Origin of the sequence: Magnetospirillum sp. UT-4 (assembly GCF_902729435.1) — a bacterium.
Classification (GTDB): domain Bacteria; phylum Pseudomonadota; class Alphaproteobacteria; order Rhodospirillales; family Magnetospirillaceae; genus Magnetospirillum.
The window spans coordinates 1-53230 of record NZ_CACVCG010000036.1 but is presented as its reverse complement, the minus strand read 5'-3'; the positions used below and the strand labels follow the sequence as shown (position 1 = coordinate 53230).

General features: G+C 66.5%; 62 protein-coding genes (1 of these 62 cut by a window edge). 45 read left to right on the top strand and 17 right to left on the bottom strand.

Annotated features, from left to right (window positions below):
• The 13 genes from MTBUT4_RS03410 to MTBUT4_RS03350 form a co-directional block, all read left to right on the top strand.
• Positions 1-321, top strand: partial view of a DUF669 domain-containing protein gene (locus tag MTBUT4_RS03410; RefSeq protein ID WP_173978260.1) — the 3' portion only. 174 nt of this gene lie to the left of the window's left edge; 321 of the gene's 495 nt are visible here — the last part of the coding sequence; the start codon falls outside the window, past its left edge; it ends in the stop codon at positions 319-321.
• Between the two features lie 9 nt (positions 322-330).
• A complete protein-coding gene (locus tag MTBUT4_RS03405; protein ID WP_254434721.1) occupies positions 331-723 on the top strand; it encodes a hypothetical protein in 393 nt (130 codons plus the stop codon).
• The gene (locus tag MTBUT4_RS03400; RefSeq protein WP_173978259.1) at positions 723-1652 is read left to right on the top strand and encodes a PD-(D/E)XK nuclease family protein; all 930 of its coding nucleotides are present in this window, start codon (positions 723-725) and stop codon (positions 1650-1652) included. Before MTBUT4_RS03405 ends, MTBUT4_RS03400 begins: the two co-directional genes overlap by 1 nt.
• Complete coding sequence (locus tag MTBUT4_RS03395) at positions 1646-3217, top strand: DEAD/DEAH box helicase (protein ID WP_173978258.1); 1572 nt, start codon at positions 1646-1648, stop codon at positions 3215-3217. Before MTBUT4_RS03400 ends, MTBUT4_RS03395 begins: the two co-directional genes overlap by 7 nt.
• Complete coding sequence (locus MTBUT4_RS03390) at positions 3214-3438, top strand: DUF6511 domain-containing protein (RefSeq protein ID WP_173978257.1); 225 nt, start codon at positions 3214-3216, stop codon at positions 3436-3438. The genes MTBUT4_RS03395 and MTBUT4_RS03390 overlap by 4 nt, the downstream gene beginning before the upstream one ends.
• A 35-nt stretch (positions 3439-3473) precedes the next feature.
• Entirely contained in the window at positions 3474-5726 is a 2253-nt protein-coding gene (locus MTBUT4_RS03385; RefSeq protein WP_173978256.1) for a PriCT-2 domain-containing protein, read from the top strand.
• 389 nt (positions 5727-6115) lie between these two features.
• Complete coding sequence (locus MTBUT4_RS03380; RefSeq protein WP_173978255.1) at positions 6116-6628, top strand: crossover junction endodeoxyribonuclease RuvC; 513 nt, start codon at positions 6116-6118, stop codon at positions 6626-6628.
• Positions 6625-6816, top strand: a complete 192-nt coding sequence (locus MTBUT4_RS03375; protein ID WP_173978254.1) for a hypothetical protein — start codon at positions 6625-6627, stop codon at positions 6814-6816. Before MTBUT4_RS03380 ends, MTBUT4_RS03375 begins: the two co-directional genes overlap by 4 nt.
• On the top strand, positions 6809-7252 hold the full coding sequence (locus MTBUT4_RS03370) for a DUF6362 family protein (protein ID WP_173978253.1): 444 nt from the start codon (positions 6809-6811) through the stop codon (positions 7250-7252). Before MTBUT4_RS03375 ends, MTBUT4_RS03370 begins: the two co-directional genes overlap by 8 nt.
• Positions 7253-7629: 377 nt before the next feature.
• On the top strand, positions 7630-8886 hold the full coding sequence (locus MTBUT4_RS03365; RefSeq protein ID WP_173978252.1) for a DNA cytosine methyltransferase: 1257 nt from the start codon (positions 7630-7632) through the stop codon (positions 8884-8886).
• Positions 8886-9752, top strand: a complete 867-nt coding sequence (locus MTBUT4_RS03360) for a phosphoadenosine phosphosulfate reductase family protein (protein WP_254434720.1) — start codon at positions 8886-8888, stop codon at positions 9750-9752. The genes MTBUT4_RS03365 and MTBUT4_RS03360 overlap by 1 nt, the downstream gene beginning before the upstream one ends.
• Positions 9753-9754: 2 nt before the next feature.
• Complete coding sequence (locus MTBUT4_RS03355) at positions 9755-11137, top strand: site-specific DNA-methyltransferase (RefSeq protein WP_173978250.1); 1383 nt, start codon at positions 9755-9757, stop codon at positions 11135-11137.
• Complete coding sequence (locus tag MTBUT4_RS03350) at positions 11127-12389, top strand: site-specific DNA-methyltransferase (protein ID WP_173978249.1); 1263 nt, start codon at positions 11127-11129, stop codon at positions 12387-12389. The genes MTBUT4_RS03355 and MTBUT4_RS03350 overlap by 11 nt, the downstream gene beginning before the upstream one ends.
• On the opposite strand, the gene MTBUT4_RS03345 is transcribed toward MTBUT4_RS03350, so the two are convergent.
• The gene (locus MTBUT4_RS03345; protein ID WP_254432374.1) at positions 12376-12585 is read right to left on the bottom strand and encodes a hypothetical protein; all 210 of its coding nucleotides are present in this window, start codon (positions 12583-12585) and stop codon (positions 12376-12378) included. The genes MTBUT4_RS03350 and MTBUT4_RS03345 overlap by 14 nt on opposite strands.
• A gap of 2 nt (positions 12586-12587) precedes the next feature.
• Entirely contained in the window at positions 12588-12752 is a 165-nt protein-coding gene (locus MTBUT4_RS03340; RefSeq protein ID WP_173978247.1) for a hypothetical protein, read from the bottom strand.
• A gap of 91 nt (positions 12753-12843) precedes the next feature.
• On the opposite strand from MTBUT4_RS03340, the gene MTBUT4_RS03335 reads away from it, so the two are divergent.
• Positions 12844-13080, top strand: a complete 237-nt coding sequence (locus tag MTBUT4_RS03335; RefSeq protein WP_173978246.1) for a hypothetical protein — start codon at positions 12844-12846, stop codon at positions 13078-13080.
• A 4-nt stretch (positions 13081-13084) separates the two neighbouring features.
• Positions 13085-13552 (top strand): hypothetical protein, encoded by a 468-nt coding sequence (locus MTBUT4_RS03330; RefSeq protein ID WP_173978245.1) that lies wholly within the window; start codon positions 13085-13087, stop codon positions 13550-13552.
• A gap of 25 nt (positions 13553-13577) precedes the next feature.
• On the opposite strand, the gene MTBUT4_RS03325 is transcribed toward MTBUT4_RS03330, so the two are convergent.
• Together MTBUT4_RS03325 and MTBUT4_RS03320 are read right to left on the bottom strand one after the other, a co-directional pair.
• Positions 13578-14159, bottom strand: a complete 582-nt coding sequence (locus MTBUT4_RS03325; protein ID WP_173978244.1) for a DUF3489 domain-containing protein — start codon at positions 14157-14159, stop codon at positions 13578-13580.
• A 99-nt stretch (positions 14160-14258) separates the two neighbouring features.
• On the bottom strand, positions 14259-14642 hold the full coding sequence (locus MTBUT4_RS03320) for a hypothetical protein (protein WP_173978243.1): 384 nt from the start codon (positions 14640-14642) through the stop codon (positions 14259-14261).
• A gap of 74 nt (positions 14643-14716) precedes the next feature.
• On the opposite strand from MTBUT4_RS03320, the gene MTBUT4_RS03315 reads away from it, so the two are divergent.
• The 14 genes from MTBUT4_RS03315 (at position 14717) to MTBUT4_RS03250 (ending at position 27662) form a co-directional block, all read left to right on the top strand.
• Entirely contained in the window at positions 14717-15301 is a 585-nt protein-coding gene (locus MTBUT4_RS03315; RefSeq protein WP_173978242.1) for an elements of external origin, read from the top strand.
• Positions 15282-17228: a phage terminase large subunit family protein gene (locus tag MTBUT4_RS03310; protein WP_371737496.1), complete on the top strand. Its 1947-nt coding sequence runs from the start codon at positions 15282-15284 to the stop codon at positions 17226-17228. Before MTBUT4_RS03315 ends, MTBUT4_RS03310 begins: the two co-directional genes overlap by 20 nt.
• A 2-nt stretch (positions 17229-17230) precedes the next feature.
• Entirely contained in the window at positions 17231-17440 is a 210-nt protein-coding gene (locus MTBUT4_RS03305) for a phage head-tail joining protein (RefSeq protein WP_024080787.1), read from the top strand.
• A 2-nt stretch (positions 17441-17442) separates the two neighbouring features.
• A complete protein-coding gene (locus tag MTBUT4_RS03300) occupies positions 17443-19236 on the top strand; it encodes a phage portal protein (protein WP_254434719.1) in 1794 nt (597 codons plus the stop codon).
• Positions 19233-20414, top strand: a complete 1182-nt coding sequence (locus tag MTBUT4_RS03295) for a S49 family peptidase (protein ID WP_173978241.1) — start codon at positions 19233-19235, stop codon at positions 20412-20414. Before MTBUT4_RS03300 ends, MTBUT4_RS03295 begins: the two co-directional genes overlap by 4 nt.
• Before the next feature lie 12 nt (positions 20415-20426).
• On the top strand, positions 20427-20816 hold the full coding sequence (locus tag MTBUT4_RS03290) for a head decoration protein (protein ID WP_173978240.1): 390 nt from the start codon (positions 20427-20429) through the stop codon (positions 20814-20816).
• Positions 20817-20832: 16 nt separating this feature from the next.
• Positions 20833-21855, top strand: a complete 1023-nt coding sequence (locus MTBUT4_RS03285; protein ID WP_173978239.1) for a major capsid protein — start codon at positions 20833-20835, stop codon at positions 21853-21855.
• Positions 21856-21857: 2 nt separating this feature from the next.
• Entirely contained in the window at positions 21858-22154 is a 297-nt protein-coding gene (locus tag MTBUT4_RS03280; RefSeq protein ID WP_173978238.1) for a hypothetical protein, read from the top strand.
• On the top strand, positions 22151-22783 hold the full coding sequence (locus tag MTBUT4_RS03275; protein ID WP_173978237.1) for a DUF6441 family protein: 633 nt from the start codon (positions 22151-22153) through the stop codon (positions 22781-22783). The genes MTBUT4_RS03280 and MTBUT4_RS03275 overlap by 4 nt, the downstream gene beginning before the upstream one ends.
• Positions 22776-23210, top strand: a complete 435-nt coding sequence (locus MTBUT4_RS03270; protein WP_173978236.1) for an acyl-CoA transferase — start codon at positions 22776-22778, stop codon at positions 23208-23210. The genes MTBUT4_RS03275 and MTBUT4_RS03270 overlap by 8 nt, the downstream gene beginning before the upstream one ends.
• A gap of 21 nt (positions 23211-23231) precedes the next feature.
• Complete coding sequence (locus MTBUT4_RS03265) at positions 23232-24191, top strand: phage tail tube protein (protein ID WP_173978235.1); 960 nt, start codon at positions 23232-23234, stop codon at positions 24189-24191.
• Positions 24192-24202: 11 nt separating this feature from the next.
• Positions 24203-24727, top strand: coding sequence for a hypothetical protein (locus tag MTBUT4_RS03260; protein ID WP_173978234.1), 525 nt, complete (start codon positions 24203-24205; stop codon positions 24725-24727).
• The gene (locus MTBUT4_RS03255) at positions 24724-24915 is read left to right on the top strand and encodes a hypothetical protein (RefSeq protein ID WP_173978233.1); all 192 of its coding nucleotides are present in this window, start codon (positions 24724-24726) and stop codon (positions 24913-24915) included. The genes MTBUT4_RS03260 and MTBUT4_RS03255 overlap by 4 nt, the downstream gene beginning before the upstream one ends.
• Positions 24916-25100: 185 nt before the next feature.
• On the top strand, positions 25101-27662 hold the full coding sequence (locus MTBUT4_RS03250) for a phage tail tape measure C-terminal domain-containing protein (protein ID WP_173978232.1): 2562 nt from the start codon (positions 25101-25103) through the stop codon (positions 27660-27662).
• Between the two features lie 3 nt (positions 27663-27665).
• Here the strand turns inward: MTBUT4_RS03250 and MTBUT4_RS03245 are convergent, their stop codons facing one another.
• Entirely contained in the window at positions 27666-28034 is a 369-nt protein-coding gene (locus tag MTBUT4_RS03245; RefSeq protein WP_173978231.1) for a type II toxin-antitoxin system RelE/ParE family toxin, read from the bottom strand.
• The gene (locus MTBUT4_RS03240; RefSeq protein WP_173978230.1) at positions 28034-28330 is read right to left on the bottom strand and encodes a type II toxin-antitoxin system ParD family antitoxin; all 297 of its coding nucleotides are present in this window, start codon (positions 28328-28330) and stop codon (positions 28034-28036) included. Before MTBUT4_RS03240 ends, MTBUT4_RS03245 begins: the two co-directional genes overlap by 1 nt.
• A gap of 101 nt (positions 28331-28431) precedes the next feature.
• On the opposite strand from MTBUT4_RS03240, the gene MTBUT4_RS03235 reads away from it, so the two are divergent.
• From MTBUT4_RS03235 to MTBUT4_RS03180, 12 genes are all read left to right on the top strand, one after another.
• Complete coding sequence (locus tag MTBUT4_RS03235) at positions 28432-28923, top strand: hypothetical protein (protein ID WP_173978229.1); 492 nt, start codon at positions 28432-28434, stop codon at positions 28921-28923.
• 6 nt (positions 28924-28929) lie between these two features.
• The gene (locus tag MTBUT4_RS03230) at positions 28930-29799 is read left to right on the top strand and encodes a hypothetical protein (protein ID WP_173978228.1); all 870 of its coding nucleotides are present in this window, start codon (positions 28930-28932) and stop codon (positions 29797-29799) included.
• Positions 29800-29810: 11 nt separating this feature from the next.
• Positions 29811-30221: a hypothetical protein gene (locus MTBUT4_RS03225; protein WP_173978227.1), complete on the top strand. Its 411-nt coding sequence runs from the start codon at positions 29811-29813 to the stop codon at positions 30219-30221.
• A 4-nt stretch (positions 30222-30225) separates the two neighbouring features.
• Positions 30226-30792: a hypothetical protein gene (locus MTBUT4_RS03220; protein WP_173978226.1), complete on the top strand. Its 567-nt coding sequence runs from the start codon at positions 30226-30228 to the stop codon at positions 30790-30792.
• Between the two features lie 2 nt (positions 30793-30794).
• Complete coding sequence (locus MTBUT4_RS03215; protein ID WP_173978225.1) at positions 30795-32138, top strand: hypothetical protein; 1344 nt, start codon at positions 30795-30797, stop codon at positions 32136-32138.
• 2 nt (positions 32139-32140) lie between these two features.
• Entirely contained in the window at positions 32141-32578 is a 438-nt protein-coding gene (locus MTBUT4_RS03210; RefSeq protein WP_173978224.1) for a hypothetical protein, read from the top strand.
• A 39-nt stretch (positions 32579-32617) separates the two neighbouring features.
• On the top strand, positions 32618-32950 hold the full coding sequence (locus tag MTBUT4_RS03205) for a hypothetical protein (protein WP_173978223.1): 333 nt from the start codon (positions 32618-32620) through the stop codon (positions 32948-32950).
• Positions 32943-33467 carry a DUF1833 family protein gene (locus MTBUT4_RS03200; protein ID WP_173978222.1) on the top strand — a complete coding sequence of 175 codons (525 nt, stop codon included), beginning with the start codon at positions 32943-32945 and terminating at the stop codon, positions 33465-33467. The genes MTBUT4_RS03205 and MTBUT4_RS03200 overlap by 8 nt, the downstream gene beginning before the upstream one ends.
• A gap of 67 nt (positions 33468-33534) precedes the next feature.
• A complete protein-coding gene (locus MTBUT4_RS03195) occupies positions 33535-33930 on the top strand; it encodes an NlpC/P60 family protein (RefSeq protein ID WP_173978221.1) in 396 nt (131 codons plus the stop codon).
• Positions 33927-36230: a host specificity factor TipJ family phage tail protein gene (locus MTBUT4_RS03190; RefSeq protein WP_173978220.1), complete on the top strand. Its 2304-nt coding sequence runs from the start codon at positions 33927-33929 to the stop codon at positions 36228-36230. Before MTBUT4_RS03195 ends, MTBUT4_RS03190 begins: the two co-directional genes overlap by 4 nt.
• Before the next feature lie 12 nt (positions 36231-36242).
• Positions 36243-36872, top strand: coding sequence for a glycoside hydrolase family 19 protein (locus MTBUT4_RS03185; protein WP_173978219.1), 630 nt, complete (start codon positions 36243-36245; stop codon positions 36870-36872).
• The gene (locus MTBUT4_RS03180) at positions 36859-37461 is read left to right on the top strand and encodes a hypothetical protein (protein WP_173978218.1); all 603 of its coding nucleotides are present in this window, start codon (positions 36859-36861) and stop codon (positions 37459-37461) included. The genes MTBUT4_RS03185 and MTBUT4_RS03180 overlap by 14 nt, the downstream gene beginning before the upstream one ends.
• A gap of 327 nt (positions 37462-37788) precedes the next feature.
• On the opposite strand, the gene MTBUT4_RS03175 is transcribed toward MTBUT4_RS03180, so the two are convergent.
• Positions 37789-39393 (bottom strand): TROVE domain-containing protein, encoded by a 1605-nt coding sequence (locus tag MTBUT4_RS03175; protein WP_173978217.1) that lies wholly within the window; start codon positions 39391-39393, stop codon positions 37789-37791.
• A 550-nt stretch (positions 39394-39943) separates the two neighbouring features.
• Positions 39944-41161, bottom strand: a complete 1218-nt coding sequence (locus MTBUT4_RS03170) for an RtcB family protein (protein ID WP_173978216.1) — start codon at positions 41159-41161, stop codon at positions 39944-39946.
• A 341-nt stretch (positions 41162-41502) separates the two neighbouring features.
• On the opposite strand from MTBUT4_RS03170, the gene MTBUT4_RS03165 reads away from it, so the two are divergent.
• The 3 genes from MTBUT4_RS03165 to MTBUT4_RS03155 all read left to right on the top strand — a co-directional run bounded on the left by MTBUT4_RS03165 (position 41503) and on the right by MTBUT4_RS03155 (position 44059).
• Positions 41503-42756, top strand: a complete 1254-nt coding sequence (locus MTBUT4_RS03165; RefSeq protein WP_256367211.1) for a multifunctional CCA addition/repair protein — start codon at positions 41503-41505, stop codon at positions 42754-42756.
• Positions 42757-42831: 75 nt separating this feature from the next.
• The gene (locus tag MTBUT4_RS03160) at positions 42832-43644 is read left to right on the top strand and encodes a nucleotidyltransferase domain-containing protein (RefSeq protein WP_173978214.1); all 813 of its coding nucleotides are present in this window, start codon (positions 42832-42834) and stop codon (positions 43642-43644) included.
• 7 nt (positions 43645-43651) lie between these two features.
• Positions 43652-44059 carry a hypothetical protein gene (locus MTBUT4_RS03155; protein ID WP_173978213.1) on the top strand — a complete coding sequence of 136 codons (408 nt, stop codon included), beginning with the start codon at positions 43652-43654 and terminating at the stop codon, positions 44057-44059.
• Here the strand turns inward: MTBUT4_RS03155 and MTBUT4_RS03150 are convergent.
• Together MTBUT4_RS03150 and MTBUT4_RS03145 are read right to left on the bottom strand one after the other, a co-directional pair.
• The gene (locus MTBUT4_RS03150; protein ID WP_173978212.1) at positions 44050-44466 is read right to left on the bottom strand and encodes a hypothetical protein; all 417 of its coding nucleotides are present in this window, start codon (positions 44464-44466) and stop codon (positions 44050-44052) included. The two genes, MTBUT4_RS03155 and MTBUT4_RS03150, sit on opposite strands and share 10 nt — an antisense overlap.
• Before the next feature lie 74 nt (positions 44467-44540).
• Positions 44541-45017, bottom strand: coding sequence for a thermonuclease family protein (locus MTBUT4_RS03145; RefSeq protein ID WP_173978211.1), 477 nt, complete (start codon positions 45015-45017; stop codon positions 44541-44543).
• Positions 45018-45104: 87 nt separating this feature from the next.
• Here MTBUT4_RS03145 and MTBUT4_RS03140 point away from each other — a divergent pair, with 87 nt between their 5' ends.
• Positions 45105-46091: a YafY family protein gene (locus tag MTBUT4_RS03140; RefSeq protein ID WP_254434717.1), complete on the top strand. Its 987-nt coding sequence runs from the start codon at positions 45105-45107 to the stop codon at positions 46089-46091.
• Positions 46092-46109: 18 nt separating this feature from the next.
• Here the strand turns inward: MTBUT4_RS03140 and MTBUT4_RS03135 are convergent, their stop codons facing one another.
• The 7 genes from MTBUT4_RS03135 to MTBUT4_RS03105 all read right to left on the bottom strand — a co-directional run.
• Positions 46110-46325: a hypothetical protein gene (locus MTBUT4_RS03135; RefSeq protein WP_173978210.1), complete on the bottom strand. Its 216-nt coding sequence runs from the start codon at positions 46323-46325 to the stop codon at positions 46110-46112.
• 649 nt (positions 46326-46974) lie between these two features.
• The gene (locus MTBUT4_RS03130) at positions 46975-47880 is read right to left on the bottom strand and encodes a plasmid partitioning protein RepB C-terminal domain-containing protein (RefSeq protein WP_173978209.1); all 906 of its coding nucleotides are present in this window, start codon (positions 47878-47880) and stop codon (positions 46975-46977) included.
• Positions 47877-48797 carry a plasmid partitioning protein RepB C-terminal domain-containing protein gene (locus MTBUT4_RS03125; protein WP_173978208.1) on the bottom strand — a complete coding sequence of 307 codons (921 nt, stop codon included), beginning with the start codon at positions 48795-48797 and terminating at the stop codon, positions 47877-47879. Before MTBUT4_RS03125 ends, MTBUT4_RS03130 begins: the two co-directional genes overlap by 4 nt.
• Positions 48797-50362 carry a recombinase family protein gene (locus tag MTBUT4_RS03120; protein WP_256367210.1) on the bottom strand — a complete coding sequence of 522 codons (1566 nt, stop codon included), beginning with the start codon at positions 50360-50362 and terminating at the stop codon, positions 48797-48799. Before MTBUT4_RS03120 ends, MTBUT4_RS03125 begins: the two co-directional genes overlap by 1 nt.
• A gap of 112 nt (positions 50363-50474) precedes the next feature.
• Positions 50475-50753 (bottom strand): helix-turn-helix transcriptional regulator, encoded by a 279-nt coding sequence (locus MTBUT4_RS03115; protein ID WP_173978206.1) that lies wholly within the window; start codon positions 50751-50753, stop codon positions 50475-50477.
• 55 nt (positions 50754-50808) lie between these two features.
• Positions 50809-51975 (bottom strand): site-specific integrase, encoded by a 1167-nt coding sequence (locus MTBUT4_RS03110; protein ID WP_173978205.1) that lies wholly within the window; start codon positions 51973-51975, stop codon positions 50809-50811.
• Positions 51976-52592: 617 nt separating this feature from the next.
• Positions 52593-53230: phage portal protein (locus MTBUT4_RS03105; RefSeq protein WP_173978204.1), on the bottom strand; the 638-nt coding region annotated here is incomplete at its 5' end.

Genomic DNA, 53230 nt, shown 5'->3' with positions numbered 1-53230 from the left:
GGCCGCAAGCTGTTCGATCGCCTCAACCTCGTCAACAACAACCCGAGTACGGTGGAATTCGCCCAGCGCACGCTGTCGGCCATCTGCCACGCCACCGGGCGCATGCAGGTGCAGGACAGCGAGGAACTGCACCTGATCCCCATGCTGGCCGACGTGAAGGTGCAGCCCCCCAAGAACGGCTACGGCGAGAGCAATTCCGTCCGCTACGTGGCGCTGGAGCAGGGTGCGCCCGCACCGGCTTCCGCGCCGCCGCCGCGTCCGGCCGCCCAGCCCCGCCCCGCCGCCGCTCCGGCCACCGCGCCGTGGCGTCGCAATGCCTGACCGCCATCGGTGCCGCCGCCGGAACTGGGCGGCGGCATCGCCCGGACCATCGGAACCACGCCCATGACTGAGACGATGATGACCACCCGAGAGGCCTGCCAGAAACGGCTGATCGGTCTGCGCGACGAGATCGCCGAATTGAAGGCGGAAATCGCCACTGCCGATATGAACCGCCAAGCGCGGCGCGGGCGTGTCGATCCTGCCCGCTTCGTCCGGGCAAGGGCCGAGCTTCGCCACAAGCAAGCCGAGGCGGCGGAGGTTGCCGTCCTGATGTCCCGCCTGCCGGGCCGCAAGGATGCGCTGAAAGACACGCTGATCGCCATGTTCCGCGAGGGCCATGACGATGCCGCCTGGGCCACGGTGATGGACGAGGCGCACCGCCGCCTCGGGGGTGCCGCGTGATGGCTGCCCTGCCGCCCCGCCCGGCGCCCACCGTCGAGGCCATCTACGCCGCCTTCGAGGCCAATGCCGAGGACGGCTTCCGTGTCCACCTGGGCGCGTCGCTGATCGGCAAGGAATGCCAGCGCGCCCTGTGGTTCGATTTCCGCTGGACGACGCGGGCCGATTTTTCCGGCCGCATCCTGCGGCTGTTCGAGACCGGGCAGTTGGAGGAGGCCCGCATCGTCCGCGATCTGCGCCGCACCGGCGCCACCGTGCTGGAGGTCGACCCCGAATCCGGACGCCAGTGGCGGGTCGAGGCCCATGGCGGGCATTTCGGCGGCTCCCTCGACGGCGTGGCGTTGGGCCTGCTGGAGGCGCCCAAGACATGGCATGTGCTGGAGTTCAAGACCCACTCGGCCAAGTCCTTCGCCGAATTGAAGCGCCAGGGCGTGCGTGAGTCCAAGCCGCGCCACTTCGCCCAGATGCAGGTCTACCTGCACCTCACCGGCATGACGCGCGCCATGTACGTGGCGGTGTGCAAGGACACCGACGAGATCCACGTCGAGCGCGTGGCGGTCGATCCGGCGGCGGGCGAGGGACTGCTGGTCAAGGCCGGCAGGGTCATCAACTCGGCTCGCCCGCCGGAGCGCCTGTCCACCGATCCGGCGTGGTGGCAATGTCGGCTGTGCGAGCACCATTCCGTCTGCCACGACGGTGCCGCGGCCGAGCGCAATTGCCGCACCTGCCTCCATTCCACCGCTATCGACGGCGGCTGGCACTGCGCCAAATGGGACCGGATGCTGACGCCCGCCGAGCAGCGGCGCGGCTGCGACCACCACCTCTATGTCCCGGATCTGGTTCCGGGTGAGGCGGTCGATGCCGGCGACGATCACGTCGTCTACCGCTTGAATACCGGCGCCACCTGGATCGACGGGAGGGCGCCATGCTGACACCGCGCCCATACCAGCAGGCGGCGATTGCCTCCATCTACGACTATTTCGGCCGCAAGGCCGGCCACCCCATCGTGGTGATCCCCACGGCCGGCGGCAAGAGTCTGGTCATGGCCAGCTTCATCCATGGCGTGCTGGAGCAGTGGCCCGACCAGCGCATCCTGGTGGTCACCCATGTCCAGGAGCTGATCGCCCAGAATTACGCCGAGCTGATCGGCCTGTGGCCGGACGCCCCCGCCGGCATCTATTCCGCCGGCCTGGGCAAGCGCGACCTCGGCGCCCGCGTCCTGTTCGCCGGCATCCAGTCGATCCACAAGCGGGCCTACGACGTCCAGCAATGCGATCTGGTGCTGATCGACGAGGCCCATTTGATCCCCGGTGCGTCGGACACCATGTACCGGCGCTTTCTCGACACGCTGGCAAGAATCAACCCGCATCTGAAGGTGATCGGCTTCACCGCCACGCCGTATCGCCTCGACAGCGGCATGCTGCACGAAGGTGACGGCGCCTTGTTCACCGACATCGCCTACGAGGTGTCGGTGCGCGACCTGATCGATGCCGGCTTTCTCTGCCCGCTGATCAGCAAGGCGGCCGCCACCCGTCTCGACGTCGCCGGTGTCGGCAGTCGCGGCGGCGAGTTCATTCCCAGCCAGTTGCAGGCCGCGGTCGACAAGGAGGCGATCACCCGCGCCGCCATCGACGAGGTGGTGGCCTATGGCAGGGACCGCCGCTCATGGCTGGCCTTCTGCTCGGGCGTCGAGCACGCTCAGCACGTCGCCCAGGAAATCCGCGGCCGGGGGTTCTCCTGCGCCACCATTTTCGGCGACACCCCCAAGGCCGAGCGCGAGCGCATCCTCGCCGCCTTCAAGCGGGGCGAAATCCGGGCGCTGGCCTCGATGGGGGTGCTGACCACCGGCTTCAACGCCCCCGCCGTCGATCTGATCGCCATGCTGCGCCCGACCAAGTCGGCGGGACTCTACGTGCAGATGGCGGGGCGCGGCACAAGGCTGTTCGCCGGCAAGGACAATTGCCTGGTGCTGGATTTCGCCGGCAATGTCGCCCGCCACGGCCCCATCGATGCGGTCAACCCCTCCGCCCCCGGCAAGGGCGACGGCGAGCCGCCGACCAAGATCTGCCCCAACTGCGACAGCATCATCGCCATCGCGGCCATGGAATGCCCCGATTGCGGCCATGCCTTTCCGCCGCCCAAGGTGAAGATCGACGCCACCGCCAGCACGCTCGAGGTGCTGTCCACCGGCCAGCCGCAATGGGTGACGGTGTCCGACGTCTCTTATGACCTGCACGAGAAGCCGGGAAAGCCGCCCAGCCTGCTGGTCAGCTATCGCTGCGGCATGGTCCGCCATCGCGAATGGGTGTGCATCGAGCACGACGGCTACGCCCGCCAGAAGGCGGTGCAGTGGTGGCAGCGGCGCGCGCCCGGCCGCCCAGTACCGGGCACCGTCGAGCAGGCGCTGCTCCAGGCCGACAGCCTGAGGGTGCCGGTCGAGATCGCTGTCCGCCCCAGCGGACGGTTCACTGAAATCGTCGGAGCACGCCTGCCATGATCGACCCCACCCCCAACGAGATCGCCGCCATGGAATTTGGCGGCCGCATGGGCGGCGAATATCTCGACCACCTCGGCAAAACCGATCTGGCGACGCTGTCGGCCGAGCAATGGGCCATCTTCGTCGAGGCCATCGTCATCGGCTATGGCGACCATTTGCGCGATCTCGCCGGCCGCGACCGGTGCCGCATCGACGACCTTGCCGGGGAGGTGCCATTCTGATGGCGACTGCCCCAACCCCAGCACCGGAAAACTTCATGGCCCGCTTCGGGGCGCGGCTGGTCGACAACGGCTATCCGGTGATCCCCATCTGGCCGGGCACCAAGAAGCCGGGCCGGTACTTATGCAATGCCTGGGCGGATTATCCGTGCTGGACCCGCCATTGCGACCGCCCGACCACGGTGATCGAGGCCGAGACCTGGGCGTCGTGGCCCGAGGCGGCCATCGGTCTGGCCTGCGGCGGGCTGGTCGGCATCGACATCGATGTGCTCGATTCCGATATCGCCCACCAACTGGAGCGGCTGGCCCGGGACATGCTGGGCGACACGCCGCTGCTGCGGATCGGCCGCGCTCCCAAGCGGCTGTTGGTGTACCGCGCGGAGGTGCCGTTTTCGGGGCCGAAGCGGGCGCCGCTGGAGATCCTGGCGCAGGGGCGGCAATTCGTCGCCTTCGCCGTTCACCCGGACACCGGCCGCCCCTATGACTGGCCCGAGGACTCGCCGCTGACGGTGGCGTTCGAGGATCTGCCGGTGGTCACCGAGGACTCTGCCCGCGCCTGGCTGGATGCTGCCATCGCCCTGCTGCCGCCCGCGCTGCGCCCGGCCACCCTGGTGTCGCAGCCCGCCGCAACGCCCGCGACCAGCCCACAGCGCGGTACCCTGGCGGCAGTGCGATCGGCCCTGGCCCACCTTCCCAACGCCGATCTCGACTACGATTCCTGGGTGCGGGTCGGCATGGCGGTGAAGGGCGCCGTGGGGGAGGACGGCGCATCGCTGTTCTCCGCATGGTCGGGGCTGTCGGCCAAGGACGTGCCCGCCACCACCGCCAAGGCCTGGACCAGCTTCCGCCCCACCATCATCGGCGCCGGAACCCTCTATCACCTCGCTCTGGAACGCGGCTGGCAGCCCGATCCCACCATGGTGCTGGACGGCACCGTGCCCCAGGACGCGGTGCATCCCGCCGCCGGCCTGCTGGCCAAGCTGGAGGCCGCGCCCGCCGATCCAGTCCCGCCGGTGCAGCCGTTCGATCTCGACATCCCCGATGGCGTGCTGGGCGACATGGTCGGCTACATGCTGGCCACCGCCCGCCGCCCCCAGCCGGAACTGTCCCTCGGCGCGTCCTTGTGCGCCATCGGAGCGCTGATGGGGCGCAAATACCGCACCGAGAGCAACCTGCGCAGCAACCTCTACATCATCGCCCTGGCCGACAGCGGCTCGGGCAAGAACCACAGCCGCGAGATCATCAACGAACTGTTCTTCGAGGCCGGTCTCGCCCAGTACCTCGGCGGCAACAAGATCGCCTCGGGAGCCGGGCTGCTGACCGCGCTGCACCGCCAGCCCGCCATGCTGCTGCAGATCGACGAGTTCGGGATGTTCCTGGAAGGCATCGCCGACCGCCGTCGCAGCCCGCGCCACCTGACCGAGATCCTCGACAACATGACGGAACTCTTCACCTCGGCGGGCGGGGTGTTCCTGGGCGCCGAGTACGCCAATCGCGACGGCAAGAACGAGCGGCGCGACATCAACCAGCCGTGCCTCTGCGTCTACGGCACCACCGCGCCGACGAGGTTCTGGAACGCCCTGCAATCGGCCAACGTGGTCGACGGCTCCCTGGCCCGCTTCATCGTTCTCGCCACCAGCAACGAATACCCCGACGAGAACGACGGCACCGGCATCCGCACGGCACCGGCCGCCCTGCTGGAGCGGCTGAAACTGATCGCCCAGGGCGGCGGCCATGCTCCCGCCGGCAATCTGGCTGGTCTGACCGCCGACCCAACCACCGCCGTCGATCCCATGGTCGTGCCCATGGATGCCCAGGCCAAGGCCGCCTTCCGGGATTTGTCCGTCCACATCACCGAACGTCTGCGCGAAGCCCGCGGCACGGCATTCACGCCCATCCTGGCCCGCATCGGCGAGAACGCCGCCAAGGTGGCCCTGATCCGGGCGGTGTCGATCGATCCGGTGGCGCCGGTGATCCGCGGCGACGACGCCGATTGGGCGATCCGCTTCGTCGGCACCTGCGCCGACCGCACCATGGGCGAGATCGACCGCCATGTTGCCGACAACGACATCGAGCGAAGTCACAAGCGCCTTCTGGAGATTGTCCGGTCTGCTGGCCCAACCGGCATCAGCAAGAGCGACCTCATCCGCCGCAGCCAGTTCCTCGATCGCCGCCAGAGAGACGAGGTGATCGCAGTTCTCGTGGAAGGCGGAATGATCGAGCCGGTGATGAAGGCCACGGCGACCAAGCCGGCCATGCGCTTCCGTTCAATCGGGAGGGAGGCATGGTAACGGAGGAATTCCTCAATGGCCGGCAAATGCATCCAAGCTTTGAGGATAGGCTAACCCGTTATTCTGACAGGGAAAGCGGGGAATTCCTCAAATTCTTCAATCTTTCCGCCAAAGCACCCTCGCGCGGGCATGTGGGTGGGGTGCCTTCTCTTCACACCTTTTTCGATGAAGTATTGAATATATTGAATTATTTAGAATTATCTATGAAGGACCAATGGGTTAGCCCGTCTCGGGCTGGCTTGAGAATTTCCCTCGATCTTGAGCAATTCGTCCGCCATCCCGGTGGCCGATGGGGCACGCCCCGAATTTCCCTGATGATCGCGAGCGACAGTGCTGCCTTCGGCCCGGCCGCGCTGCCGCCCCTCCACGCTCACCCCTGGAGGAACGACATGACGGCTTCTCTTCAATCACTCCCGAGCCATTCTGCCGATGCGGGCAGCTCGCTGCTGGCGCTGGATTTGGGCTCCACCACCGGATGGGCCATGCGTCTATCCGACGGTACCATTGTTTCCGGCACCATGGCCTTCCGCCCTGGCCGCTACGAGGGCGGGGGCATGCGTTTCCTGCGCTTCCGCTCCTGGCTCGACCACCTGCGGGACGGCGCCAAAGGTATCGGCACGGTGTATTTCGAGGAAGTCCGTCGGCATGCCGGGACCGATGCCGCCCACATCTACGGCGGTTTCCTCGCTCACCTGTCGGCGTGGTGCGAATTCAACCACATCCCCTACCAGGGTGTTCCCGTCGGGGCCATCAAGCGCCACGCCACCGGCAAGGGCAACGCCAGCAAGGACGCGGTCATCGTCGCCATGCGGGGGCGCGGGTTCAATCCCGAGGACGACAACGAGGCCGATGCCCTGGCCATCCTGTCCTGGGCCATCGACACCCACGGGGGTGTGCGATGAGGTGGCATCCCCCGGGCTACGGCGGCAGCCGCCGTGATCCCGAGCAGGTCAAGCGCGACGGCTGGCAGGAGCGTGGTGTCCTGGTCATCGCCGAGGACGACCAGCGCCTGACCTGGCCCGAGCGCGAGCTGGTGCGCCAGTTGGGGGTGAAGCTCTACGGCAAGCGCCCGGAGGTGTTCCATGACTGACATCCGGTGGACACCGTCCCTGGTGGAAGAGAGGTTGGTCGAAGCCGCCGACACGTTGCGCCGGCTGCCCGATGTGCGGGTGCAGGGCTTCGCCAGCACTTGGCCGCCCATGCTCCGCGAGTTCTGGGACTCGTGCGCGGTGGCGGAGATCACCCTGCGACGCCCGCCGCCCTCGGCCGCCGCCATCACCCGCATGGACGGGGCGCTGCCCTGGCTGCGTTTGCTCGATCCGCTCGACGCCCGCATCGTCTGGCTGCGGGCCACCGGCGAGCCGTGGAAGGCCATCTGCTGGAAAGTCGGATTGGCCCGCACCGCCGTCAACGAACACTGGCTTTTCGCCCTGTGCGTCATCGCGTGGAAGCTCAACGGGCGTCGGCTGCCGCGCAACAGGTCGCGGCGGCAGGTGATCATGGCGACCAGATCGGTGGACCAGTGAGAAGGGGGGCGAAGTCGGCCATGCGAACACTTTTCGAACGGACAAAATCGGGCGAATTGGGATAGCCTGCGGTCATGCTGGCGACAGACGCGGACGGCACGGTCCACCCCCAGGACCAGCCGTCCGCATCTCCGGCATCCCCTTAAAATCAATGGTTCCTCCCTGGCACACTCGCTATGCGGGAGGGCTCAGCGCCGAACATCGGTAGCGACAGCCGAAAAATTTAGGGTACCACCCGGTTACCAGTTACCACCCCACGAGGCGCGCCCGGCCAAGGCTGGTGCGCCTTTGGCGTCTTCGGGCAGGGTGGTAGCCGCCCGGTATCCGGCCGTCCGGATTCCACCCCGATTACCACCCCGGATCCGGTTACCAGCCTCATGCATCTTGCTCTTCCCGAGCCGGCCCCGCCGGCCCTCGGCGCGATGTCGTGCGCCACCGGGCTGGTCTACGGCTCGGTGTGCAGCGGCATCGAAGCCGCCACGGTGGCGTGGGAACCCCTGGGCTGGCGACCGGCATTCCTCGCCGAGATCGAGCCATTCCCCTCCGCCGTACTGGCGCACCGTCACCCGGCCATCCCCAACCTGGGTGACATGACCGCCATCGACGGCTCGGCGTGGCGGGGAAAGATCGACGTCCTGGTGGGCGGCACGCCCTGCCAAGCGTTCTCGGTGGCGGGCCGGCGCAAGTCCCTGGACGACGCGCGCGGTAACCTTGCCCTGACCTTCGTGGACCTCGCCGATGCCATCGACCCAACCTGGATCGTCTGGGAGAACGTCCCCGGAGTCCTGTCCACCCGCGACAACGCCTTCGGGTGCCTTCTGGGCGGATTGGCCGGCGAAGATGGTCCGCTTCTCCCGCCAGGGGGCAGATGGGCGGACGCTGGTTGTGTGCTTGGACCCGCGCGGACAGTCGCATGGCGGGTGCTCGATGCCCAACATTTCGGCCTGGCCCAACGACGCCGTCGCGTGTTCGTTGTGGCGGGTCCTGGAGACCGGGCCGATCCCGTCGCGGTACTATTTGAGCGCGAAGGCGTGCGCCGGGATTCTCCGCCGCGCCGCCAACCGCAACAAGGTGTTGCCGGAACCCTTGCGGGCGGCGCTCGCCGCCGTGGCGGGTTCAGCCTCGACGATCTGCCCGTCGCCTTCGGCGGCAACAACACATCAGGCTCCATCGACATCGCCACCGCCCTGAATGCCTGTTCCTCGGCCAGCGGGCGGATGGATTTCGAGACCGAAACCTTCGTCACCCATTCCCTGCGTGGCGAGGGCTTCGACGCTTCCGAGGACGGCACCGGGCGCGGTACGCCGCTGGTTCCGGTCGCCTTCGACTGCAAGGCCAGCACCCCGGTTGCCGCCGGAGCCATTGCTCCGACGCTGCGGGCGATGAATGCGGTGGGTCGCGACAATGCCGGTGGCCAGTTGGCCGTCCAGCATGGCATGGCGGTTCGACGTCTCACTCCGACCGAGTGCGAGCGACTGCAAGGTTTCCCCGACCACTACACCCGCATCCCCTGGCGCGGTCGCCCGGCGGATCGCTGCCCCGATGGCCCGCGCTATCGGGCGCTGGGCAACTCCATGGCCGTGCCGGTGATGGCATGGATCGGCAACCGCATCCAGGCCGCAGGGAATCGATGATGACCCGCAATCCCTATCGCATCGAGGGCCCGGCGCTGGTGTCGTTCTCGGGCGGGCGCACGTCCGGCTACATGCTGCGCCAGATCATGGATGCCCACGAGGGTCGTCTGCCCGCCGACGTCCATGTGGTGTTCTTTAACACCGGCCGTGAATTCGAGCAGACGCTGCGCTTCGTCCACGAATGCTCGGTGCGCTGGCAGGTGCCGATCAACTGGCTGGAATACGATCCCGCCGAGCCGTTCGACACCGGCGTGGTCGGCTACAACAGCGCCGCCCGCGACGGCGAGCCCTTCGCCAAGGTGGTCCGGGCGCGGGGCTTCCTGCCCAACCCGACCATGCGGCTTTGCACCCATTACCTGAAGGTCAAGCGCGGCATCGCGTTCATGCGTGACATGCTGGGCTACCCGGAATGGGTCAACGTAGTCGGCCTGCGCCATGACGAGCCCCGCCGGGTCGCCCGCCAGAAGGCCATGAACGAGGCCGGCAAGGAGCGGTTCGAGACCGTCCTGCCGCTGGATCAGGCCCGCGTTACCCGCCAGGACGTCTCGGCGTTCTGGAAGCGCCAGCCCTTCGATCTCGGCCTGCCCGACAACAACGGCAAGACGCCGCTCGGCAATTGTGACCTCTGCTTCATGAAGGGCGCGGCCACCATCCAGGGGATCATGCGCCTGTTCCCTGAGCGCGCCCGTTGGTGGATCGGCATGGAGCGCGATGCTCCGGCCATGGGCACTCTGACCAAGCCGGAAATGGCACTGTTCCGTGCCGACCGGCCCAGCTACCGCGAGATGTTCCGGTTCGTCCGCCGCCAACGGGATTTCGAGGGCGGCCCTTCCGATGATTGCCTGCCCTGCGACTGCACGGACTGATCATGCCCCATCCGCTTCCCGACACGGTCGAGCATTGGCCGCTCGACCGGTTGCGCCCCTATGATCGCAACGCGCGGACTCATTCGGACAGCCAGGTGGCGCAAATCGCCGCCAGCATCGTCGAGTTCGGCTTCACCAATCCCATCCTCGCCGATGGCCAGGGCAACATCATTGCCGGCCACGGTCGGCTGGCAGCCGCCAAGCAGCTTGGCCTCAACACTGTGCCGGTGCTGGTGCTCGACCACCTGACCGAGGCCCAGCGCCGCGCCTATGTGCTGGCCGACAACAAGCTGGCCCTCAATGCCGACTGGGACGAGGAACTTCTGGCGGCGGAACTGCATGCGCTCAACGGCGACGGCCTCGACCTTGGGCTGACCGGCTTCTCCGACGAGGAACTGGCCGACCTGATGGCCCCGCTCGACGACGATCCGGACGAGGATGCGGCCGGCGGCGGGGATGACGATGATGCCACCCCCGAGCCGCCCCGCGACCCGGTGTCGCGTCCCGGCGACCTCTGGCATTTCGGCAATCACCGCCTGCTGTGCGGCGACTCCACCGATGCGGCGGCAATCGCCATGCTGATGGCGGGGGAGATGGCGGCGCTGGTGTTCACCTCACCGCCCTACGGCCAGCAGCGGGACTACGCCTCGGGCGGGATCGCCGATTGGGACCGGCTGATGGCCGGCGTGTTTGCCACCTTGCCGGTGAAGCCCAATGCCCAGGTGCTGGTCAATCTCGGCCTGATCCACCGTGACGGTGAATGGGTGCCGTACTGGCGCGGCTGGCTCGACGCCATGCGCGAGTCCGGCTGGCGTCAGTTCGGGTTGTACGTTTGGGACCAGGGCCCTGGGCTGCCGGGCGATTGGGGCGGGCGGCTCGCCCCCGCCTTCGAACTGGTGTTCCACTTCAACAAGGTCTCGCGCAAGCCCAACAAGATCGTCGCCTGCGCCCATGCCGGCGAGACGTTGGGCGGTGGGGGCCTGCGGGCCGCCGATGGCACGGTGTCGAGGAAGACCGGCCACGGCAATGCCATCCAGGACACCCGCATTCCCGACAGCGTGCTGCGGGTGACCCGCCACAAGGGTGCCATCGAAGGCGACGGCAGTCATCCGGCGGTGTTCCCGGTGGCGCTGCCGGATTTCGTGATGCGGACCTATTCGGCCGAGCGCGAGGTGGTGTTCGAGCCGTTTTCCGGATCGGGCAGCACCATCATCGCTGGCCAGCGGTGCGGGCGGAAGGTCCGCGCCATGGAACTGGCTCCCGCCTATTGCGACGTGGCGATCCTGCGCTGGCAGGCGCTGTTTCCCGAAATCCCGGTGACGCTGGCCGATGGCCGCCCGTTTGCGGCGGTGGCGGCCGAGCGCGGAGTTGACCATGCTGGTTGAAGCGATCGAGAAATGGCCGCTCGACCGGCTGCTGCCCTATGCCGCCAATGCCCGGACGCATTCCGAAACCCAGGTGGCGCAGCTGGCCGGCAGCATCGCTGAATTCGGCTTCAACGTGCCGGTGCTAGTGGACGAGAGGGGTGTGCTGATCGCCGGCCACGGCCGCCTGCTCGCCGCCCGTCATCTCGGGCTGGCCGAGGTGCCGGTGATCCGGCTCGATCACCTGACCGATGCCCAGGCCCGCGCCTATCGTCTGGCCGACAACCAGCTGGCGCTGAATGCCGGCTGGGACGACGAACTGCTGGCCGCCGAGCTGGCCCGCCTCCAGGAGGAAGGCTTCAGCCTCGACCTGATCGGCTTCTCCGACGAGGATCTGGACCGGCTGATGGCCGACGCGGAAGCCGAGGGCGACGGTGCCAGCCAGACCGACGACGAGGATGACATCCCCGAGCCGCCCGCCGACCCGGTAACGCGGCCCGGCGATCTGTGGATCCTGGGCCAGCACCGCCTGCTGTGCGGCGACAGCACCAACGCTACCGATGTCGAGCGCCTGCTGGCCGGGGCGACGCCGCATCTGATGGTCACCGATCCGCCCTACGGCGTCGAATACGATCCGTCCTGGCGCAATCAGGCCGGGGTGTCGTCCACCACCCGCACCGGCAAGGTCGCCAACGACGACCGCGCCGACTGGCGGGAAGCCTGGGCGCTGTTTCCCGGTGAGGTGGCCTATGTCTGGCACGCGGCGATCTTCGCCAAGATTGTGGCCGACAGCCTGGAGGCCAATGACTTCAAGGTCCGCGCCCAGATCATCTGGTCGAAGCCGCGCTTCGTTCTGGGCCGTGGTGATTACCACTGGCAGCACGAACCTTGCATTTATGCCGTGCGCAAGAATGGCACCGGCCATTGGCAGGGAGCGCGGGATCAGGCCACGGTGTGGGCCATCGGCAACGGTGGTGACGAGGACGAGGCCACGGTTCACGGCACCCAGAAGCCGGTGGAATGCATGCGCCGCCCCATCCTCAACAACAGCGCCGAGGGCGATGGGGTGTACGAGCCGTTCGCCGGCAGCGGCACCACGGTGATCGCCGCCGAGACCACGGGGCGCATCTGCTTTGCCATGGAGCTGAACCCAGCCTATTGCGATGTGATTGTCGGTCGCTGGCAGAAGCTGTCCGGGCGGAAGGCCGTGCTGGACGGCGATGGCCGGTCCTTCGACGAACTCACCGCCGGGAAGGCTGTCAGCGCCGGGTGATCCGGCGCAGGGAATGCTGGTACTTGGCGTCGGTGGGTTTCCAGTTCAGCGGCTGGCAGCCGAGCCGCAGGTCACGTTCCCAGAATTCGAGGATCTGCTGGTTGGAATAGCCCTTGCCCCGGAAATATTCGAAGTCGGTCTGCGACCACTGCGGATGGGCCTTCAGGGCGGCGGTGGGGCGGACGGTCAGGGCCATGATCACTTTGCCTCCTGGCCGGCGGCGTAGGCGGCTTCCAGGGCGGCCTTGATCTGCCAGATCGCCAGGTTGTGAAAGTCGAGGCGGTCGCTGTTGCGAGTTGCCATCGTCTCCAGGTCGAGCAGCTTGGTGGCGATCTCGGCGAGGGTTCTGTCGCGGTTGGTCATGGTGGTTTCTCCGGCTTTGGTGAAACCACTACCGCTCTGTTCCGCCCCTCAATCAAGTCGATTAATCATGCAATTTCAAGGCTGTGCAAGAATGCGCCAATCCCGCCGCATGTCGCTGGCCGAGGCAGCCGCCAACGTCGCGATCGGCTATGGCATCGCTGTCGCCACCCAGGTTGTGGTGTTCCCCCTGTTCGGGCTCCACACCAGCCTGTCGGACGACATGGCCATCGGCGGTGTTTTCACTGTCATCTCGATCTTGCGCTCGTATTTGATGCGGCGATTGTTTGAGCGGTTATCATGGGGCAACCATCACCGAAGATTCCGATAGCTGAATGACCTGCCACCCCGACATGGAATGCATCGCAGGCTTGCTGGAACAGGCGCGCAGGATCGCCATCGACTATTATCGCCTGACGGGCAAGCCGCTGGGCATCACCGGCGAAGTCGGCGAATACGAGGCAGCTCGGCTCCTTGGCCTCGATCTTGCGGTTGCCCGCGAGGCAGGATACGACGCCACGGATCGCGCTGGCCGCCGCCTACAGATCAAGGCTCGTTCGATCCCGCGCACCAAAAAGCTGACGGGCCAGCGGCTCGGCTCCATTGATCTCGCCAAACCGTGGGATGCCGTGCTCCTCGTCTTGATGGACGAACTGTTCGAACCGGTGATGATCTTCGAGGCGGATCGCGCGGCAATCGAGGCAGCCCTGCTCCGACCTGGGAGCAAGGCGCGAAATGAACGTGGCGCCTTGGCGATCACCAAGTTCCGGTCCATTGGCCGGCAGGTCTGGCCCGCACCTTGAGCCAGGCCCGCCGGCCTGATGGCGGTCATTCAGCGATGCGGTAGACCCGACCGCGCGCTTCGACCTTCTCGCTGGTGACGGCGAGGCCCAGCTTCTTCTTCAAGGCCCCGGCGATCGCGCCCCGCACCGTATGGTGCGCCCATCCGAATTCGCTGCTGATCTCCTCGATACTGGCGCCCTCCGGATGCTTCAGCAGGGCGATCAGCGTCTCCTGCTTGGTGCCCTCGCGGGTCTTGCGGGCGGGTTTGGCTTCGGGCGCGCCGTGGGCGCCCGTGGGCTGGGTTTCGGTGGTGTTGGCCGTGTCAGCCGCTGATTCGTCTTCCGGCGCCGTGTCCGCGCCCGCGTCGCCGACAATGTCCAATGCCTCATAGGCGGCAGACGTGGCGCGGAGCGTTAGCGGGGTGTCGTCGTTGCCGTGGCGCCAGACCGTGTTGTCATCAGTGGCGGGGACTTCCTCAATCAGCCCCTTTTTCAGCAGGCTCTTCAGGACGTTGCCGACGGCGCCACCCTTGAGGTTGGCGATGACGGGAAAGACGAGTCGGGAGTCGCGACCGCAGGCGGCGGACAGGATGACGGCCTGGGTGTCGGAAAGTTGGATCTGGGTCATGACGGGTCCCTCTGGGCTGGCGGCGCGGGCAATCCGCGCCTGTACCACCCCGAGCCCCGCCGAGGTGAACCCGGTCGGGGCGGCAGGGTAAGGCGCCAATCAGGCAACGTCGGCCATGATCTCGCAGTGGGTGACGAAGCCCGTCAGGTAGGGCAGTCCGTGGGGGATGCCGGTGTCGCGCGACGTGCGCCGGCTGATCGTCCAGCCCATCCAGCGGGCTACCGCCGCGTCGATGGCCGCCGCCAGCGTCAGCCCGGCGAAGAGGCCGTTGGCGACGTCGTCGGCGAAGTGGCGCCCATGCGTACTGTCCAGGAAGTCCCGCACCGCCGCCTCGGGGCAGCCGGTGGCGGGCTGGATTGTGGCCATCGCCAGTTCCCAGGCTTCGGCTTGGTCGGCATGGAGGCGGATGGTTCCGAAAAAGCCCCATTCGGTGTTGTTGGCGGGCAGGGTCATCGTGATGGTCTCCTCTGTTCGTGGGACCATCAATCGCTCTACCGGCCGATGTCATCAACTGGATAAGTCGATCATTTTATTTCGTTTTTCGTGGGATTTCGCTCATGGGCCTGTCGATCCGCGCCTATGCGCGCCATCGCGGCATCAGCCACGTCTCCGTGCTGAAGGCCGCTCGCGCCGGCCGCATTCCGCAGGAGCCTGACGGCACCATCGACCCGGCCAAGGCCGACGCCGCCTGGGATGCCCGGACCGATCCGGCCCGGAAAACGCCGTCGGCCCCGGCATCGGCGGCGATAGCCACTCCGCCGCCGCTCGCCCCTGTTCCGAAACCGGTGGCCACGCAGCCCCAGCGTGAAGCCGCATCGCCACCACCCGTTGCCCCGCCATCCGCTGCCTCCGGTGCCACCTTCGCCCAGGCGCGGACCATGCACGAGGTGGCCAAGGCGCAGAAGGCGCGGCTCCAGGTGGATCGCCTCAAGGAGGAGGTGGTCGACCGGGCGCGGGCCTCGGCCCTGATGTTCAAGCTGGCCCGCCAGGAGCGCGATGCCTGGATCACCTGGCCGGCCCGAATCGCCGCCCAGATGGCGCTGGAGGCCGGAATCGACGCCCACACCATGCAGACCCTGCTGGAAGCCTATGTGAGGGATCACCTTGGGGAACTCGCAGCCCTTGAGCCGAATTTCCGATGACACCCTGGGCTTCCGGGGATCGGACATCCTGCTCCAGGCATGGCGCGACGGATTGCGGCCCGATCCGCTGCTGACCGTGTCGGAATGGGCCGACCGGCACCGGGTTCTGTCCAGCCGCGCCTCCGCCGAGCCGGGCCGCTACCGCACGGCCCGCACGCCGTACCTCCGCGAGATCATGGATTGCCTGTCGCCGTCCCATCCCTGCCGGCGGGTGGTGTTCATGAAGGGCGCCCAGGTGGGCGCGACGGAGGCCGGCAACAACTTTCTCGGCTTCATCATCCACCATGCCCCCGGCCCGGTGCTGGCGGTGCAGCCCACCGTCGAGATGGCCAAGCGCAATTCGCGCCAGCGCATCGACACCCTGATCGATGAAAGCCCCATCCTGCGGGAACGGGTCAAGCCGGCCCGCTCGCGCGACGCCGGCAACACCATGCTGTCGAAGGATTTCCCCGGCGGCACCCTGGTGATGACCGGAGCCAACAGCGCGGTGGGCCTGCGCTCGATGCCGGCCCGCTATCTGTTCCTCGACGAGGTCGACGCCTATCCGGCCTCGGCCGACGAGGAGGGCGACCCGGTGGCCCTGGCGTGTGCCCGCATGGCCACCTTCGCCCACCGGGCCAAGGCGTTCCTGGTCTCGACGCCCACCATTCGCGGGCTGTCGCGGATCGAGCGGGAATTCGAGGCCAGCGACCAGCGCCGCTTCTTCGTGCCGTGCCCCCATTGCGGCGAAATGCAGTGGCTGAAATTCGACCGGCTGAAATGGGACAAGGGCCAGCCGGCCTCCGTCCATTACCAGTGCGAGGCCTGCGACCAGCCGATCCGGGAATCGGCCAAGGCCACCATGCTGGCGGCGGGAGAGTGGCGGGCCACGGCGGTGGCCGAGGACCCCGGCACCGTCGGCTTCCACATCTCTGCGCTGTATTCGCCGCCGGGCTGGCAATCCTGGGAGAGCATCGTGCGGATGTGGGAAGCGGCCCAGGGATCGGACGATGCGCTCAGGGTGTTCCGCAACACCGTGCTCGGGGAGACCTGGGTCGAGAGCGGCGAGGCCCCCGATTGGCAGCGCCTCTACGACCGCAGGGAATCTTGGGCCAACGGCACTGTGCCGGCGGGCGGGCTGTTCCTCACCGCCGGGGCCGACGTCCAGAAGGACCGGATCGAAATCGACGTCTGGGCCTGGGGCCGCAACCTCGAAAGCTGGTTGGTCGACCATATCGTCATCGACGGCGGGCCGGAACATGCCGAAACCTGGGCGGCGCTGGAGCGGGTGCTGGGGCAAACCTGGACCCATGCCAGCGGCGCGGCCTTGAAGGTCGCCCGCCTCGCCATCGACAGCGGCTACGAATCTTCGGCGGTCTACACCTGGGGCCGCAAGATGGGCGTTGGTCAGGTTTCGCCGATCAAGGGCGTCGAGGGCTTCAACCGCTCCAGTCCGGTGTCCGGCCCGACCCTGGTCGATGCCACCGAGGGCGGCAAGAAAGTGCGCCGTGGTGCCCGGCTGTGGACGGTGGCGGTGTCCACTTTCAAGACCGAAACCTACCGTTTCCTCCGCCTCGAGCGTCCCACCGACGAGGAACTGGCCGAGGGCGTCCGTTTCCCGGCCGGAACGGTGCATCTGCCATCGTGGGCGGATTCGGAGTGGTGCAAGCAATTCGTTGCCGAGCAGCTGGTGACGGTCAAGAACCGCCGCGGCTTCTCCAAGCTGGAATGGCAGAAGCTGCGCGAGCGCAATGAGGCGCTGGATTGCCGAGTCTATGCCCGCGCCGCCGCCTGGATCGCCGGTGCCGACCGCTGGCCGGAGGCCAAATGGCGCGATCTGGAAGCGCAACTGGCCGTGATCGCCAGCACCAGTGAATCAGAGGCCGGGCAGGTGCGCCGGATCGCCCGCCGTCCCCGGCGGATCATCAAGTTCAGCGGGATGCACTGATCATGACCCTCGACGAAATGAAGGCCGAACGCGAACGGGTGCTGGCGCGGCGCAATTCCCTGGTGGCCCGCGTCACGGTGGGCGACCGCACCGTCCAATACGACCTGACCCAGGCCAATCATGTTCTGGCCGATCTCGACCGCCGCATCGCCGTGCTGGAGGGCAAGAAGCCCCGCCGCCGGATTCTCGCCGTCGCCACCAAGGGGCTGTGATCATGCTGTCGGGACTGCGCAGGAGGATCGGCGCTCTGATCGGCGGCTTCGAGGCCGCCCAGGGCAGCCGCCGTCTAAAGGGCTTCCAGCCCAGCCGCGCACACGTCAATACCCTGATCGCCGCCGCCGGTTCCGACATCACGGCGCGAGCCCGTTATCTGGTGCGCAATAACGGCTATGCCCTCAATGCCGCCGAAAGCTGGACCGGCAATGCCGTCGGCACCGGCATCAAGCCGTCATCCCTAATCGCCGACAAGGATTTGAAGGCCCTGGTGCAGCAGCTCTGGCTGGCCTGGACCGACGAATCCGATGCCGAGGGCCTGACCGATTTCTACGGGCAGCAGCGTCGCGCCGCCCGCGAGGTGTTCATCGCCGGGGAGGTGTTCTTCCGCCTGCGCCCGCGTCGCCCCGAGGACGGCCTGACGGTGCCGTTGCAGCTTCAGATGCTGCCATCGGAAATGCTGCCGCTGACCCGAACCGAGATCCTTCCCGGTGGCAACGTCATCCGCCAGGGCATCGAATTCGACCGCATCGGCCGCCGCGTCGCCTATCACTTCCTGCGCCGCCATCCCGGCGACTGCACCGATCCCGGTCTGGTGGGCGAAACGGTGCGGGTGCCGGCCACCGAGATCATCCACGTCATCGACCCGGTGGAATCCGGCCAGCTTCGCGGGGTGTCACGGCTGGCCCCGGCCATCGTCAAGCTGTTCCTGCTCGACCAGTACGACGACGCCGAACTGGAACGCAAGAAGATCGCGGCGATGTACGCCATGTTCGTGACCTCGCCGGCCCCTGCCGACGTGATCGACCTGGTGCCCGCCGATGACGGTTCCGGCGATCGTATCGTCGAGGTCCAGCCCGGCCAGGTGGTGCCGCTGGAACCGGGCGAGCAGATCCAGACCTCGGCACCCGCCGATGTCGGCGGATCGTATGAGCCGTTCGAGTACCGCACCCTGCTGCAAATCTCCGCCGCCACCGGGGTGCCCTATGCCTACCTGTCCAACGACATGCTGAAGGCCAACTACTCCAACTCGCGCATGGCGCTGCTGGAATTCCGCCGCCGGGTCGAGGCATGGCAGCACTCGGTGATGGTCCACCAGATGTGCCGGGTGGTGTGGCAGCGCTGGATGGACGTGGCGGTGCTGTCCGGGGCGCTCGACATCCCCGGCTATGAACGCAACCGCGCGGCCTTCATCGCCTGTTCCTGGCTGCCGCCAAAATGGGACTGGGTCGATCCGCTCAAGGACGCCAAGGCCGAGATCGAGCAGATCGACGCAGGTCTCAAAAGCCGCACCCAGGCCTTGGCCGAGCGTGGCTTCGACGCAGAACAGGTGGATGCCGAGATCGCCGCCGACCGGGACCGGGAACAGCGGCTTGGGCTGTCGTTTGGTGCCACGCCGCCGGCAGCCCCCACCCATGACACCAGCCCCATCAGCCGGAGGATGGATATGAGCGAACGCGTCTTCAGCATCGACACCGTCAGTGAGGTGACGGGGATTTCACGAGCGAACCTCCACCAGATGATTTGCCGCAGGCATTTCGTGCCCATCCACAGCACTCGAAATGGCGTTGCTCGTGACTTCACGCTGAGGGACATGGTGCATCTCGCCGTCGTTTCCGATCTGCGCTCCATCGGAGTCGATCTCCGGCGGGCGGTGAATATGGTCGGCTCCTCGGCTGATGGCACAGCAGGGCGGGATATTGTCACCTGCCGCAGCGGCGAGATCGAAATCACCGTCGATGTAGCCCGCATCGCCGACCGTGTCCGCGACCGGATGGCAGGGGAGCGGTCATGACGGACCTCCCGCATCTCGCGGCTCGCCTGTATGGGACGCCGCTGCTGGTCGCCCGCAGTAAGCTGGATGTGATCCTGGGCGCCCTCGGACCCCGGCTGGCCGGACAGGCCATCTCTTTCGACAGCGATGCGGTTCCGGCCGCCGAAATAGCGGTGACGCCCGACGGCATCGCCATCGTGCCGGTGATCGGCACCCTGGTTGCCCGCTCCGGCTATCTCGGCGCCGCCAGCGGCCTGACCGCCTATTCCGACATCGCCGAGTCCATTGAGGCGGCGGCCACCGATCCCGGCGTTCGCGCCATTCTGCTGGACGTGGATTCCTCCGGCGGCGAGGTGGGCGGCCTGTTCGATCTGGTCGACCACATCCAGGCCATCCGCAGCCAGTGTGGCAAGCCCATCTGGGCGGTGGCCGACGAGGCGGCGTTGTCGGCGGCCTATGCCATCGCCTGCACCGCCGACCGCCTCTACGTCACCCAGACCGGCGAGGTCGGCTCCATCGGCGTGGTGGCGGTTCACCGCGACGAATCCGGGGCCGACGCCCAGGCCGGGCTGGCCTGGACCTTCGTTCATGCCGGAGCCAGCAAGGTGGATGGCAATCCCCATCAACCCCTATCCGATTCGGCCCGCGCGGCCCTCCAGGCCGACGTCGATGCCCTCTATGGGAAGTTCACCACCCTGGTGGCCGAGCGCCGCCGCCTGTCCCCCGACGCCGTGCGGGCCACCGAGGCTCAGGTCTATCGTGGCGATCAGGCGGTGGCCGCCGGGCTGGCCGACGAGGTCGGCACCCTGCGTGTCGCCCTGGCTGATCTCGGGGCTGTGCTGGCCCGACCCACCGTTTCCCGCCCCATCGCCGCCCGAAAGGAAGTCCCGATGTCCGAACCCCAGGGGGAAATCCCTGTCGAACTGACCGCCGATCTGGAGCAGCGCCTGCGCGCCGAATATTCCGAGATCAGCGCCATCGCCGCCCAGGCCGCCCGCCTCGGTGTCACCATCGATCCCGCCGAAGCCATGGCCAAGGGCATCCGCCCCGAGGCGTTGCGCCGCACGGTGCTGGATCAACTGGCCGAGCGTTCCGACGCCACCGACGTGGTCGCCGCCGCTCCGGCGGCTGCGGCCCCCAAGACGGACGCCGAAAGCCCCATCGTCCGGCGTGCCCGCGAAGCCGCCGCAAGGAAATAAGGACAAACCACCATGGCCGTTCTGACCGCTTCGCCCACCCTGGGCGACCTGCTGAAATTCGAGTGCAACCCCAGCTATGGCCGCGAGACCGTGACGCTCAAGGCCGGCACCAACTATCCGCTCGGCTCCGTGCTCGGCAAGGTCTCCGCCAGCGGTGAATACCGCCTGTCGCCCGTCGCCGAGGTGGTCGGGGACGAAGGTGCCGAAGTGGCCGTCGCCGTGCTGCTGGAAGCGGTGGATGCCAGCGGCGGGGCCGCCACCGGCCTGATCGCCGCCCGTGGTCCGGTCATCCTGGCCGAAGGCGCCTTGGCGTTTGACGCCTCCGTCGATCAGCCCGCCGAACGGGTTGCCAAGATTGCCCAGCTTTCTGCCCTGGGCCTCGTCGCCCGCACCACCGTCTAACGCACCGAGGAAACCCATGAACGCCATCATCAATCCCTTCGACGCGGGCGGCTATTCGCTTGCCGAGATGACCCAGGCCATCAACATCCTGCCCAACCTCTACACCCGGCTGGGCCAGATGGGGCTGTTCCGCTTCGAGGGCGTCACCCAGCGCAGCGTCATCATCGAGCAGGCCGAGGGCGTCCTCAACCTGCTGCCCACCGTGCCGCTGGGTGGCCCTGCCACCGTCGCCAACCGCGACGCCCGGAGCATGCGCTCCTTCACGGTGCCGTGGATTCCCCATGACGATTCCATCACGCCCCAGGACGTCCAGGGCGTGCGCGGTTTCGGTGTCGCCGATGCCGCCGATCCGCTGGCCACCGTCATGGAGCGCAAACTGACCCGCATGCGGTCCAAGCACGCCCAAACCAGGGAGTTCATGGAGGTCAATGCGCTCCGCGGCATCATCCGCGACGGCTCCGGTTCCACCCTTTACGACTACTTCAGCGAATTCGGCCTGAGCCGCCAGCAGGTGGATTTTGCCCTCGGCACCGCCACCACCAACGTCCAGAGCAAGATCCGCGACGTGCTGCGCAAGGTGGAGACGGAACTGAAGGGCGAGACCATGACCGGCGTGCTGGCCCTGGTCAGCCCGGAGTTCTTCGACAAGCTGATTGCCCATGCCAAGGTCGAGACTGCCTACCAATTCTTCTCGTCGGCCGGCGCCCAGCCGCTGCGGGAAGACGTGCGCCGTCGCTTCCCCTTCGCCGGCATCGTGTTCGAGGAATACAACGCCACCGTCACCCTCTCGACCGGCGCCACCGAAACCCTGATTCCGGCGGGCGAAGGCATCGCCTTTCCGCTCGGCACCATGGACACCTTCGTCACCTATGGCGCCCCGGCCAACCTGATCGAGACGGTCAACACCCTGGGCGTGCCCATGTATGCCCGCCAGTTGGCCCGGAACGACGGCAGCGCCATCGACGTCAAGACCGAGGCCTCCATCCTGCCCGTCAACAAGCGCCCGCGTCTGGCGGTGCGGTTGTTCTCGGGCAACTGACCGTGACCGCATTCGAGGCGGCCCTCGACGACCTGTTCGTCGATCCGAACCTGGCCACCACCGTGACGTACCAGGGCCGGTCCATCCGTGCCCTGGTAGGGCGGCCCGACCGCGATCTCGAATTCGCCGACATCACCGTTCACACAGCGACGGCGGTCTTCGAGATCCGGCGGAAGGAGGTCGTCAGTCCGGCGGCAGGGGACATCATCGTCCATGACGGCGACAGTTTCGTCGTCCAGGGCGAACCCCGCCTGGATGCCGAGCGCCTGATCTGGACCATCACCGTGAGGCCGGCATGAGGGTGCTTGCCGCCATCCGGGGCGATCTCGCCCGCGTCATGGCCGATGAGGTGAAAGCGACCGAACGGGCCACCAGTTCCGCCATGCGCGATGCCACCAACGGGCTGAAGCTGGACCTGCGCACCCAGGTCACCGGTGCCGGCTTGGGAACACGGCTGGCCAACACCTGGCGGTCGCAGACCTATCCGGCCTCCGGTGATTCCCTGCGCCCGGCCGGGCTGGTGTGGAGCAAGGCGCCCCATATCATCCGCGCCTTCGACGAGGGCGCCACCATCCGCTCGGCCGACGGTTTCTGGCTGGCGGTGCCCGGTCCCGGCTGCCCGGCCCGCATCGGCAAGAAGCGCCCGACGCCCCGGCTGGTCGAGGAGCGGCTCGGCATTCCGCTCCGCTTCGTCTACCGCAGGGGCGGCCCATCTCTGCTGGTGGCCGACGACATGCGGGCGCGAACCGGCAAGCGCGGCGGTTTCGCCAGGTCCAGGACCGGGCGCAATGCCGCCACCGCCATCATGTTCCTGCTCTATCCGCAGGTGACCTTACGCAAGCGCCTCGACATCAACCGGGCCAAGGGGGCGGCCGAGCGGCGGCTGGTCACCACACTGGTCTCGGCGCTGGGGAAGAACGATGGCTGATTCTCCCCGCGAGACAGCCCTGAAGGCACTGGCGGCCCTGCTGGCCGGGATCCCCGGCGCGAGCGTTCGCCGCAACGAGCCGCTGGCGGCCAAGATCCCGGCGGGCGGGTTGGTCACCTTGTTCGACGGCAACGGCGCCGAGCCGGAAATGCTGCTGTCGCCGCCCGCCTACATCCATAGCCGCCGGGCCGAGATCGAGGTGGTGGTGCAGGGCGCTACCCCGGAAGACCGCGACGGGATGCTGGACGGCATCCTCAACCTCATCGGCGACCGGCTGGCGGCCGATCCCACCCTCGGCGGCACAGTGGATCTGGCGATGCCGGAGCCGCCGGAATTCATCACCGAGGCGATCGACGGCGCCGCCGGCCTCAAGGGGGCCAAGGTCATCGTCGCCCTCGAATACACCGCCGACTCGCCGCTCGGCTGATCCACACAAGGAACCGCTCCCATGTCGAAGACGCGCGCCTACGGCGCCGACTGCATCCTGCTGGCCGCCTTCGAGGCCACCTATGGGACGCCCCCGGCCGACGGCTACACCAGGCTGTCCTTCAAGGAAACCAGCCTGGGCGCCGAGCGGCCGCTGGGTTACGACCCGCTGCTGGGCCAGGGGCGCGACGCCCAGGATCCCTATTACGAGGCGGTCAAGGACGAGGGCGAGTTCGGTGTGCCGCTCGATCTGCGCAGCCTCGGCTTCTGGTTGAGGGGCCTGCTCGGCGCCCCCGCCACCAGCGGCGATGCCGGCACCGGCTTCACCCATGCCTTCACTTCGGGCGGCTCGCTGCCAAGCCTCGCCATCGAGATCAGCCACCCGACCCTGGCGACGCCCAAGTTCTTCCGCCACTCAGGCGCCAAGCTGGGCAGTCTCGCCTTCGACATGGCCCGCTCCGGACCCGCCAACGCCACCATCGCGGTGATCGCCCAGGGCGAGACCGAGGCCGCCGCTACCATCGACGCCGCTCCGGCCAGCTTCGCCCTGCGCCGCTTCAGCCAGGGCAGCGGCAGCATCCTGGTCGGCGGCCAACCGCTCGCCAATGTGGTCGGCGGGCGGCTGTCGTTCTCCAACAACCTCGAGCCGGTCGAGACCATTCGCTCCGATGGCCTGATCGACGGCGTCGACGAGACCGAGGCCACCGCCGAGGGCTCGGTCGAGGTGCGCTTCGGCACCGACGCCACGCTGACCTCTGCTATCGCCGCGGAAAACCCGGTCGAGATGCAGTACGGCTTCACCATCCCCGGCACTGCGTTCGCGCTTACCTTCCATCTGCCCCGCGTGTTCCTGCCCAAAAAGAAGCAGGAGATCAAAGGCCCCGGCGGCATCCAGGCCAGCTACGACTGGCGCGCCGCCCGCGACCCGGTCGCCGGCTACCTGCTCCGCGTCACCCTGATCAACGACGTCCTCTCGTATTGAAGGCCCGCCCCATGATCCGTCTGTGCCTGCCCAAGGAGCCGTATTGGCTCGATCTGCCGTTCGGCGTGCGGCTTCACGTCCGCCCGCTGACCACCGCCACCTATGAGGCCGCACGGATCAAGGGTTGGCGCAAGGCCCGTGCGATTGCCCGCGAGTTTGCCGATCTCAAGGCGGTCGGCGGCGACGTCTCCGGCCTGCCGGACCTTCGCGACGACGACGCGGTGGCGGGGTTCTCGCAGCTGCTGTTCGCGCAGGCGCTGGCCCGCGCCGCCATCCTGGAGTGGGAGGGCGTGCTGGAGGCCGACGGCGCTCCGGCCGCGGTGTCCGACACCACCGTCGCCGACCTGATGCTGATCCAGGGCGTGGCCGAGGCCTTCGTCGGCCTCTACACCGCGCCCCATGAGGCGGTCCTCGCCGAGGGAAACGTCTCCAGGCCCGCGGCCGATGGCACTTCGGCGGCGGGCCAGGATACTGCCGCCAGTGCCACGACGACGGCGCCCAATGCGCCGGTGACGGAAGCTGCCCCACCGACTTGAACGAGCCCCAGACCGAACAGGGCTGGCAGGCATGGGAGATGCTGATGCGCGCCGATCCGGCCCGCTTCGACATCGCCGGCCTGCTCGCCCACGGCCGTGCCCTGGGCTTCGACGAACGGGCGCTGGCGCTGCTGCTGCCGTTCGCGGAAGCGGGGATGCGTGAGGGCATTTCTTCTGAATTAGAATAAAGAATAGAAAAACCACAGAGACACAGAGGCACAGAGAGGGCGTGCCGGTTGATACGGCGAGCCTTCCGAATAACATTTCGACGGTGGTATTTATCATAAGGCGATGGCTTTTCTGCCTGAAAGCTATCTCTGTGCCTCTGTGTCTCTGTGGTTAAATTTATTCTTCCTTTCCCAAGGCACACCGCATGAGCGCCCGCACCGTCTCCATCCGCCTTGCCCTTGAAGACGGCGAGGTGTTCCGCCGCGCCCTGATGCAATTGGGCGAGGACGGCCGCCGGGCGCTGGAGCGGATCGAGCGGGCGGCGCAGCCGGCGTCGAAGGCGCTGCTGGCGATCAACGAGGTCGGCCAGGGCGTGCGCGGCGTGGTTGAGGGCATGGCCGGGCGTATGGGCCTGTTCGGCGAAGCGCTGATGGCCACCGGGCGCACCGGTCTGATCGCCGCGGCAGCGGTGGGCGCCGTCGGCGCCGCCCTGGTCCAGGGCGTGCGCGAGATGGAATCCGCCGACCAGTCGTTGCGCCGGCTGGAGGCGGTGCTGAAGGCGACCGGCGCGGCCTCCGGGCTGACCGCCGGCCAGTTGGCCGAACTCGCCGACGAGATGGAAACCGGCACGCTCGCCACCGCCGAGGGGGTGATGGATGCGTCCGCCGTCATGGCGACCTTCCGCTCGGTCTCGGGCGACACCTTCACCCGCGCCATCCGCCTGGCCCAGGACCTGTCGGCGGTGTTCCGCCAGGATCTGTCGTCCTCGGCCACCCAGTTGGGCAAGGCGCTGGAGGACCCCATCGAGGGCATCTCGGCGCTCCGCCGTGTCGGCGTGTCGTTCTCGGCCACCCAGAAGGAGGTGATCCGCTCGTTGGTCGAGACCGGCGACGTCGCCGGTGCCCAAAGGATCGTGCTCGACGCCCTGGAGCAACAGGTCGGCGGCGCCGGGGCGGCGGAAGCGGCCGGTCTGACCGGGGCCGCCCACCATCTTGCCGCCGCCTGGGGCAACCTGCTGGAAGAAATCGCGCGCACCAGCACGGTCGGCCGAGGCGCGCAGGGCGTGCTGTACGACCTGACCGGCATGGTCGATGGCATCCGCGACCTGCTGAAGGGCCCCGACATTGCCGCCCAGGTGGCGGCCAAGAGCCGGCAACTGGGCGATGTCGAAGGCCGGATCGCCGAATATCAGGGGCTAGGCGTCACCGGCCGCCGCATGGCGGAATTGCGCCAGCAGGCCGACCTGCTCCGCCGCGACATCGACGCCCTGGTCGAAAGGGGCCGCACCGAGGTGGCGGCCTTCGAGGCCGAGCGTGCCGACGCCGAATCCGGCCGCCAGGCGGCCGAGCGCGACCGCAACGCCGAGGCCATGGCGGTGCGGCTGAAGGCGCTGGACGAGGAGAAGGTCAAGGCGGCCACCGATGCCGCCGGCAAGATCGCCGCCATCGAGGGGCAGTTGTCCCGCAACATCGAGACGGCTCGCAGGAAATCGGCGCTGCCGGGGGTCGACGCGGGCGATGTCGACCGCGAAATCTCCCTGCTGCGGCAGGTGGCGGCACGCAAGGTCGAGGCCATCGAGAAGCCGCTGGCCGAGGCCCGCCTCCGTGCCGCCGAGCAGACGGCCAAGGTGCTGGACGACCTCCAGCGCGAGCTTTCCGCCCCCTGGCAGCCCCGGCAGGCCACCATCGACCAGTCGGTGTCGCGACTGCCCAAGGAGTCGTCCGCCGCCGACCGCGCCGAAGCCGCCCGACTGGCAGGGGAATTGTTCGACCAGAAACAGGCGCTCGACGAATTGCAACGGGCGCTGAAGGAGGAAGCCGACGCCCGGACGAGGGGCAAGGAACTGGTGCACCAGCACCGCACCGCCGAGCAGGAATACGCCGACACATTGCGCGATTTGAACGACCTGCTGGCCCAAGGCGCGCTCGACGCAGACACCCACGCGCGGGCCATCGAGGAGGCCGAGAAGCGCAAGCTGGCGGCGTCCAGGGAATGGTCGGACGGCGCCAAGCGGGCGCTGAATTCTTACGTCGAGGATTCGTCCGATGCCGCCCGCAGTGCCGAGCGTGTCGTCACCGGCATGCTGAAATCCAGCGAAGATGCCTTCGTCAAATGGGCCACCACCGGCAAGCTGGCGGCGGGCGATCTGTTCAACACCCTGGCCGAGGAAGCCTTGCGTGCCGCTTGGCGAATGGCGGTGGTGGCGCCGCTGTTCGGCGGAGCCAGCGGTGGACTGTTCGGCGGCCTGATCGCCGGCATCGGCAGCTTCTTTTCCGGCACCGGATCGGCTGGGGCCAGCGGCGGCGGCGGTGGCTCCGTCCCGGTCCCCAGCACCGGCAACTTCGCCATCGCCCATTCCGGTGGCCTGATCGGTCTCGACCGGCTGGAGACCCGTCGATACAGCACCTCGGTTTTCGCAGGGGCGCCCAAATACCACACCGGCGGGCTGGTGGCGGGGGAGCGTCCCATCGTCGCCCGCGTCGGTGAGGGCATTTTCACGCCAAGGCAGATGGACAATGCCGATCGCATCCTGACGGCCGCCTTGTCGCAGCCGGCGGTCGGCGTGGTGGTCACGGTCAACAACAACGCCTCCGGCACCCAGGCCCGTGCCGAGCAATCCCAGGGGTCCGATGGCCGCATCCAGATCGACATCATCGTCGAGGAGATCGAGGGCCGCATGAGCCGCCGCATCGGCCGCGGCGAAGGCATGGCCCCGGTGCTGGAGCACCGCTATGGCCTCAACCCGGCGGCGGGGGCTTATCGGTAAGGATCAGTGCTCGGTCTCGTCGTCGAACGTGACGTAGCGGGGCAGATCCATGGCATCGTGAAGAATACGCAGGATCTGGAGGGTATCCGTATTGCGGTCGGGCGCGATCCTGAACACGATCAGATGGCGTCCCCGTTTGCCCGACCGCGCTATCGGCAGGATGAACACGCCGTCACCAAGGTCATCGCGGAACCGGACCCCGACGGTGCTTGGCCCTGCCTTCAACGCTCGGAACGCGGATGAGATCATGCCGGAATAGGTCTTTGCCTGACCGTCGCCGAAGTGCTCTGCGGTCCAGTTAACAATGTCGCGGAGGTCTGCCTTGGCTGCGTCGGTAAGCCGGACCTTCCACTCTTCGGAACCGGTCGCCATCAAGCCCGCTTCGCCCGCCGTTCCGAAAGAACCTCGTCCGTCATGCGTTCAAGGTAGTCCGCCAGCGCGTCTGCATTCCCGAAGGTCTGGTATCGCCCGGCCTCCATGTCGTCGATCCCCACTTGCACGGCGGCGCGCAGCGCCTCAAGGCGGGCTTCTTCCTCGGCATCCCGGCGCTCGATCAGGCGCAGCCCTTCACGCAGCACCTCGCTGGCATTCTGGTAGCGGCCCGAGGCCACCAGCCGCTCGATCAGATCGGATTGGTGATCCGTCAAGACGACATTGCGGGTGGGCATGATCCATCCTCCATGGCGTTCCGTTCTTGGCAGAATATGCCATGTGCGGCGGCGCGTGCAAGGTTCGCAACCGGATTCATTTCAAATCGTGCGGTGACGAAATGTCCATCTCCTGGCCCGCCCGGCTGCCGTTGCCGACCTATGACGGCTATGCCCTGGAACCGGAATCGGCCGTCACCCGCACCGACATGGAATCCGGCCCTGCCCGGCAGCGGCGGCGGTTCACGCAAACGCCCACCCGCATCCCGGTGCGCTGGCGCTTTCGGGATGTGGACTTCGCCACCTTCGAGGCATGGTTCCACCTGAAGCTGGCCGATGGCGCCGATTGGTTCGCGATCTCCCTGCTGGGCGGAATCGGCATCGCCGCCCACGAGGCCCGCTTCGTCGGCCAGAGCAACGCCCCCTACAAAGCGGCGCCCGGCCGGGGCGGCACCTGGATCGTCACCTCGGTGTTGGAAATCCGCGAGCGCCCCATGCTCGACGAGGGGGCGCTGGACATCCTGCTGGCCGAGGATGTGGTCGTTCTCTTTGCCAACATCCAGACCCTCCATTCCACCCTGCATGTCGGCTTGCCCGTCAGCATTCGCTGGTGATCGACCATGGCCCTGCAAACCGATCTCGCCGCCGCTGTCGCCCAGGTGACTGCGGACAGTACCCTGCTGCACAAGGTGGTGCATGGTCCTGCCGGCGGGACCGAGTCCCAGGTCGTCACCGAAGGTGGGCCGGTCAAGACGGTGGCCAAGGCCATCGCCGACATCGACACCCGGCTTCAATCCGGTCTGGAAACGCTGGATCAGAAGGTCGCGGCGGCGGCGGCCAGCGCGGCGCTTGCCGTTCAAGGCGCCGAAGCGGCGGAGGCGAGCGAGGCGGCCATCGCGGCAAACGCCCAGGCCGCCAGCCTGTCGGAAACGAATGCCGCCGCCAGTGTCGCATCCGCCATGGACGGCGCAGTTGCGGCCAATGCCGACGCGGTCGCGGCACAGGCATCCAGGGAGGCGGCGGAAGGTGCTGCCGCCCTGGCGGAACAGTCCAGGATCGCCACCACGGCGGCGGAGGCCGTCACCACGCAGGCGGCAACGGATGCCGGGGCTTCGGCTGCGGCGGCCAACGCCTCGGCCATCGCGGCTGGTGTCAGCGAAGCCGCCGCCCGGTCGAGCGCGGAGGCGGCGGGTCTGTCCGAACAGCAGGCGGCGGCAGCCTCTGCTTTGGCGGTCAATGCCGAGGCCAGTGCCTCTGCGTCGGCGGCCCAGGCCCGCGCATCGGAAACCGCTTCGGCAGGCTCGGCCACGGCAGCGGCCCAATCCGAAACAGATGGCGCCTTCTGGGCCGGACAGGCCGAGAGCTTTGCCGCAGCCGCTGAAGCGGCGGCCACCATCGTCGCCGATGCCACCGGCCTGGATCTGCAAACCTTGATCGTTTCCGCCCGCAGGGGCTCGGACTACCGGACGCTCGGCATCGAGCTGTTCTGAAGGGAAGGCCCATGACCACCCTTGCCCATTACCTGACGGTCAAGGCCGCCCAGGATAACGCCTTCGCCACCATCTCGGCCAAGCTCGACGATCCCAACCTGCGGATGGACGATTTCGCCCTGATGGTGAAGGCCGTCGAACTGATCGAGACCGTCCAGGACACCGATGCCTATGACGCCCTGCTGCGCAAGGTGGCGGCCAAGGTCGCCGGGCTCTACGCCCCGGATTTAAGCGGCGAGGACATTCTCATGCTCACCCGGGCTTCCAGGCTGGGCGACATCCCCCATGGCGGGGAGGAGCGGTGGATGCTGCTCAACCGCGACGAACGGAACATGGATGTCACCGGGGCCGTGATGGTCGGCGAGCGCACCCTGGAATCCTTCGGCGATTGCGTCCTCGAAACCTTCTACGCGGAGACCTGATCCCATGCCCCTGACCATCCCCCCGATCCCCAATGCCGCTCCCTTCGCGGCGTTCTCCGACAACGTCGGCATCTTCAGTAATTCCAAGGCCCGCGAAATCCCGACCCGGCTCAATGCCATCGCCCAGGCGCTGAAGGATCACATCAACACGCTCTGGCTGGCCACGGCCACCGGCTTCATCAACGGCACGGTGGTCGCCGGCCTGAACGCCGCCATTGCCAAGATCGAGGCCTTCTCCAACGGGATCGAAACCCGCATCGACGATCAGATGACCGAGTTCGAGGTCAATCTCGCCAATTACCTCGGAACCAATGCCGGGTATTCGGTCAGTGCCGCCAACGCCGCGCTGTTCACGGGGGGCATCGTCGCGGGCGATATCGTCTACGACGTTGCCGGAAGGGCGGTTTCGATCCGCCAGGGCCCGCGTCTGATCAACGGCATCACCTACAACGACGACGGAACCATGGCGGGCTATGCCGAGCAACTGACCCTCGGCGGCATCACCTACACCCGCGCCTTCACCTTCTCCTATACGCCCGACGGGCAGATCGCCGCCATCACGGAGGTTTGACGATGGATATCCTGACGTTCAACGCGCTGAAACAGCATCAGCGCCATCTCGACCGCGACTTGCTGGATCCCTGGAAGCGCCCGGCCTTCGCCGTGGTGACCATGAGCAGTTCGGCCCCCTGGGGCACGGTGGTCTACAACCACTATCTCCAGGAGCTGTGCCGCCAGCATTACAATGACAGCGGCTACATGCAGGGCAGCACCAGCAGCCTGGGCACCGAATTCTTTAACAACTGGTATTCCTACGGCCGCACGGATTCTTACATCTCTTCGACCGACAGCAATTACGGCGACGGTACTGCCCGGTGCGGGCATCTCGGCCACCTGGCACTGGCGGTCGGCCCCGACGGTTCGATGATCGGGCGTGCCAGCCCCTATTCGGCGACGGCGCTCCGCAATGTCGGTGTCTGGGTCAACAACAAGACCAACCGCAACCTCGCCCTGTTCATGGAGAACCAGTACGCGGGCGTGGCGCCGCGCGCCATCGCCCCCGGCCGCCTCGCCGGCACCGAGGGTTGGCATCTGGCCTGGACCAACACCAAGTTCTACGCCCAGAACAATTTCGGGACGTACAACAAGTACGGGATGATCGGCTACAACGAAAAAACCGGCACGCTGGTCATCAACGAGAACAAGAACGGCGGCACCTCCATGCGGCTACACGTCTATTCCAACGTCCCACCGTTCGACATTTCCGCCAGCAACCGCCGCGCCTGGTTCAACAATCTCGATGAGACCAAGCACATCTTCTACGACTGGACGGCCAATTCGGCGGGGTATGCCGAGAGCCTCTATCGCGGCATCGTCATTCCCTGCGACGACGGCAAGATCATCATCGTGCGGATGGAGCCCAGCAATTACTGCATGCTGGACCGGTTCACGCCGAACGGCAGTGGGGGCTACACCAAGGAAGCCACCCACACGCTGAGTACGACCACCACCTACGGCATGGAATCCGCCGACCGCAACGGCATCCGCTTCCAGATCTCCAACGACGGCAAATACGTCATTTGCTACCAGCCCTATTACTACTATGGGGCCGGTGCCGAGGTATTCCTGATCCGGGTGGCGGACGGGAAGTACGCCTTTCTACAATACCAGGATTCCAGCTATGGCCGGTCGTTCGCGCCCATCCGCGACAGCGACTTCATGATCTCCTACAGCCCGAATTCCGACAGCGGCTACGGCATCTACATGTCGCACATCGACACCCGGACGGTGTTCCAGGCCATCGCCGACAAGGGCGACATGAGCTCCAAGGTGCCGGGCTTCAACGTCTACATCTTCGACAGCGCCTATCACTCGACCAACTACCCCTACATCGTTCCGATCATCGGAGGCATCTGATCATGGCCGGCAAAATCAGCTTCCCCCACGGCAATGACTGGGGCGTCATCGGTCCCGAGGGCGACCACGATCTGCCGGTGAAGTCGGTGTTGGGTCACAGGTTCCAACTCGTCGATGGCGAGGTCATCGACCGCTATGACGGCGTCACCGACGACGAGGTCCGCAGGATCGATGATGAGCGCGTCGCCGAGCGGCAGGGTGAGGAACTCCAGGCGGCCAGAACCGCCCTGGTTCGCCGGGTCAAGGCCGAAGCAGCGCAGCGCATCGCCAATCTCGACTGGAAGGTCGAGCGCGCCCGCGAGCGGGACGTCCTGAACGGCACCACGACCCTCCAGGACGTCTATACCGAGCGCGAGCTCATTCGGATGGCGAGCAACGAGGCCGAAGCCGCAATCGCCAAGCTCGCCTCCCAGGAAGAGCTCCAGGCCTTCTCCTGGTAGGTCGCCACGCATTCCCCCTTTGAGCCGGAGCAAGCCATCATGGCATTGGAACAATCCCCGGACATCTGGGCGGGTGTCGCCACCCAGTATGTCGGAGCCTGGGGCAGCGCCGCCCCCGTCGTTCAGATCGCCGCCATCATCGCCGTGGTGATCGTGGTGGCGATCCTCGCCTGGGCATGGTCGCGGCGGCGGGAGCAACCGGATTCCTCCGGTGTCCCGGTCGAGGCCTTCGCCCATGTGGTCGAGGAGCAGGCCCGCCAGACCGAAGCGCTGCGCTCGGCGGTCGAAGGCCTGTCCGAGATCGTCCACCAGATCCGCCTGCTGCTGGAAGCCCGCACCCTGTGCCCCTATGGAGATCGGCGCGATGCCTGATCCGGCCCTGTCGCAGGCGCTGAAGGAGGCGTTCGCCTCCGCCCCCAGCGGCACGGTGATCCTGGATACGCTGGAAATCTGGCATCCCAGCTTCACCGAGCCGATCCGGGTGGTCCGCGACCATGCCGATCTCACCGCCCGGTTGGAGGCCGGTGCGCCCCGCGACGGCGGCAAGCAGGTCACCTTCACCGCACTCGCCTTCGAGTTCTCCCCGCCGCCAGTGGATACCGCTCCGGTGCCGGAAATCACCGTCACCCTCGACAATGTCGGCAGCGACATCACCGATGCCCTCGAGGGAGCCGCCATCAGCCAGCAGGTGATCGAGATCACCTGGCGGCCCTATCTCTCCACCGACCTCGACGGCCCCCATATGGACCCGCCCATCACCATGACCCTCACCGATGTCGAGGCCGACACGATGAGGGTCACGGGGCGCGCCCGCATGCTGGATGCGGGGAACAAGTCCTTCCCATCCATCACCTATACCGCTCGGCGCTTTCCCGGACTGGCGCGGTGATCTTCGCAGGGCACTGCCCTGCACCCGCCAGGGACTCGTCCCTGGACCCCATTCCTTCGAGGGCATCATGCATTGGGCTATCGCCTTGATCGGCCTGCCGTGGTCCGTCCATGGCAGCGGGCCGGACTCGTTTAATTGCTGGGAATTCGTCCGCATGGTGCAGGCCCGGCATTTCGGTCGCATCCTGCCCGAGATCAGCAATCCCGAAGACATGCTGGTCATGGGCCGCACCTTCCGTAACCACCCCGAGCGGCGGCGCTGGACCAAGATGCCCGATCCCATGGAAGGTGATTGCGTGCTGCTGCGCCGGTCCCGTCATCCCATCCATGTGGGCATCTGGCTCGAAGTGGATGGCGGCGGAGTCCTGCATTGCGCCGAGGGCGCCGGGGTGGTGTTCCAGCGTTCGGACGCGCTCAGCCTCAACGGCTGGGCGATCGAGGGCTTCTATCGGTTTTCGCCATGACCGCCTCCATCGTCATCGTCACCAATCCGTTCGAGCCGGTGACCAGCCGCTCGGTTCATGCGGTGGAGTCTGGCGCCACGGTAGGCGCCTTGCTGCTCGACTGCGGCATTGCCGAGGATTGCTGGTCGGACGGTCCGGAAATCCTGATCGGCGGCATGGCGGTGCCGGTCGGCATCTATGCCGTCCGGGCCATCGGCGACGACGAGGTCGTCACCGTCATTCGCTGGCCCCAGGGCGGCGGGGCCGGAGGTGGTGGGGGCGGCAAGAACCCCATGCGGATCGTGCTCACCATCGCGGTGATGGTGGCCGCCATCTATCTTGGCCCCATGGCGGCGGTGGCCATGGGCTACACCGCCACCGGCACCGCCGCCGCCATGGCCACCGCCGGCATCGCCATGGTCGGTTCGGTGCTGATCAATACCGTGATCCCGGCGCCCAAGCCGTCGATGCCGTCGCTCAACTGGGGCGGCAGCGGCAGCGCTCCGGCCCCCAGCCCGACCTATTCAATCCAGGCTCAGGGCAACCAGGGCCGATTGGGGCAGCCCATCCCGGTCATCTATGGCCGCCACCTGATCTATCCCGACCTCGCCTCCGAGCCCTACCAGGATTACGTCGGCGGCGAGCAGTATCTCTACCAGCTCCATGTCATCGGCCAGGGCGAGTATGCGGTCGAGCAGATCCGCATCGAGGACACGCCCATTTCCTCCTTCGAGGAGGTGCAGACCGAGATCGTCCCGCCCGGTTCCCCGGTGACGCTGTTCGAGCCGGACGTGGTCACCGCCGCGGAGATCGCCGGCCAGGAGCTGGTGGCGCCCAATCTGGTACAGTCCGGCGACGATGGGTACATCGGCCCGTTCACCGCCAATCAGGTGGACACCGCGGCGGGTGCGCTGGGCATCGACGTGGTCATGCCGCGTGGCCTCTATTACGCCAATGACGGCGGCAGCCTCGATAGCCGCATTGTCCAGTGGCAGGTCGAGGCTCGCGCCATCGATGCCGACGGCGAGGCCCTTGCCGGTTGGTCGGTGCTGGCGACCGAATCCCACTCCGCCGCCAGCAATACCGCCATCCGCCTGTCCTTCCGCTATGCGGTGTCGCCTGGGCGCTACGAGGTCCGCCTCAAGCGCCTCGACACCAAGGACACCGCCGAGCGCGCCGGTCATGAGATCCGCTGGGGCGCGCTGCGCGCCTATTTGACCGGCCAGCCCGATTTCGGCGCCGTCACCCTGCTGGCGGTCAAGATGCGAGCCACCGACAATCTGTCGCAGCGCTCCAGCCGCATGATCAACGTCATCGCCACCCGCAAGCTGCCGGTGTGGTCGGAAGCAGGCGGTTGGTCGCAGCCTGTGGCCACACGTTCCATCGCCTGGGCCTTCGCTGATGCCTGCAAGGCCCAATACGGAGCCAAGCTGGCCGACAGCCGCATCGACCTCAAGACGCTGGCCACCCTGGATGCCGTTTGGCAAGGGCGTGGCGATTCTTTCGACGCGGTGTTCGACACCAGCATGACGGTGTGGGAAGCCCTGACCCGCATCGCCCGTTGCGGCCGGGCCGTACCCATCCAGCAGGGCGGTATCGTGCGGATCATCCGCGACCAGCCCCAGACGATGCCGGTGGCCATGTTCGGGCCGCGCAACATCGTCAAGGGCTCGTTCAAGCTCAAATACGTCATGCCGGGCGACGACACCGCCGACGCCGTGACGGTGGAGTATTTCTCGTCGCGCACCTGGAAGCCCGACGAGACCACCGCCAAGCTGCCCGACAGCCAGGGCGACAATCCCGCCAAGGTCAATCTGTTCGGCTGCACCACCAAGGACCACGCCCAGCGGGAGGGCCTCTATATCGCCGCCAACAACCGCTACCGCCGCCGCCTGGTCACCTTCCGCACCGAGTTGGAGGGCATGATCCCCACCTACGGCGATCTGGTCGCCATCACTCACGACATGCCCCGCTGGGGGCAAGGCGGCGAGGTGATCGGTCACCAGGGCGACGTGCTGGCCCTGTCCGAGCCTTTGGTCTGGACCGAGGGCGCCAGCCATTACCTGGCGCTGCGCCGCCGGGACGGCAGTCTTGCCGGGCCATTCCGGGTTCAGGCCGTGCCCGGTGATCCAGCCAAAGTCCGCGTCCTCGATCCCCTGACCGTCACCCCCTATGTCGGCGGTTCAGAGGAGCGGACGTATTTCAGCTTCGGCCCCGGCCATGCCTGGGCGCAATCCGCCCGCGTCCTGGCCATCCGCCCCCGCGCCGAGCAGGTCGAGATTGTCGCCGTCGCCGAAGATTCCCGCGTCCACGTCAACTGACTGAGGTTCCGCATGCTGACCGCAGACATCCTGCGCGCCGCCCTGCCGGCGGCGCGGCCCACCGATATTGCCCGTTTCACCACCCCGCTGACCGAAGCTTGCGCCGAATGGGGCATCGACACGCCACTGCGATTGGCGGCGTTCCTCGCCCAGATCGCCCACGAGAGCGGCCAGTTCCGCGGCCTGGTCGAAAACCTGAACTATTCCGCCGAAGCCCTGCTGCGGGTCTTTCCTCGCCACTTCGATGCGACTCAGGCCACCGCCTATGCCCGCCAGCCGGGACGCATCGCCGCCCGGGCTTATGCCAACCGCATGGGCAATGGCGACGAGACATCCGGCGACGGCTGGCGCTATCGCGGCCGTGGCCTGATCCAGGTTACCGGCCACGACAATTACGCCGCCTGCGGCGCCGCCCTCGGCCTCGACCTGATCGCTCAACCCGAGTTACTGGAGCAGCCCGGTGCCGCCGCCCGCTCGGCCGGATGGTTCTGGCACAAAAGCGGCCTCAACCGACAAGCCGATGCCCGCGACATCGAAACCATCACCCGGCGCATCAACGGCGGCCTCACCGGACTCCAAGACCGCAAGGCCCATTACGCCCGCGCCTGCGCCGCCCTGGAGGTCTCCCATGAACTTGCTTGATCTCCTCGGCGATGCCGCCGCCATCGCCGCCAACCCCATCGCCGGTCTCGCCAAGGTGGCCCTCGACGTCGCCCCCGATATCGCCGGCCTGTTCGGCGACGATGCCGAGAAGGCGGTGGGAAAACTGGCCGACACCGTTCGCGCCATCACCGGCACCGACGATCCCGCCCAGGCCCGCGAGGCGCTGGCCGATCCCACCCTGGTGTTCCAACTGCGCTCCCAGGCCCAGACCTTCGCCCACGAGGAGCGGATGCAGCAGATGGCCGGCGCCCTCACCACGCTCACCGCCACCCTGGCCGACCGCCAGAACGCCCGTGCCCGCGACAGCGAGTTCATCAAGGCCGGCCGCAGCAACACCCGCGCCAACGTCCTGCTGGTCACCGCCGGTATGGGCATCATCGGCGGAATTGCCTTCATGGTGTTCGGCCAAGTTGACGGCAACACCGCCGTCGGCGGCTGCATCATTTCGGTGGTGACGTTGCTGGCAGGTAAGTTCGCCACCGCCTTCGACTTCGAGTTCGGCGGATCGGCGGATTCCGAGCAGACGAGGAACCTGTTGGCACAAGCTCCGCCGATCATCGGAAAATAGCAAACACGTCCTGCGGCATGCGGCCGACCATGGGAGCGATCCCCTGGTCGGCCGCTATTGTCGTTTTCAGGCCCCCTGCACGGGGCATCATTTCCGCATCATCGCCGGTCGTTTCCGCGCTACGCGCCCCATCCAGCGTTTGCCATCCTTGGCCATGTCCCAGGGATTGGTCTTTTCCCGCCGGTGCGGGATGTCATCCTCACCGGCAGTCAGGGCACACCGGACGGCGGACCGCCAACGGCGGTTGGCGATCCGCTTGTCCGTGCTCTCGCTTTGGGCGGTCGTGTTTCCGAAAATTGGCGTGCGTCGAAATGACCGAGTCATCGATCACCCCTTCAGGAACCCGGTCACCACCTGCGGCACGGCGGCGTCGAAGCCGGCGCAGCCGAGCGACAGCGGGTCATCGTCGGGCACCACCGAGCCGGCATTGGCTGTTGCCGCCAGCACCACCGCCTTCGCTGCCGGATTGACGGTTTCACGATACCGCTTGAGCGCCTGAATCGGATGCTGCCGACCGGCCCAGGTTTCGTTGTCGGTGATGACGACGATGGCATCGACCTCCAGCTTCCGCTCCAGCGCGTAGGAGATCGGCAAGGCGATATCCGTCCCACCCTGCCACTGACCGAACAGGCGCACCACGTCGTCAAGCCGCTGACGAGGGGTGAGCGGGGCGCTGTGCAGTTCGGTGTCGAAGGCCACCACCTCCACCTGCCGTTCGGTTCGCACGAAGGCCATCGCCATGGACGCCGCCGCCTCTATGGCGGACAGGGTTGGCGAGCCGGCGCAGCGCGTGCCATGCATGGAACCCGAGACATCGACCCCCACGAGGAGGCGCTTGCCGGTCGGCTCGATGGCGGCGAAGGCCCGGTCGAAGGCGCCGTCGAGCGCGTCCACCACCGCCGGAACCGGAGTCCAGTTCAGCTTGCCGCGTTCACCGTGCCCCTGGGCATAGGTTTTCAGCGCCAACAGAACCTGCACAGGGTGAATCCTGGCGCGCGACAATGCCTCGCCGTCGGCGAGTCGTCGGACAATGGTCGCGGCGGCCTCAGAGCCAACGTTCAGCAGACCAACCTGGCTGAGCTTGCCCAGGTTGCGGATCAGCGCACCCAGCGGCATGTCGGCCAGCAAGGACTCCCACACCTCTGGTGCGGTCAGCAGTTCGGTCGGCACGGCTTCGCGCGGCAATCTCCGGTTGCGGATGATCGCCGCCGCCTCGGTCGGCCCGCTCGCCTCACGGATCCGGTAGAGGCCATCGACCAGCGGGAAGGCGGCGCGGGCGGCGCCGACCGCATCCGCTTGGTTGGGGTGGGCGATCCAGTCGAACAACACGCGCGTCGCAGCCTCGTCGGTCAACGGATGGGCAAGGCGCAGCAGATCGCGCAGTGCCCAGCCGCCCCGATTCATGTATTTCACTGCCTGAAGCGCCAGCCGGTTGGGATCCTGGGCGGTGAACCACCGCGCCACGCCACGCCGCAGCCCGCGGCCCCAGCCGCGGAAGCCTTCGATCATATCGGCGAAGGCCAGGATATGGGTGCCGGTCCGGGCGACCAAGGGAATCGCGGACAGGGCGGCACGGCGAGTCGCTTCGTCTTCCGCCGCCGCGGCCATGGCCAGCACGAACAGGGCAGGGTCGTTGCGCGGTGCCCGACCGGCCTGGCTGATTTCGACGGTGCGGGCGACCACCCGCTGGCCGTCCTCAATCAGGCATCGCTGCACGGCCATGGCGTTGTCGCGGGTGAGGGCCCGCTCGCCCACATAGTAGGTGCCGCCCTCTGAGCCCAGCAGCAGGAAGCGGTCCAACTGCCCCCAATCGCCCACTTCATACCAGTGGCCGCCGGCATTGTTGAGACTCTGCCCCGGCAGCGGCTCGCTTTGCGGAACCGCGTTCTGGGGTACGGCCTGACGAAGGCTGAAAAGCCGTCGGTACGTCATCGTTTACCCTCCTTATGTGTCTGGTTGGTCCTGCCGGACGTGTCGTTGGTTTCGGCCTTTCCAAGGAGCGTTTTGAGCGCGGTAACCGAAACCATCCGGCCCGGCAGGACCGAAAAAACTGGCGGAGCGGGCGTGACGCGCGGCTGGATGTTCCATCGGACCCGGGCATCTCGGGCGTCACGGCGATTTACAGTCGCCTGCTGGCCGCCAGCCAGCTACCGGTGATCCAACCACTCCGGCCCGCTCCGCATTCAAGCGGTTCCTGGGCGTGTTGGCGTAGTTGGGAAGAAGCCTGTGACCACCCACGATACGGTGCCACTAGGGTGGCTGCCGGCGGGATTCGAACCCGCGTCCCAGGCATTATCGTTAACCCAACCACTCCGGCCCAGGAGCCGAAAAATAATGTCCGCCGGGCGTGTTGGCGGTCTTGGCGTGTTGACCACGGTATGAGCCGTGGCGACCGGCGCTGTCCCGGTCCAGGAGCGATAACCAAAACCTTCCGGCCCGGCGGCCGTTGCACTCTTCTCTCACCTATTGGTGACAATTCCGGTCACCCCTTCACACAGACAACCTGCTTCAGCGTGTGGACGATCTCAACCAGATCGGCTTGGGCGGCCATGACCGCGTCGATGTCCTTGTAGGCCCCAGGCGTTTCGTCGAGGACGTCGGCATCCTTGCGGCATTCCACACCGGCGGTGGCATGGGCGTGATCCTCCAGCGTGAACCGCTTCTTGGCGGCATTGCGGCTCATGGCTCGCCCAGCCCCGTGCGAGCACGAGCAGAAGCTTTCCGGGTTGCCCTTGCCCCGCACGATGAACGACTTCGCCCCCATGGAGCCGGGAATGATGCCAAGGTCGCCGTGTTGCGCCCGCACCGCTCCCTTGCGGGTCAGCAGCACGGTCTGGCCAAAATGCTTCTCGGTGTTGACGTAGTTGTGATGGCAGTTCACCGCCATCTCATCCACGGCCACGTCGGGAAAGAACCGCCCCAGCGCCAGCAGCACCGCGTCCATCATCAGCTGGCGGTTGGTGCGGGCGAATTTCTGCGCCCACGACACCGCGTGCATGTACTGGGCGAAATGCTCCGTGCCCTCGGGGAAGTAAGCGAGGTCGGCGTCCGGCAGGCGGATGAAGAACCGTTTCATGTCCTTCTTCGCCAACTCGATGAATACCGAGCCGATCCGGTTGCCGATGCCGCGCGAGCCGGAATGCAGCATCACCCACACGGCGCCGGACTCGTCCAGGCAAAGCTCGATGAAGTGGTTGCCGGTGCCGAGCGTGCCCAGGTGTTCCACGGTCTTGCCGCTGGCCACCTTGGGCTGGGCCTCGCGGATGCGGGCGAAACCGGGCGCCAATTCCGCCCATGCCGCAGCGGCCGCCTCGGGCGGATCGCCCCAGGTGCCCCGGTCGTTGGGGCCGCCGTCGTCGGTGCGGCCGTGGGGGACCGCCGCCTCGATGGCGGTGCGGATGGGGTGCAGATCGTCGGGCAGGTGCTCGGCCCGCACAGTGGTCCGCACCGCCATCATGCCGCAGCCGATATCGACGCCGACCGCCGCGGGAATGATGGCGCCCTTGGTGGCGATCACGCTGCCCACCGTGGCGCCCATGCCCCAATGGACGTCGGGCATGGCGGCGACATGGTGGAACACGAAGGGCAGGCCGGCGACGTTGCCCAGTTGGCTCCGGGCCATGTCTTCGACCGGCACGCCGTTGGTCCACGCCTTGATCGGTACGCCGCCCTCGACTGGGATGAAATCGTAATTCGCCATCTCGTCACCTCCGGTCGCCTGTATCCAAGCGGCCAATAAAAAACCGACGCCCCTCCGCAGGATTTCCTGGGAGGGGCGTCGGTTCGAAACCAGCCCTGTATGACGGGTGCTTCCGCCTACATGGCTCCCTCCCTGGAGCGGGTGCAATCACCCAGCACGAACATCAGGCTCGCGGATATGGCCGCGGCTTTGATGTTGGCAGGATATGAGCGGAACCGTGTCACAGGTGGTCACCCTTCAAGCGAAAGATGTGGCATTATACAGTGACGCCGAGGCGTGGCGCAAGCCTGCATCCGGGCATCGAATGGCAGGGGTGACCGAGTTTGTCACGTCCGCCGCTCATGCTTCGGACGAGGAACAGCGGAGGCCGTGAGGTGGCACCAGGGATACCGGGCGGATTGAAGGCCTTCCTCGTCGGCGGCTGCGTGCGGGACCGGCTGTTGGGGGTGCCGGTGCGCGACCGCGATTGGGTGGTGGTGGGGGCCACGCCCGAGGATATGGCTGCGCGCGGGTTTCAGCGGGTGGGCAAGGGCTTTCCGGTCTTTCTCCACCTAGAGACCGCCGAGGAATATGCCCTGGCCCGCACGGGATGGGGTGAGCGCGCCGGATTCCATCCCGCCGCCACCCTGGAGGATGACCTTCGCCACCGCGACTTCACCATAAACGCCATGGCCATGGATGCCGACGGCGGGCTGATCGACCCGACCGGCGGCGCGGCCGACCTTGGTGGAAGGGTCATTCGTCACATCGGCGACAGCCTAGCCGAGGACCCGATCCGCATCCTTCGCGCCGCCCGCCTGGCTGCCAGGCTGGACGGGTTTTCGATCGCGCCCGAAACGGAGGCGGAGATGGTGCGGCTGTCTGCGACCGGCGTTCTGGCGACATCTACGCCCGAGCGGCTGTGGCTGGAGTTGGAAAAGGCACTGGCAACGCCCTGTCCCAGCCGCTTCTTCGTGGCGCTGCATCGGGTGGGGGCGCTGGCCGCCATCCTTCCCGAACTCGACGCCCTGTTCGGCGTACCGCAGCGGGCGAAATTCCACCCCGAGATCGACACCGGCCTGCACACCATGATGGTGGTGGACAGGGCTGCCGTCCTCTCCGACGACGCGGCCGTGCGTTTCGCCGCGCTGGTCCATGATCTCGGCAAGGGCGTGACCCCGCGCGAGGATTGGCCGCGCCATTCCGGCCATGAAGCCCGAGGGGCCGAGCTGGTTCGTCCCTTGGTCCGTCGCCTTGGCGGCCCCAATCATTGGGCCGATCTTGGGCAATTGGCGGCCACCTGGCACGGCCTGATCTCGAAGATAGCCGAATTGCGTCCCGGCACCGTGCTGGAGGTGCTGGCCGCCGCCGACGCCTTTCACCGCCCCGAGCGACTGGAGGCGCTGCTGATTGTCGCCGAGGCCGATCGTCGCGGCCGGCTCGGGCGGGAGGAGGAGGCGTTTTCCGAGGCTTCCCGCTGGAGGCAGGCCCTGGCCGCCGCCAACACCGTCATCGCCCGTGACCTGGTCGCCAGCGGCCATCAGCCGGGGCCGGGGCTTGCTGCGGTGTTGTTCCAGCGCCGCGCGGAAGCGATCCGCGGCGCCCTGTCACAATGACCGATGCAATCTGTCCCGTGTCCAAAATGGTCACGGCCTCCCTCCATGATTGCCAGAGACTGGAGGGACTGAGAGATGTCACAGGGAATTTCGGACGATGTGCGTGGGCGGGTTGGCGCCATCCTTGATCGTGTCGAGCGCGAGCACGGCATTCGCATCCTGTTTGCCGTAGAATCTGGAAGCCGTGCCTGGGGTTTCGCCTCGCCGGACAGCGATTACGATGTCCGCTTTGTCTACGCACGACCGGTCGAGTGGTACCTGTCGTTGGAAAAGCGCCGCGACGTCATCGAGTTGCCCATCGAAGACGGAATGGACGTCAACGGCTGGGATATCCAGAAGGCACTGCTTCTTCTTCTGAAGGCAAATCCTGCACTGCTGGAATGGCTGAACTCTCCCATCATCTACCGGGAGGGGCCGGCCATGACCGACCTCGGATACCTTGCCAATCAGATCGATCATCGCAAAGCGGCCCGTCACCATTACCTTCATCTTGGCCTTAACCAGTTCCGCAGTCAGATCGACGGCCGCGAACGGGTGGCAATCAAGAAGTACTTCTACTGTCTGCGTCCGGCAGCGGCATTGCGCTGGGAACGCACGCACAAGCATGGCCGCGTGCCCATGGACCTGCCCACCCTGCTCGCCGGCATCGACCTGGCGCCGTCGCTGCGGGCTGCCATTGACGACCTCCTGGCGCGCAAGGCGATTTCGTCGGAGATGGGCGAGGGGGAGCGCATTTCCGAGATCGACCGTTTCGTGCGGGAGGAATTCAGGTTGGCGCAGGCCCAGTCGCCCCGCGTGCCGGCGCTCGATCCCAGCCTGATCGACAAGGCCCAGGCGCTGTTCCTGCGGTCGATGACGGGGGCGAACCGCGAGGCCCTTTCATGCTGAGGCCGCAATGATCGGGCTCGATCTTGAAGGCGACGAGGCCTACTCGTTTCATCTCCATCCGTCGTTCGAGCCCGACACCGCCATCCGGATCGCCCGGACCGGCGACTGGATGATGCTGACCGCATGGCTCGCCACCGGCTCCTGGTTCGACCCCTGGCTGGGGCGGCGCAAGGTGCTGCGCCACCTGACGCGCGAGGAGTGGGCGGCATTGATCGAAGCGCTGGAACGAGCCGATTTCTGGTCCCTTCCTGAGGATGATCGGCGAATCGGGTTGGATGGCGAAACCTGGGACTTCGAGGGCATGTTTGGAAGCCGTCGGCAGCGGATTTCCCGCTGGTGCCCGGAAGACGACGCCATCGTCGAATTGGGATGGCTGTTCCTTCATCTCGCCTGGCGGGGTGTTGGTTACGGCTGAGCCTCGGTATCGATGGTCCGGGCCACTTGCGGATCACGCCAGATGGCTTCTAGCAGAGGCCATTGCCGCGACCCAAAGGATGACACCAGCCGGCGGATCGGCAAGGGGATCAGGGAGAAATAGGCGGCAATGGCGGCGCGCGAGGCGTACCAGGATTCGTCGTGCGGGCCGTCGGGAAGCAGCCATGTTCCGTGGCGCCCAAGGACCGGCCAGTCGGGTTCAAAGGGAACCCAGGTATCTGGATCCTCCGCCGGCAATGGAACGGTCCAGCACCCGAATGTCTTGTCCCAGCGCCCATAAAGACGCCGCCATCCGTCACCCTCCTCGACCAGAACATCATCCTCAAGCCGCCAGATTGCGGCGTGCGGGGCATCCGTGGTCGCCATGGGCACAAGGGGGACGTTCATGTCGTCACCTTAGCGCCCAGGGGTGACAGAATGGGACATGTTTTGTTCCGGTTGAGCGTGCCTCTCCGAATACACTATCTTGCCCGGCGCGCCTGTCGCCAGTCCCATGGTGCCATGAACGGGCCTGCCCATAATCCTTGGCCTGAGCGGCGGGCATCGTCTTCATCGGTCACGTAGTCCATGCTGTAGCGGCGGTACGCGAGCGCCCATCCGTTTCGAGCCATCCAGGATTCGATGTCGATGCCGTCGACCATGCACGAAGCGATGATTCTGCGGTAACGGTCACGGCCCAATTCCTTGCATGTCACCCAGCGGCGGCCGATGCGACTGGCCAGAGCGTTGGCGGAAGCCCGACCGCACGCCCATTCCTCTTCGGAAATGCCGCAGCGCTGATGGCGTTCGGGCGCGTCGATTCCGTGAAGGCGGATGCGGGTTCCGTCGATGTCGAGGGTATCGCCGTCGATGACCGACGCCTGGCCCTGGACGGTTCCCGCCCAGGCAGGGACGCAGATGGCGAGACCGATGGCGAAGAGGAATGGGGCGAAACGCATCGCGCGCTCCGGTTGACGATCCGGTCTTCATCCCATCATCGACATGTGTCAGAATTGGTCCTGCTTGATGATCAGAGGAGGGGCGGCGTGCGCTACGAGAAGGCCGACAATCTGCTTCAGCTGGCGCTGGAGATGCAGGCGGCGCGCAGCGGTCTGTCACTCAAGGACATCGAGGAGAAGTTCGGTGTCGGCCGGCGCACCGCCATGCGCATGCGTGACGCGGTGCTGCGGAACTTCCCCCAATGCGAGGAGGTCGAAACTGACGAGCGCATCAAGCGCTGGCGCATCCCCTCCGGCACCCTCGACCGCCTGATCAACTTCACCGCCGACGAACTGGCTGCGTTGGAAGGCGCGATCCGTCTGTTCGACCGCGACAACCGCGAGGACGAGGCCGCCAGCCTGTCCGATCTTTCCGGCAAGCTCCGCGCCCTGTTGAAGCCCGATGTCGCCCGCAAGGTCGAACCCGACCTGGAGGCGCTGCTGGAGGCCGAAGGGCTGGCCATGCGTCCGGGGCCGCGTCCCCGGATCAAGGTGCTGGTGGTCGAGGATCTGCGCGAGGCCATAAAGGCCTGCCGCAAGGTGCGCATCCACTATCGCAACCGCCGCACCAGGAAGGTCAACGAGCGGCTGGTGCATCCCTATGGCTTCCTGCACGGCCATCGCAATTACCTGGTCGGCTGGCACGAGAACCCCAAGGCCAACACCATCGCGCTGTTCAGCCTGCCCAATATCGAATCCGTCGAGATTCTGTCCGACACCTTCGTTCGCGATCCTGGCTTCGACCTGGCCGCCTTCGCCGCCCGGTCGTTCGGCCTATTCCAGGAGGAGCCCTACGACGTGGTCTGGCGCTTCGCCCCTGAAGCGGCCGAGGACGCCGCCGACTTCGTCTTCCACCCCAGCCAAAGCCTGGAGCGGCAGGACGATGGGGGACTGATTGTCCGCTTCAAGGCCGGCAGCGACCTGGAAATGGCCTGGCATCTCTACACCTGGGGCGACAAGGTCGAGGTGCTGGAACCGCCCCGGCTGGCCGAGATGGTCCACGGGCAAAGGGCCGCGTGGCCGGCATTGCCGTGAGGGGCTGGAGCCTGACGGCTATTCATCCTTTCCGCACGAATCATGCCCAAGCCACAGCAGCAGCAAGGTGGCCGCCAGTCCCGGTGAGGAGCGCACAAAGTCGCTTGCGCTCGACAGGAGCGCCAAGGCGAAGATGGCCATGAACGCAAGAGCGGCTGCAAGCAGCACCCACTGCCAATAGCAGATGACAACGCCGATAGCCGATAGGATGAGCAGGATCTTTGCCAACTTCATTCTTGTTCACTCATGGCCGAGGCGGAATGGAATCGCGAACCTGGCCGCAGTGCCGGCGACCATCCTCGTCCGTGGCTGACTCAGGACAGCGCGCCAAGGCGCGTGCTCCGGCTTGGGGAAGGATATGGGACGTGCCTGTCGCTTCGGTACCTTTCGCCGATTGTCCGGCGGCTTGGGCCGCGTCGTCGATGGCCTGGGGGGCTGGACGTATCGCTCGGGCCGCCGTTTCATCGCCACTGCGGAAGATGGCCTGAAGCAGTTTGGACATGGCGCCGGCCTGGGCAGGGATCGGGGAAGCCAGGGTAGCCAGAACGAGCAATGGAAGCAGCATGCGCATGGCAGGTCTCATCCGATTGGATCGGTGGGAAGCATGAAGTATTGATGTGACAGTCTTGGGCGCATTGATCCGCCCGGTTGGCCGGAACCACGCAAATAGGGGTGGTAGCCGATCGGCGCCCGCCTGCCGACCGGCCACCTCCATCAGTTCGACCGGCATAATGCCGGCCGGGTGGGCTCCGAACGGGATCGCCGCCATTCCCACCGCCGCGCTCGATCCGTCCCTCGCGACGGCGTCTCCCGCGGTCCCCGCGCTTTCGGGTCCGGGTCCCCGAACTCTGGGGCCGTTGGCCCCTGCGTTACGACCTGCGTCCTATGTCTGCTCCACGGCTGCGGGATCAATGGACGTTTCCGCTACCATGCGCCGCAGTTCGCCGACCAGGTCGCCGTGGTGGCGGTCCAGGTAATCCGCGACCGCCCCATTGCCCATCAGCTTGCCCAGGAATCCTCTGGCCACCACCAGGGCCAGTGTCGTCTCGCCCAGGGTTTCTTCGACCGCCCGGTAGTCCTGCTGCAGCTTGTCCATCTCGCGCTCCATCCGCGCGATGTCTTCGGGCGAGACGCCGGCCGCCGGCTTGGGCTTGGCGCCGTCGACCAGATGCTCAGGTCGGGTGGTGGCCAGCAGCATCTTGACGTAGGAGATCGTGAACCGGTTGGCCGACACCATCATTTCCACCGCCGCAATCTGGCGGATCGGCTTCATCTTTCGCAGGACGGCGAAGGCCTCCTGGCTGAGCATGCGGTCCTTCAGCATCTCGACCACTTCCGGGGCAATGCCGTCCAGCAGGCGCTGGCGTTCGCGGATGCGTTCCACATTGATGGCCAGGGCGCTGGCGATCCGTTCGGGGGAGGCCCCTTTCTCGATCGCCTTCAGGATCATCCGGTGTTCCTGGATGGGCGAAGTGCGGTTGATCCGCTTGTTGTAGGTGAACCCTTCGTCGTCGGTCGACACCAGGCAGACCGCCTGCTGGCCACCAAGCTCCTTCAAGGCTTCCAGGCGGAGGTGGCCATCCAGCAGGATATAGAGTCCGTCGCCGGAGCCGCCGCCCTTTTCCGGATGGACCGCCAGTGGATCGATGATTCCGACCTCGCGAACCGATGCCAGGATGCTTCTGTATTTTGGCGTCTGGCGGAAATCCCTGGGCAGTTTCCGGGTCGGCAGGATGCGGTCGACCGAAACGACGATGGTTGTTCCCTCGAACCCCTGTGTGACGGTCATGGTGTCCCCTCCTGCGGAGCCAGATGCTCGGCCAGTAACTTGGGCATGTCACCGATCCTCTCTGCCCGCAGCAGCGTGCGGAAATGCTCGTCCGCCAGCAGACGGCGCATGGCGGTGACGACGAACAGCAGGCGCTGCTCGGCAATGTCCGTCTTCTTGACCAGAATCCTCTGCCGACGGACCTCGGTCTCAAAGGTCTGGACCAGGGTGCGCATGGTGGCCTTCGGGTCCGTCTTCTTGCTGTAGCGGCTGTTGCCTTTACCCAGGGCCCGCCGACGATCGATCAACTGGCGGACGCGCATGAACTGACCGCCGCGCAGTTCACCTTGCTCGTAGGCGGCCATCAGGGCGACCTGGATATGGGCATCGTCATTCTTGGCGATCTCGGTGGCGATGCGAATCGGTAGCCAGCCTTTTTCGACCGCTGCGATCAGGCGATCCTCGCCGTCGCGCAACAGGGTGAGGATATTCTGGATGTAGCCGGGCTCCAGGCCGGTCTTCTCGGCAATCCTGGTGGTGCCGTAGCCGCGCTCCTCCAGCACCCGCACCGCGGTGAGCAGGTCGCGGTTGGAATGCTGGCGCCGGGCCAGGTTCTCGATCAGGCTGATCAGGTAGAGGTCGGCCTCGGAGGCCTCGATCACCGTCGCCGGGATGTCGCCTTCTCCCAGGGCCTGGAATGCTTCCAGCCGGCCCTGGCCACAGACGAGGTGGTACGCCGGATGGCCGTCCTCTCCCTTGGTCTCGGTCACGGTGATCGGCCGTTTCAGGCCGACGGTGGCGATGCTCTCGACGATTCCGGCGAAGATCTTCCTGTCCCGGCTGCGCGGGTTAAGGACACGGATGCGATCGATGGGGATCGAGCGGATGGTGCCGGCTCCCCCGACGTGATGTTCGGCGGCATCCCTGGAGGTGTCCATCACGCGATCTCCTTCATGGTCGTTCGGCGGGCAAGCAGGTACAGGGCGTCGAGGGTGTCGAAGCGCCAGGTGTCGAGCCCGGCCTCGTTGCGCTCGGCCAGGCGGATGCGGGATGCGGTCATGGCGATGGCCGGCAGCAGGTAGTAGTCGAGTGTCTCCTGATTGCCCGGCGCCATGCGCACCGCCACGGTGATGTCGGGCGCCAGCCCGGTGTCGAAGCGGATCACCCACCGCCGCGAGCCGGCGGCGGTATCCTGGCACCTGCTGAGCACCAGCGAGACGGTGAATTCCTCGTTGATGGTGAGCAAGTCGGTGTCGGGATCGACCTCGACCCGGCCTCCGATGGCGCGGATGTGCGCCATGGTCTCGGCTACGATAGCGGGATGAAGGTCGCGCAAGGCTCGGTTGATCTCGATATAGCGGGTATCCCTGCCGGAATCGTAGCCAATCAGGGAATAGGCCCGCACCAGGCTGCCGAAGCGGTGGCGGTAGACGCCGGACGAGGGCATGCCGTCGCATTCGTCGATCACCAGCCCCGAGAGGTATCCATGCTGCAGCAGCAGGGCTTTGAGGCCATCGAGCATCTCGCCGTTGGACAGGCGGACGGATCGCCGAGCGATGATGTCGTTGGTAGCTGCAAAGAGGGTCCGGTCGACGATGGGCTCGAAGGCGCCATCGGCACGAATCCAGTCGTCGGGCTCGTTCCTCACCCGCTTCTGCTTCAACTTGAAGGAGCGGCGGTTCCAGACGTTGTTGCCGATGTATTTTTCGTTGATCAGCACCTGATGAACGGTGGCGCGGGTCCAGGGGCGTCCAAGGTCGGTGGCGATGCCGCGGCTGTTGAGCCGGGCGGCGATTTCGCGCTCGGGCAGTCCGTCATCGACGAAGGCGCGGTAGATCCATCGGACGGCCTCCACCTCCTCCGGTGGCCCGGGGACCAGGATGACCCGGTCGGTGTGGATGCTCTTCTGTTCGCCGCGGGAAAGTTCGCCCTTGGCCGCACCGGTGTGGTCGATCATCTGGCGGCGCAGGCCGAAGCCGGCCGGCCCGCCCTGACGGTAGCCCAGTCCGATCAGCCGCCTCTGGCCGGTGAAGACCTTGACCGAGAGCTCCCTGGGGTACTCCCCCGCCATCATCCGCTTCAGGGCCTTGATGATGTGGGAAAAGGGGCTGCCGTCGTTGCCGAACTGCTCGGCGCAGTAATGAACCTTGATCCCGGCGATATCGCAGCAGAGTTCGTAATAGGCGCCCTCGTCGGGATTCTGAAAGCGTCCCCAGCGGCTGACGTCATAGACAAGAATGGCCGAGAAATCGGCTCGGCCGTTCTCGACGTCGTCCAACAAGGTCTGGAATGAATTGCGACCATTCACACTCAATCCGCTTATGCCCTCGTCGGCATAGGTGCGGACGATTTCGAACCCATGCAGGGCAGCGTACTGGCGGATCGCGTCGGACTGGTTTTCGGTCGAATACTGCTGATGCTCGGTCGACATCCGCACGTACTGCGCCGCCCGGACGGGAGACGGCGAGGACGGCGCAGGAGGATCGAGCGAAAAAGGCGTCATGGTGCCGTCTGCCGGGTCGGATCAAGCGGGGCGATGACGAACCATGTTTTACGCGACGGAAAATGTCAAGCCAGGATGGCTGCCGTTCCCTACCGTTTCCGGGGACGAAGGATCACGACGCGGCTTTCATGAGCGTTCGGGCCAAGGCAAAGGGGAGGGCTGAGGCATCCCCCGCGTAGATCCAGTCGGTGGTGATGCCGTGCAGTTCCTTGAGCCGGGCCATGACCATCGGGTCGGGCAGGCGCTTCCCGCTTTCCCAGTGGTTCCAGGTCGCCGCCTTGACGTCCAGCGGCTCGTACAGATCCTTCTGTGACAGGCCGAGCGCCAGGCGCGCCGCCCGCAGGCGGGCGCCGACGGCCTTCAGGTTGTCGGGGGTTCGGTCTCGTGTCATCGGAGTGAGGTTACGAAACGTATAGTACTGAGGGCAAGGGAATTCCCGGTGCCGTTCATTCCGCCGCGACCCCGAGTGCGCGCGCGATCCCTCCCGACACCTGATCCGCTGCCGCTCGTACCGGGTCAGCGGCGAGGTGAGCATAACGGGCGGTGGTCTGTACCTGGGAGTGGCCCAGCAGCTTGCCGATCATCGGCAGGCCCTGGCCCGAAGCCACCGCTGTTGAGGCGAAGGTGTGGCGCAGGTCATGGATGCGCACGTCCTTGATACCGGCCCGCGCTCGCACCCGTTGCCAGAACGGCTGCAGATCGGCGAGGCGGCAGCTTTCCTTGGTTCCGGTGATCACCCAGGGATTGCCGTCGATGCGGGGGATGGCCAGCAGCACGTCGAGTGCGGCCTTGCCCAAATGGACAATCTTGGCGCCGGTCTTGGAATCGGGCAGGCGCAGGGCAGGGGCCTCGGCATCGACAAAGGCCCACTTCAGCGTCATGATCTCGTTCAGTCGGCAGCCGGTCAGCATCAGCAAACGGGCCGCTGCGATGGCCGAGGGCAGTTCGATGGCCTCGATTTCCATCTCGGTCAGCACCTCACCGACTCGGCGGATTTCGGCGGCGCTGAGGAAGCGTTCGCGTTTTTCCTCGGGGTATTTCCTGATGTGCTTGCGCGGGTTGGTGCCGTCGGCGCGCAGACCCCACATTTCGGCCAAATTGAACATCTTGGAAACGACTTCCAGGCACCGATTGGCCTGATAGGGGATGTGGCGGAGGTCGTGGTGGAACTTGGCAATGTCGGCCCGGGTCACGTCCTCGACCCTCAACCGGCCCAGGGCCGGAAGGATGAAGCGGTTGAGGTTGCGGCGGTATTCCTTCGCTGTGCTGGCCTTGATGCGGAGCGAGATATGTTCCTTGTCGAAGCGTCCGGCGAGTTCCTTGACGGTGATGGCCTCTCGCCGGGCTTGTCGGTCGGCGGCCGGATCCGCTCCCTGGCGAACCGCCGCCAGCGACGACATCGCCATGGTGCGGGCCTGCTCGGCGGTAAGAACCCCGTGCGGGCCAAGGGCCATCCGCCGCGTCCGGGTGCCGACGCGATATTGGATCATGTAGTTCCGTCGCCCGCTGGGCAGTACCCGCAGACCGAAGCCAGGGATTTCGTCGTCCCAGATCGTGTACTCTTGCCCGGTGGCGGCGGCGCCTTCCGCCACTCGTTTCGTCAGTTTGGTCATGGTCGTCGCCTCAAGATGCGCTTTGCTACCGGATCAGCATTGCCCTTTCCCCGTGGTAGCTCTGCGGCAGCAAGAGGGGACAAGTGGCTGCGAATTCGCTCGAAATGAAGCGTGGCGTCATCTTCGGGTGAAGTCAACTAAGGCGCTGAAATAGCGAACAAAAGCGTGGTTGATCGTAGTTAATCGCAAAGTATTCGAGACGACTCATAACCTGAAGGTCACAGGTTCAAATCCTGTCCCCGCAACCAAAATTCATCAATGAAATCAAGCCCCTGACCTAACGGTCAGGGGCTTTTTCGTGTTGCACCCGGGCTTGTCGCGCGTTGCAACGCCAGTGCATTGATTACATACGGTTTCCACACGTTCCGGCATCGGTTCCCATAGATTCCGCGCAACACGGGCGCAACACGGAAGAGGGCATTTGTTCGCTCTGGGTTCTTGGTCGAATGAAGGGCGGGTCAGCGTCCTGCATGACCCGCCCTTCAGCGCCGGCCGCGGCCGGGAGGAGCCGTCCCGCCGGCTGTCGGGGTTGGTTCACCACGCGGCCACTCGCCGACTAAAGCCGCGGCCGGCATATCCGCGCTGCGCCTGAACCAGCGCGGCCCCGCCGGCTGGGGTCAGGGAGTTGCCGCCGCCGCGGCGCCGGGGACTTGCGGCGGGGTGCCGGTGGCGCGCGGGTTCCACCCTTCGATCTCGCGCACCTCGTTGACGTCGAGAATGCCGTTGCGCACCGCGATCTCGTGGGCTTGCCAGCGTGCGGTGTAGTCGCCGCGCATGAAGCCCGATAGGTCGAATTCTACGGCCGCGGAGTCGGCATCGCCGATGATGGTGCGGGCGAACTCGGCCTCCAACTTGCGCACCCATGGGCCGATGGTGAACTGGGCAAACCACCGGCCGGCCGCCTCCGAATTGGTGAAGGTGTTGTGGGTGTAGTCCTGGATGATGGGCGGCGGAACCTGGTAGAGGCGGGCGATCTCTTCCACTGAAAAGCGCCGGCTCTCGAGGATCTCGGCATCTTCAGGGCTGATAGTGATTTGCTGCCACTTCATCCCACCCTCGAGAACCATGACCCGCCCCACGCGGCCGGAGCCGCCGTTACTGGCACTGGTCACCTCTCGCAAGGCCTTCCGCTGTTCTTCGGTCAGCCGGCCCTCGACGCTGAGGGCGCCGGAAGGGAAGACCCCGTTCCGCCACAGGGAGCCCGCTGCCTCCTGCAGCGCGATGCCCGCGCCGACCACCTCGGTGGCGCGGGAAA

Coding starts and splice junctions, on each gene's coding strand:
- MTBUT4_RS03165 (WP_256367211.1), top strand. CDS start 41,503: ATGCTTCGGACGAGGAACAGCGGAGGCCGTGAGGTGGCACCAGGGATA.
- MTBUT4_RS03185 (WP_173978219.1), top strand. CDS start 36,243: ATGCTGACCGCAGACATCCTGCGCGCCGCCCTGCCGGCGGCGCGGCCC.
- MTBUT4_RS03395 (WP_173978258.1), top strand. CDS start 1,646: ATGCTGACACCGCGCCCATACCAGCAGGCGGCGATTGCCTCCATCTAC.
- MTBUT4_RS03230 (WP_173978228.1), top strand. CDS start 28,930: ATGGCCCTGCAAACCGATCTCGCCGCCGCTGTCGCCCAGGTGACTGCG.
- MTBUT4_RS03205 (WP_173978223.1), top strand. CDS start 32,618: ATGGCATTGGAACAATCCCCGGACATCTGGGCGGGTGTCGCCACCCAG.
- MTBUT4_RS03265 (WP_173978235.1), top strand. CDS start 23,232: ATGTCGAAGACGCGCGCCTACGGCGCCGACTGCATCCTGCTGGCCGCC.
- MTBUT4_RS03375 (WP_173978254.1), top strand. CDS start 6,625: ATGAGGTGGCATCCCCCGGGCTACGGCGGCAGCCGCCGTGATCCCGAG.
- MTBUT4_RS03390 (WP_173978257.1), top strand. CDS start 3,214: ATGATCGACCCCACCCCCAACGAGATCGCCGCCATGGAATTTGGCGGC.
- MTBUT4_RS03380 (WP_173978255.1), top strand. CDS start 6,116: ATGACGGCTTCTCTTCAATCACTCCCGAGCCATTCTGCCGATGCGGGC.
- MTBUT4_RS03145 (WP_173978211.1), bottom strand. CDS start 45,017: ATGCGTTTCGCCCCATTCCTCTTCGCCATCGGTCTCGCCATCTGCGTC.
- MTBUT4_RS03135 (WP_173978210.1), bottom strand. CDS start 46,325: ATGAAGTTGGCAAAGATCCTGCTCATCCTATCGGCTATCGGCGTTGTC.
- MTBUT4_RS03175 (WP_173978217.1), bottom strand. CDS start 39,393: ATGACGTACCGACGGCTTTTCAGCCTTCGTCAGGCCGTACCCCAGAAC.
- MTBUT4_RS03350 (WP_173978249.1), top strand. CDS start 11,127: ATGCTGGTTGAAGCGATCGAGAAATGGCCGCTCGACCGGCTGCTGCCC.
- MTBUT4_RS03315 (WP_173978242.1), top strand. CDS start 14,717: ATGGGCCTGTCGATCCGCGCCTATGCGCGCCATCGCGGCATCAGCCAC.
- MTBUT4_RS03240 (WP_173978230.1), bottom strand. CDS start 28,330: ATGCCCACCCGCAATGTCGTCTTGACGGATCACCAATCCGATCTGATC.
- MTBUT4_RS03270 (WP_173978236.1), top strand. CDS start 22,776: ATGGCTGATTCTCCCCGCGAGACAGCCCTGAAGGCACTGGCGGCCCTG.
- MTBUT4_RS03355 (WP_173978250.1), top strand. CDS start 9,755: ATGCCCCATCCGCTTCCCGACACGGTCGAGCATTGGCCGCTCGACCGG.
- MTBUT4_RS03335 (WP_173978246.1), top strand. CDS start 12,844: ATGCGCCAATCCCGCCGCATGTCGCTGGCCGAGGCAGCCGCCAACGTC.
- MTBUT4_RS03215 (WP_173978225.1), top strand. CDS start 30,795: ATGGATATCCTGACGTTCAACGCGCTGAAACAGCATCAGCGCCATCTC.
- MTBUT4_RS03300 (WP_254434719.1), top strand. CDS start 17,443: ATGCTGTCGGGACTGCGCAGGAGGATCGGCGCTCTGATCGGCGGCTTC.
- MTBUT4_RS03120 (WP_256367210.1), bottom strand. CDS start 50,362: ATGACGCCTTTTTCGCTCGATCCTCCTGCGCCGTCCTCGCCGTCTCCC.
- MTBUT4_RS03195 (WP_173978221.1), top strand. CDS start 33,535: ATGCATTGGGCTATCGCCTTGATCGGCCTGCCGTGGTCCGTCCATGGC.
- MTBUT4_RS03330 (WP_173978245.1), top strand. CDS start 13,085: ATGACCTGCCACCCCGACATGGAATGCATCGCAGGCTTGCTGGAACAG.
- MTBUT4_RS03400 (WP_173978259.1), top strand. CDS start 723: ATGGCTGCCCTGCCGCCCCGCCCGGCGCCCACCGTCGAGGCCATCTAC.
- MTBUT4_RS03235 (WP_173978229.1), top strand. CDS start 28,432: ATGTCCATCTCCTGGCCCGCCCGGCTGCCGTTGCCGACCTATGACGGC.
- MTBUT4_RS03245 (WP_173978231.1), bottom strand. CDS start 28,034: ATGGCGACCGGTTCCGAAGAGTGGAAGGTCCGGCTTACCGACGCAGCC.
- MTBUT4_RS03295 (WP_173978241.1), top strand. CDS start 19,233: ATGACGGACCTCCCGCATCTCGCGGCTCGCCTGTATGGGACGCCGCTG.
- MTBUT4_RS03275 (WP_173978237.1), top strand. CDS start 22,151: ATGAGGGTGCTTGCCGCCATCCGGGGCGATCTCGCCCGCGTCATGGCC.
- MTBUT4_RS03290 (WP_173978240.1), top strand. CDS start 20,427: ATGGCCGTTCTGACCGCTTCGCCCACCCTGGGCGACCTGCTGAAATTC.
- MTBUT4_RS03160 (WP_173978214.1), top strand. CDS start 42,832: ATGTCACAGGGAATTTCGGACGATGTGCGTGGGCGGGTTGGCGCCATC.
- MTBUT4_RS03340 (WP_173978247.1), bottom strand. CDS start 12,752: ATGACCAACCGCGACAGAACCCTCGCCGAGATCGCCACCAAGCTGCTC.
- MTBUT4_RS03305 (WP_024080787.1), top strand. CDS start 17,231: ATGACCCTCGACGAAATGAAGGCCGAACGCGAACGGGTGCTGGCGCGG.
- MTBUT4_RS03130 (WP_173978209.1), bottom strand. CDS start 47,880: ATGACCGTCACACAGGGGTTCGAGGGAACAACCATCGTCGTTTCGGTC.
- MTBUT4_RS03180 (WP_173978218.1), top strand. CDS start 36,859: ATGAACTTGCTTGATCTCCTCGGCGATGCCGCCGCCATCGCCGCCAAC.
- MTBUT4_RS03125 (WP_173978208.1), bottom strand. CDS start 48,797: ATGGACACCTCCAGGGATGCCGCCGAACATCACGTCGGGGGAGCCGGC.
- MTBUT4_RS03260 (WP_173978234.1), top strand. CDS start 24,203: ATGATCCGTCTGTGCCTGCCCAAGGAGCCGTATTGGCTCGATCTGCCG.
- MTBUT4_RS03155 (WP_173978213.1), top strand. CDS start 43,652: ATGATCGGGCTCGATCTTGAAGGCGACGAGGCCTACTCGTTTCATCTC.
- MTBUT4_RS03360 (WP_254434720.1), top strand. CDS start 8,886: ATGACCCGCAATCCCTATCGCATCGAGGGCCCGGCGCTGGTGTCGTTC.
- MTBUT4_RS03320 (WP_173978243.1), bottom strand. CDS start 14,642: ATGGTCCCACGAACAGAGGAGACCATCACGATGACCCTGCCCGCCAAC.
- MTBUT4_RS03250 (WP_173978232.1), top strand. CDS start 25,101: ATGAGCGCCCGCACCGTCTCCATCCGCCTTGCCCTTGAAGACGGCGAG.
- MTBUT4_RS03115 (WP_173978206.1), bottom strand. CDS start 50,753: ATGACACGAGACCGAACCCCCGACAACCTGAAGGCCGTCGGCGCCCGC.
- MTBUT4_RS03110 (WP_173978205.1), bottom strand. CDS start 51,975: ATGACCAAACTGACGAAACGAGTGGCGGAAGGCGCCGCCGCCACCGGG.
- MTBUT4_RS03385 (WP_173978256.1), top strand. CDS start 3,474: ATGGCCCGCTTCGGGGCGCGGCTGGTCGACAACGGCTATCCGGTGATC.
- MTBUT4_RS03345 (WP_254432374.1), bottom strand. CDS start 12,585: ATGGCCCTGACCGTCCGCCCCACCGCCGCCCTGAAGGCCCATCCGCAG.
- MTBUT4_RS03190 (WP_173978220.1), top strand. CDS start 33,927: ATGACCGCCTCCATCGTCATCGTCACCAATCCGTTCGAGCCGGTGACC.
- MTBUT4_RS03200 (WP_173978222.1), top strand. CDS start 32,943: ATGCCTGATCCGGCCCTGTCGCAGGCGCTGAAGGAGGCGTTCGCCTCC.
- MTBUT4_RS03325 (WP_173978244.1), bottom strand. CDS start 14,159: ATGACCCAGATCCAACTTTCCGACACCCAGGCCGTCATCCTGTCCGCC.
- MTBUT4_RS03365 (WP_173978252.1), top strand. CDS start 7,630: ATGCATCTTGCTCTTCCCGAGCCGGCCCCGCCGGCCCTCGGCGCGATG.
- MTBUT4_RS03220 (WP_173978226.1), top strand. CDS start 30,226: ATGCCCCTGACCATCCCCCCGATCCCCAATGCCGCTCCCTTCGCGGCG.
- MTBUT4_RS03210 (WP_173978224.1), top strand. CDS start 32,141: ATGGCCGGCAAAATCAGCTTCCCCCACGGCAATGACTGGGGCGTCATC.
- MTBUT4_RS03150 (WP_173978212.1), bottom strand. CDS start 44,466: ATGAACGTCCCCCTTGTGCCCATGGCGACCACGGATGCCCCGCACGCC.
- MTBUT4_RS03170 (WP_173978216.1), bottom strand. CDS start 41,161: ATGGCGAATTACGATTTCATCCCAGTCGAGGGCGGCGTACCGATCAAG.
- MTBUT4_RS03225 (WP_173978227.1), top strand. CDS start 29,811: ATGACCACCCTTGCCCATTACCTGACGGTCAAGGCCGCCCAGGATAAC.
- MTBUT4_RS03370 (WP_173978253.1), top strand. CDS start 6,809: ATGACTGACATCCGGTGGACACCGTCCCTGGTGGAAGAGAGGTTGGTC.
- MTBUT4_RS03285 (WP_173978239.1), top strand. CDS start 20,833: ATGAACGCCATCATCAATCCCTTCGACGCGGGCGGCTATTCGCTTGCC.